Source organism: uncultured Alsobacter sp., assembly GCF_945952055.1.
Taxonomy (GTDB): domain Bacteria; phylum Pseudomonadota; class Alphaproteobacteria; order Rhizobiales; family Beijerinckiaceae; genus Alsobacter.
Genome location: NZ_CAMFHB010000050.1, coordinates 1 through 44,865 on the forward strand (window position 1 = coordinate 1; position 44,865 = coordinate 44,865).

General features: G+C 70.5%; 43 protein-coding genes and 1 pseudogene. 22 read left to right on the forward strand and 22 right to left on the reverse strand.

Annotated features, from left to right (window positions below):
• A pseudogene (locus Q0Q47_RS25795) lies at positions 1-427 on the reverse strand (pseudouridine synthase); the annotation flags it as partial.
• Positions 428-485: 58 nt separating this feature from the next.
• Here Q0Q47_RS25795 and Q0Q47_RS25800 point away from each other — a divergent pair.
• Positions 486-935 carry a nucleoside deaminase gene (locus Q0Q47_RS25800; protein WP_293867037.1) on the forward strand — a complete coding sequence of 150 codons (450 nt, stop codon included), beginning with the start codon at positions 486-488 and terminating at the stop codon, positions 933-935.
• Here Q0Q47_RS25800 and Q0Q47_RS25805 read toward each other — a convergent pair.
• The 4 genes from Q0Q47_RS25805 to purD form a co-directional block, all read right to left on the reverse strand.
• On the reverse strand, positions 907-1,794 hold the full coding sequence (locus tag Q0Q47_RS25805; protein WP_293867040.1) for a patatin-like phospholipase family protein: 888 nt from the start codon (positions 1,792-1,794) through the stop codon (positions 907-909). The genes Q0Q47_RS25800 and Q0Q47_RS25805 overlap by 29 nt on opposite strands.
• Positions 1,791-2,951, reverse strand: coding sequence for a benzoate/H(+) symporter BenE family transporter (locus tag Q0Q47_RS25810; RefSeq protein ID WP_293867044.1), 1,161 nt, complete (start codon positions 2,949-2,951; stop codon positions 1,791-1,793). The genes Q0Q47_RS25805 and Q0Q47_RS25810 overlap by 4 nt, the downstream gene beginning before the upstream one ends.
• Before the next feature lie 2 nt (positions 2,952-2,953).
• Complete coding sequence (locus Q0Q47_RS25815; RefSeq protein WP_293867047.1) at positions 2,954-3,859, reverse strand: alpha/beta hydrolase; 906 nt, start codon at positions 3,857-3,859, stop codon at positions 2,954-2,956.
• 65 nt (positions 3,860-3,924) lie between these two features.
• Positions 3,925-5,190, reverse strand: a complete 1,266-nt coding sequence (purD, locus tag Q0Q47_RS25820; RefSeq protein WP_293867050.1) for a phosphoribosylamine--glycine ligase — start codon at positions 5,188-5,190, stop codon at positions 3,925-3,927.
• 134 nt (positions 5,191-5,324) lie between these two features.
• Between purD and xseA the strand changes: the two genes are divergently transcribed.
• The 3 genes from xseA (at position 5,325) to Q0Q47_RS25835 (ending at position 7,993) form a co-directional block, all read left to right on the forward strand.
• On the forward strand, positions 5,325-6,824 hold the full coding sequence (xseA, locus tag Q0Q47_RS25825; protein ID WP_293867053.1) for an exodeoxyribonuclease VII large subunit: 1,500 nt from the start codon (positions 5,325-5,327) through the stop codon (positions 6,822-6,824).
• Between the two features lie 6 nt (positions 6,825-6,830).
• Positions 6,831-7,517 (forward strand): YafY family protein, encoded by a 687-nt coding sequence (locus tag Q0Q47_RS25830; protein WP_293867056.1) that lies wholly within the window; start codon positions 6,831-6,833, stop codon positions 7,515-7,517.
• Positions 7,518-7,612: 95 nt separating this feature from the next.
• Positions 7,613-7,993, forward strand: a complete 381-nt coding sequence (locus Q0Q47_RS25835) for a hypothetical protein (RefSeq protein WP_293867059.1) — start codon at positions 7,613-7,615, stop codon at positions 7,991-7,993.
• Positions 7,994-8,039: 46 nt separating this feature from the next.
• Here Q0Q47_RS25835 and Q0Q47_RS25840 read toward each other — a convergent pair whose 3' ends face one another.
• Positions 8,040-8,879, reverse strand: a complete 840-nt coding sequence (locus tag Q0Q47_RS25840; RefSeq protein WP_293867062.1) for a dienelactone hydrolase family protein — start codon at positions 8,877-8,879, stop codon at positions 8,040-8,042.
• Between the two features lie 103 nt (positions 8,880-8,982).
• Here Q0Q47_RS25840 and Q0Q47_RS25845 point away from each other — a divergent pair, with 103 nt between their 5' ends.
• Positions 8,983-9,204, forward strand: a complete 222-nt coding sequence (locus Q0Q47_RS25845; protein ID WP_293867065.1) for a DUF2093 domain-containing protein — start codon at positions 8,983-8,985, stop codon at positions 9,202-9,204.
• Here Q0Q47_RS25845 and lpxK read toward each other — a convergent pair.
• The 5 genes from lpxK to Q0Q47_RS25870 are packed head-to-tail and all read right to left on the reverse strand — an operon-like array spanning position 9,182 to position 13,291.
• Positions 9,182-10,183, reverse strand: coding sequence for a tetraacyldisaccharide 4'-kinase (gene lpxK / locus Q0Q47_RS25850; protein WP_293867068.1), 1,002 nt, complete (start codon positions 10,181-10,183; stop codon positions 9,182-9,184). The genes Q0Q47_RS25845 and lpxK overlap by 23 nt on opposite strands.
• Positions 10,183-11,472 (reverse strand): 3-deoxy-D-manno-octulosonic acid transferase, encoded by a 1,290-nt coding sequence (locus Q0Q47_RS25855; RefSeq protein WP_293867071.1) that lies wholly within the window; start codon positions 11,470-11,472, stop codon positions 10,183-10,185. The genes lpxK and Q0Q47_RS25855 overlap by 1 nt, the downstream gene beginning before the upstream one ends.
• The gene (locus tag Q0Q47_RS25860) at positions 11,469-12,191 is read right to left on the reverse strand and encodes a lysophospholipid acyltransferase family protein (protein WP_293867074.1); all 723 of its coding nucleotides are present in this window, start codon (positions 12,189-12,191) and stop codon (positions 11,469-11,471) included. The genes Q0Q47_RS25855 and Q0Q47_RS25860 overlap by 4 nt, the downstream gene beginning before the upstream one ends.
• 13 nt (positions 12,192-12,204) lie before the next feature.
• Complete coding sequence (locus Q0Q47_RS25865; protein ID WP_293867076.1) at positions 12,205-12,444, reverse strand: DUF4170 domain-containing protein; 240 nt, start codon at positions 12,442-12,444, stop codon at positions 12,205-12,207.
• Positions 12,445-12,475: 31 nt separating this feature from the next.
• Positions 12,476-13,291, reverse strand: coding sequence for an inositol monophosphatase family protein (locus tag Q0Q47_RS25870; RefSeq protein ID WP_293867079.1), 816 nt, complete (start codon positions 13,289-13,291; stop codon positions 12,476-12,478).
• A 223-nt stretch (positions 13,292-13,514) separates the two neighbouring features.
• On the opposite strand from Q0Q47_RS25870, the gene Q0Q47_RS25875 reads away from it, so the two are divergent.
• Complete coding sequence (locus Q0Q47_RS25875; RefSeq protein ID WP_293867082.1) at positions 13,515-14,009, forward strand: DUF6101 family protein; 495 nt, start codon at positions 13,515-13,517, stop codon at positions 14,007-14,009.
• Here the strand turns inward: Q0Q47_RS25875 and ubiA are convergent.
• Entirely contained in the window at positions 14,006-14,956 is a 951-nt protein-coding gene (ubiA, locus tag Q0Q47_RS25880; protein WP_293867085.1) for a 4-hydroxybenzoate octaprenyltransferase, read from the reverse strand. The genes Q0Q47_RS25875 and ubiA overlap by 4 nt on opposite strands.
• The gene (locus Q0Q47_RS25885; RefSeq protein WP_293867088.1) at positions 14,953-15,453 is read right to left on the reverse strand and encodes a hypothetical protein; all 501 of its coding nucleotides are present in this window, start codon (positions 15,451-15,453) and stop codon (positions 14,953-14,955) included. The genes ubiA and Q0Q47_RS25885 overlap by 4 nt, the downstream gene beginning before the upstream one ends.
• 135 nt (positions 15,454-15,588) lie before the next feature.
• Between Q0Q47_RS25885 and Q0Q47_RS25890 the strand changes: the two genes are divergently transcribed.
• From Q0Q47_RS25890 to Q0Q47_RS25935, 10 genes are all read left to right on the forward strand, one after another.
• Positions 15,589-16,332, forward strand: a complete 744-nt coding sequence (locus tag Q0Q47_RS25890) for a 16S rRNA (uracil(1498)-N(3))-methyltransferase (protein ID WP_293867090.1) — start codon at positions 15,589-15,591, stop codon at positions 16,330-16,332.
• A 3-nt stretch (positions 16,333-16,335) separates the two neighbouring features.
• A complete protein-coding gene (locus Q0Q47_RS25895) occupies positions 16,336-17,103 on the forward strand; it encodes an FkbM family methyltransferase (RefSeq protein ID WP_293867093.1) in 768 nt (255 codons plus the stop codon).
• Between the two features lie 317 nt (positions 17,104-17,420).
• The gene (locus tag Q0Q47_RS25900) at positions 17,421-18,638 is read left to right on the forward strand and encodes a glycosyltransferase (protein ID WP_293867096.1); all 1,218 of its coding nucleotides are present in this window, start codon (positions 17,421-17,423) and stop codon (positions 18,636-18,638) included.
• Positions 18,635-19,927, forward strand: a complete 1,293-nt coding sequence (locus Q0Q47_RS25905) for a glycosyltransferase family 4 protein (RefSeq protein ID WP_293867099.1) — start codon at positions 18,635-18,637, stop codon at positions 19,925-19,927. Before Q0Q47_RS25900 ends, Q0Q47_RS25905 begins: the two co-directional genes overlap by 4 nt.
• Complete coding sequence (locus Q0Q47_RS25910) at positions 19,924-21,045, forward strand: glycosyltransferase family 4 protein (protein ID WP_293867102.1); 1,122 nt, start codon at positions 19,924-19,926, stop codon at positions 21,043-21,045. The genes Q0Q47_RS25905 and Q0Q47_RS25910 overlap by 4 nt, the downstream gene beginning before the upstream one ends.
• The gene (locus tag Q0Q47_RS25915; protein ID WP_293867104.1) at positions 21,042-22,958 is read left to right on the forward strand and encodes a glycosyltransferase; all 1,917 of its coding nucleotides are present in this window, start codon (positions 21,042-21,044) and stop codon (positions 22,956-22,958) included. The genes Q0Q47_RS25910 and Q0Q47_RS25915 overlap by 4 nt, the downstream gene beginning before the upstream one ends.
• Before the next feature lie 143 nt (positions 22,959-23,101).
• Positions 23,102-24,994 (forward strand): ABC transporter ATP-binding protein, encoded by a 1,893-nt coding sequence (locus tag Q0Q47_RS25920; protein WP_293867107.1) that lies wholly within the window; start codon positions 23,102-23,104, stop codon positions 24,992-24,994.
• Positions 24,991-26,925 carry an ABC transporter substrate-binding protein gene (locus Q0Q47_RS25925; protein WP_293867110.1) on the forward strand — a complete coding sequence of 645 codons (1,935 nt, stop codon included), beginning with the start codon at positions 24,991-24,993 and terminating at the stop codon, positions 26,923-26,925. Before Q0Q47_RS25920 ends, Q0Q47_RS25925 begins: the two co-directional genes overlap by 4 nt.
• Positions 26,926-26,937: 12 nt before the next feature.
• Positions 26,938-27,957, forward strand: a complete 1,020-nt coding sequence (locus Q0Q47_RS25930; protein WP_293867156.1) for an ABC transporter permease — start codon at positions 26,938-26,940, stop codon at positions 27,955-27,957.
• 1 nt (position 27,958) lies between these two features.
• On the forward strand, positions 27,959-29,137 hold the full coding sequence (locus Q0Q47_RS25935) for an ABC transporter permease (protein ID WP_293867113.1): 1,179 nt from the start codon (positions 27,959-27,961) through the stop codon (positions 29,135-29,137).
• Positions 29,138-29,152: 15 nt separating this feature from the next.
• On the opposite strand, the gene Q0Q47_RS25940 is transcribed toward Q0Q47_RS25935, so the two are convergent.
• Together Q0Q47_RS25940 and Q0Q47_RS25945 are read right to left on the reverse strand one after the other, a co-directional pair.
• Positions 29,153-31,228: a mechanosensitive ion channel domain-containing protein gene (locus Q0Q47_RS25940; protein ID WP_293867116.1), complete on the reverse strand. Its 2,076-nt coding sequence runs from the start codon at positions 31,226-31,228 to the stop codon at positions 29,153-29,155.
• 113 nt (positions 31,229-31,341) lie between these two features.
• Complete coding sequence (locus tag Q0Q47_RS25945) at positions 31,342-32,712, reverse strand: glutamate--cysteine ligase (protein WP_293867119.1); 1,371 nt, start codon at positions 32,710-32,712, stop codon at positions 31,342-31,344.
• 551 nt (positions 32,713-33,263) lie between these two features.
• Between Q0Q47_RS25945 and Q0Q47_RS25950 the strand changes: the two genes are divergently transcribed.
• A complete protein-coding gene (locus Q0Q47_RS25950; protein ID WP_293867122.1) occupies positions 33,264-33,437 on the forward strand; it encodes a Flp family type IVb pilin in 174 nt (57 codons plus the stop codon).
• Between the two features lie 4 nt (positions 33,438-33,441).
• Here the strand turns inward: Q0Q47_RS25950 and Q0Q47_RS25955 are convergent, their stop codons facing one another.
• On the reverse strand, positions 33,442-34,332 hold the full coding sequence (locus Q0Q47_RS25955; RefSeq protein ID WP_293867125.1) for a LysR substrate-binding domain-containing protein: 891 nt from the start codon (positions 34,330-34,332) through the stop codon (positions 33,442-33,444).
• A gap of 160 nt (positions 34,333-34,492) precedes the next feature.
• On the opposite strand from Q0Q47_RS25955, the gene Q0Q47_RS25960 reads away from it, so the two are divergent.
• Entirely contained in the window at positions 34,493-34,849 is a 357-nt protein-coding gene (locus Q0Q47_RS25960; protein ID WP_293867128.1) for a DUF1127 domain-containing protein, read from the forward strand.
• Positions 34,850-34,926: 77 nt separating this feature from the next.
• Here the strand turns inward: Q0Q47_RS25960 and Q0Q47_RS25965 are convergent, their stop codons facing one another.
• The 4 genes from Q0Q47_RS25965 to Q0Q47_RS25980 form a co-directional block, all read right to left on the reverse strand.
• Positions 34,927-35,745: a DUF937 domain-containing protein gene (locus tag Q0Q47_RS25965; protein ID WP_293867131.1), complete on the reverse strand. Its 819-nt coding sequence runs from the start codon at positions 35,743-35,745 to the stop codon at positions 34,927-34,929.
• A gap of 160 nt (positions 35,746-35,905) precedes the next feature.
• Positions 35,906-37,282 carry an MATE family efflux transporter gene (locus Q0Q47_RS25970; RefSeq protein ID WP_293867134.1) on the reverse strand — a complete coding sequence of 459 codons (1,377 nt, stop codon included), beginning with the start codon at positions 37,280-37,282 and terminating at the stop codon, positions 35,906-35,908.
• Entirely contained in the window at positions 37,279-39,129 is a 1,851-nt protein-coding gene (locus Q0Q47_RS25975; protein WP_293867137.1) for a monovalent cation:proton antiporter-2 (CPA2) family protein, read from the reverse strand. The genes Q0Q47_RS25970 and Q0Q47_RS25975 overlap by 4 nt, the downstream gene beginning before the upstream one ends.
• 100 nt (positions 39,130-39,229) lie before the next feature.
• A complete protein-coding gene (locus Q0Q47_RS25980) occupies positions 39,230-39,838 on the reverse strand; it encodes an HAD family phosphatase (protein ID WP_293867139.1) in 609 nt (202 codons plus the stop codon).
• 113 nt (positions 39,839-39,951) lie between these two features.
• On the opposite strand from Q0Q47_RS25980, the gene ispH reads away from it, so the two are divergent.
• The 3 genes from ispH to rnhA all read left to right on the forward strand — a co-directional run bounded on the left by ispH (position 39,952) and on the right by rnhA (position 42,419).
• Positions 39,952-40,929, forward strand: coding sequence for a 4-hydroxy-3-methylbut-2-enyl diphosphate reductase (gene ispH, locus Q0Q47_RS25985; RefSeq protein ID WP_293867141.1), 978 nt, complete (start codon positions 39,952-39,954; stop codon positions 40,927-40,929).
• A 3-nt stretch (positions 40,930-40,932) separates the two neighbouring features.
• Complete coding sequence (locus Q0Q47_RS25990) at positions 40,933-41,898, forward strand: homoserine kinase (RefSeq protein WP_293867144.1); 966 nt, start codon at positions 40,933-40,935, stop codon at positions 41,896-41,898.
• A gap of 71 nt (positions 41,899-41,969) precedes the next feature.
• Positions 41,970-42,419 carry a ribonuclease HI gene (gene rnhA / locus Q0Q47_RS25995; RefSeq protein ID WP_293867159.1) on the forward strand — a complete coding sequence of 150 codons (450 nt, stop codon included), beginning with the start codon at positions 41,970-41,972 and terminating at the stop codon, positions 42,417-42,419.
• Positions 42,420-42,524: 105 nt separating this feature from the next.
• Here rnhA and Q0Q47_RS26000 read toward each other — a convergent pair whose 3' ends face one another.
• Both Q0Q47_RS26000 and Q0Q47_RS26005 read right to left on the reverse strand, forming a co-directional pair.
• A complete protein-coding gene (locus Q0Q47_RS26000; protein WP_293867147.1) occupies positions 42,525-43,010 on the reverse strand; it encodes a peroxiredoxin in 486 nt (161 codons plus the stop codon).
• A gap of 53 nt (positions 43,011-43,063) precedes the next feature.
• A complete protein-coding gene (locus Q0Q47_RS26005) occupies positions 43,064-43,984 on the reverse strand; it encodes a protein-disulfide reductase DsbD domain-containing protein (RefSeq protein WP_293867150.1) in 921 nt (306 codons plus the stop codon).
• A 117-nt stretch (positions 43,985-44,101) separates the two neighbouring features.
• Between Q0Q47_RS26005 and Q0Q47_RS26010 the strand changes: the two genes are divergently transcribed.
• Positions 44,102-44,725, forward strand: coding sequence for a YqgE/AlgH family protein (locus Q0Q47_RS26010; protein WP_293867153.1), 624 nt, complete (start codon positions 44,102-44,104; stop codon positions 44,723-44,725).
• Positions 44,726-44,865 lie beyond the last annotated feature (140 nt).

Genomic DNA, 44,865 nt, shown 5'->3' on the forward strand with positions numbered 1-44,865 from the left:
TGTCGCCGTCCTCGCGGCGGGGGCGCTGGGGCCTGTCGCCGCGATCGCCGCGGGGCGCGGGACGGTCGTCGTCGCGGCGGGCGCGGAAGGGACGGTCGCCCTCCTCGCGGCGCGGACGGAACGGCTTGTCGCCGTCCTCGCGGCGGGGGCGCTGGGGCCTGTCGCCGCGATCGCCGCGGGGTGCGGGACGATCGTCGTCGCGGCGGGTGCGGACGGGACGATCGCCTTCCTCGCGGCGCGGGCGGAATGGCTTGTCGCCATCCTCCCTGCGGCTGCGGACGGCGCGGTCGCCGTCGTCGCGACGGGCCCGCACGGGGCGCTCGCCCCGGTCGCCTTCGCCGCGTCCAGCGGGGCCACGACGCGGCCCGCGATCCTGCGGCGGCCGGCCCTTGAAGCCGCCGCCCCCTTTTTTCGACTTGTCGCTCATGCCGCGCTGATAGCAGAGTGCGCGCCGTGTTGCGAGGGAAGGCGAGGCGAAATCTGCGATGGCCGGCAGGATCGACGCCATGGGTGCGGCCCTCGACGAGGCGCGGGCCGCCGCCGCGCGCGGGGAAGTGCCGGTCGGCGCCGTGGTGGTGAAGGACGGCCGGATCGTCTCGGCGGCCGGAAACCGGACGCTGGAGCTGCGCGATCCGACGGCCCATGCCGAAATCCTGGCCATTCGGGAGGCCTGCCGGGCCCTGGGCAGCGAGCGCCTCGTGGGCTGCGATCTTGCGGTGACGCTCGAGCCATGCCCCATGTGCGCGGGAGCGATCTCCTTCGCGCGCATCCGCCGAGTCTATTTCGGCGCCGGCGACCCCAAGAGCGGGGCCGTCGAGAACGGCGTGCGGCTGTTCGCGTCGCCGACCTGCCACCATGCCCCGGAGGTCTATGGCGGCATCGCGGAAGGCGAGGCGGCGGCCCTGCTCAGGTCGTTTTTCGCCGACCGGCGCTGACCGCCTCGAACGCGGCGGCGATGTCGCGCTTCAGGCCCTCCCGGGAGGCCTCGGCGGCCTGAAGGATCTGCCGCGCGCGGAAGAAATCGAGCGCCCGGAAGCCTCCCACCGCCGGCCGCACCAGGATGTCCGGCTGCGTGGCCTTGAGCTTCTCGGCGACGATGGCGCCCTGCATGATCTGGGCCGAGCCGAGCATCGCCTCGAAGGCTCCCGGCGCCTGGCTGGTCTCGGCCGCATGCGCGCCACCCGCCACGTCCACCGCGACGACGATGTCGGCCTGGCCGGCGAGAAGGTCGAAGGGGAGGGGATTGACCACGCCCCCGTCGACATAGACGTGCCCGCCGGCGAGGACCGGCCGGATGAGGCCGGGAATGGCCATGGAGGCGCCCACCCCGGTGACGAGGGGGCCGGTGTCGAACACCGTCTGGACGCGCGCGGTGTAGTCGGTGGCCACCGCCGAGAAGGGGATCGCGAGGTCGGAAAACAGATCCGGCACGGCCTCTGGCCAGAAGAGGTCCAGTACCTTCTCCCCGTCGAGCAGGACGGGGTTGGCGCCGAGGCCGCGCGAGAAGATGTCGGTGATGCGCCCGACCCTGGCCTGGAGCAGCAGCGCCATGGCCTTGGCGCGGTCCTTGAGCCTGTCGAGCGCATGCTTGCGCAGGTCCTGGCCGGACACGCCCGCCGCATAGGCCGCACCGACGATGGCGCCCATGGAGGTGCCGACGATGGCGGCCGGGCGGACGCCGAGGTCGTCGAGCACCTCGAGGGCCACGATGTGGGCGAGACCCCGCGCACCGCCGCCGCCGAGCGCCAGGGCGACCGTGCCTTTCGCCGGCGTCCGGGCGCGCGACGGGCTCATGCGCTGCGCCAGCGCCGCACCGCGGCCTCCAGGAGCGCCGCCGCGATGCCGGCCACCAGTCCCCAGAAGGCCGAGCCGACGCCCGCGATGCTGAACCCGGACGCCGTCACCACCAGGGCCAGTACGGCGGCGAAGCGCTGCTTCTCGTCCCCCAGCGCGGAAGCGAGCGCGCCCATCAGCGGCCCCATCAGCGCGACGCCCGCCACGGCCTTCATGAGGTCGGCCGGCAAGGCGAGGGAGAGGGCGACGAGGAAGCCGGCGAAGGCGGCGAAGACCAGGTAGGTGAAGCCGTAGGCGACGCCCGCCGGCCAGCGCCGGGCCGGATCCGGGTGGACGTCGGGCCCCGTGCACAGCGCGGCCGTGATGGCGGCCATGTTGCTCGTGTGGGCGCCCAGGAGGGCGGAAAGACCCGAGGCCACGCCCGTGACCGCGAGGGCCGAGCGCACCGGCGGCTGGTATCCGGCGGCCTTGAGGACCGCGAAGCCCGGCAGGTTCTGGGACGCCATGGTGACGAGGTAGAGCGGAATTCCGAGCCCGAGGAGAACCGTCGGGTCGAAGCGCGGCGCGACGAAGACGAAGGTCGGTCCCCAGCCGCCCGGCGCCAGCGGAGCGATCAGGTGGAGAGCGGCGGCGAGCCCGATGCCCGCGGCCAGCACCACCAGGACGGCCGCGACCGGGACCACCAGGCGCATCACCAGGAAGAGCGCGATGAGCGGCAGGACGAGACCCGGCGAGGCTTGCGCGCTCTCGAAGGCGGCGACGACGAAGCGCAGGAGCACGCCCGCCAGCATGGCCGAGGCGACCGGCGTCGGGATGCGGGCGACGGCGTCGCCGAGCGGCTTCACCGCGGCTGTGAGCAGGATCAGCAGGGCCGCCAGCAGGAACGCGCCGACCGCCGCCTCCATGCCGATCGGGGCGGCGGAGGCCGCGATCAGGGCGGCGCCGGGCGTCGACCAGGCCGTCACCATCGGGATGCGGTGACGCAGGCTCAGCACCGCGCTGGTGCCCGCCATGGCCAGGCACAGGCCCGTGACCCACGACGCGGTCTGCGAGGCGTCGGCTCCCGCGGCCTTCGCCGCGGCGAGGATCACGGCGAGCGTGCCGCCGAAGCCCACCACGCCGGCGACGATCGGGGCGGTGACGAAGGCGAGCCGCATGGTCAGGCCGACAGGAACGGCAGCAGGTGCTCGAGGGTGTCGGCGGGGTTCTCCTCGGCCACGAAATGGCCGCTGGGCACCCCCGTTCCCTGGACCTGCGGCGCGAAGGTGGTGCGCCAGGATTCGAGCGGGCTCGAACTCGCCGCCGGAATGCCCGACGCCCCCCACAGCGCCAGCACCGGGCAGGCGATGGTGCGGCCGGCGTCGCGATCGTCCTGGTCCTGCTTCAGATCCACGGTCGCGCCGGCCCGGTAGTCCTCGCACAGGGCGTGGATGCGGTCGGGGTTGTTGAAGAAGGCGTGGTAGTGCGCCAGCGCCCGCGCGTCGAAGACGGAGAGGTCCCGGGTGCCGCTCCAGGAGGCGAGCTTGTCGTCCTGCCAGGCGATCGGATTCCCGCCGATCAGCCGTTCGGGCATGGGCGCGGGCTGGGCCAGGAACGTCCAGTGATAGACCTGCATGGCACGGGCCGCGGTCATGCCTTCCCACATGACGAGGGTCGGCATGATGTCCAGCAGCGCGAGCCGCTCGACACGGCCGGGATGGTCCAGCGCCAGCCGGTAGCCGACGCGCGCGCCCCGGTCGTGCCCGACCACGCCGAAGCGCACGTGGCCGAGTTCCTCCATCACCTTGACGATGTCCTGGCCCATGGCGCGCTTGGAGTACAGGACGTGGCCGGCATCGCCGGCGGGGGCGGAGGACCACCCGTAGCCGCGCAGGTCCGGGATCACCACCGTGTGGCGCGTCGCGAGGTCGGCGGCCACCTTGTGCCACATGACGTGGGTCTGCGGAAAACCGTGCAGGAGGACGACGGGCGGGCCGCTGCCGCCGACGCGCGCGAACGTCTTGCCTATGTCGGTTGCGATCCAGCGGCTGTCGAAGCCGGGGAAAAGATCGGCAAGGTCGCTCATCGTCTCACCCTCATGCCAGTGTCGGGGGAGGGCAGGTTAGACGATCGCCGTGCCCGCGTCCCCGTTCAGACCGCCCGCCAGCCGATGTCGCGGCGGCAGAAACCCTCCGGCCAGTCGATGGCGTCGACGGCCGCATAGGCGCGCTGTTGCGCCTGCGCGATGCCGGTGCCGAGCCCCGTCACCGCGAGCACGCGTCCGCCATTGGCCACCAGCGTCCCGTCGGGAAGCCGCTTCGTCCCGGCATGAAAGACGAGCGTGCCGCTCTTGGCCGCGGCGTCCTCGATGCCCTTGATCACCGTGCCGGTCCGGGGCTTCCCCGGGTAGCCCTCCGCGGCCAGCACCACCGTCAGAGCGGCTTCCTCGCGCCAGGCCGGGGCCGTCGCGCCGAGGGTGCCGTCGGCGGTGGCCTCCAGCAGGGCGACGACGTCGGTGAGAAGGCGCGGCATGAGCACCTCGCACTCCGGATCGCCGAAGCGGACGTTGTATTCGATCAGTTGCGGGCCCTTGGCCGTGATCATCAATCCGGCGAAGAGCACGCCGCGGAACGGGGTGCCGCGGGCCTTCATCGTCGCCACGGTGGGGCGGATGATCTCGGCCATCACCCGCTCTTCCATCTCCGGCGTCACCACCGGGGCGGGCGAATAGGCGCCCATGCCGCCCGTGTTGGGTCCGGTGTCGCCGTCGCCGACGCGCTTGTGGTCCTGGGCGGAGGCCAACGGCACCGCCGTTTCGCCGTCGACGAGCGCGAAGAACGACGCCTCCTCGCCGACGAGGCACTCCTCGATCACGACCTCGGAGCCGGCCGCGCCGAGCCCGCCGGCCGCCATCATGTCGAGCGCCTCGATCGCCTCCTCGACGGTGGCGGCCACCACCACGCCCTTGCCGGCGGCCAGGCCGTCGGCCTTGACCACGATGGGCGCGCCCTGCTCGCGGACATAGGCCTTGGCGGCCGCGGGGTCGGTGAACGTCGCGAAGGCGGCGGTCGGAATGTTCGCCTCGCGGCAAAGCTCCTTGGTGAAGGCCTTGGACCCTTCGAGCCGCGCCGCGGCCCGGTCGGGTCCGAACGCCCGGATGCCGGCCGCGGTGAGGCTGTCGACGATGCCGTCGACGAGGGGCGCCTCGGGCCCGACCACGACGAACCCGACCTGCATCAGGCGGCAGAACGACACGACGGCCGCATGGTCGGCGACGTCGATCACCACGTTCTCGCCGAGCGCCGCGGTTCCCGGGTTGCCCGGCGCGATGAAGAGCTTCGAGCAGCGCGGGCTCTTCGCGATGGCCCAGGCGAGGGCATGTTCGCGTCCGCCGGACCCGATGAGCAGGATGTTCATGGCCGAGCCTCCATCCGGGCGAGCGCCCGTCCGGCGCCCTCTGTAGTGGGGACGGGCGGCTTATGCCAGAGCATCCGGCCGGCACCTTGTGGACCGGCCTCCCCTCCGGCCGATTCGCGGCTTATGCTCGCCGCATGTCCGAACCCGCCATCGCCAATGCTCCCGAGTGGTCCGTCTCCGAGCTCTCCGGCGCGCTCAAGCGCACGCTGGAGGACGCCTACGGCCACGTCCGCGTCCGTGCCGAACTCGGCGCGGTGAAGGTTCACTCCTCCGGCCACGTCTATCTCGACCTCAAGGACGAGCGCTCCTGCATCGCCGGCGTCGTCTGGAAGGGAACCGCGGCGCGCATGCGCATGCGGCCCGAGATGGGCATGGAAGTGATCGTCACCGGACGCATCACCACCTTCGCCAGCCAGTCGAAGTACCAGCTCGTCATCGAGACGATCGAGCCCGCCGGCGTGGGCGCGCTGCTGGCGCAGCTGGAGGAGCGGCGCAAGCGGCTCGCCGCCGAGGGGCTCTTCGACGCCGATCGCAAGAAGCCGATCCCCTATCTGCCCTCCGTCATCGGCGTGGTGACCTCGCCGACGGGCGCCGTGATCCGCGACATCCTGCACCGGCTCGCCGATCGCTTTCCGCGGCACGTGCTGGTGTGGCCGGTCCGCGTGCAGGGCGACACCTGCGCCGCGGAGGTCGCGGCGGCCATCCACGGCTTCAACGCCCTGGCCGGCGACGGCCCCGTGCCGCGGCCCGACCTGATCATCGTCGCGCGCGGCGGCGGCTCGCTCGAGGACCTGTGGGGGTTCAACGAGGAGATCGTCGTCCGGGCGGCGGCCGAAAGCCGGATCCCGCTCATCTCCGCGGTGGGGCACGAGACGGACACCACGCTCATCGACTTCGCCTCCGACCGGCGCGCGCCCACGCCGACGGGCGCGGCGGAAATGGCCGTTCCGGTGCGGGCCGACCTGATGGCGCAGGTCCAGGACCTCGCCCGGCGCCAGGCCGGGGCCGTCCGCCGCCTGCTGGACCGCCGCAGGGCCGACCTGCGGTCGGCCTCCCGGGCGCTGCCACGCGGGGAGGACCTCCTGGCGACGCCGCGCCAGCGCCTCGACCTCGCCGCCGGGCGTCTCGCGGCCGCGCTCGTCGCCGGCGCGCGGCGGCACGAGACCAAGCTCGCGGACCTTGCCCGCCGCCTGGCGCGGCTGTCCCCGCACGCCCGGCTGGCCGCCTCCCGCGCGCGGCTGGACGGGTTCTCGGGACGCCTCGTGGCGGCCCGCGGGGCGATCCTGCGCGCCGAGACGCAGCGCATCCACCAGCGCCGCGAGCGCCTCGACGCGCTCTCGGGGCGGGCCGACCGCGCCCTGGCGGCCCTGGTGCAGCGCCGGCGCGATCGGCTCGCCAGCCTGTGGCAACTGGCCGAGAGCTACAGCTACCACGGCGTCCTGGCGCGCGGTTTCGCCCTGGTGCGCGATGCCGATGGCCAGCCCGTCCGGGAAGCTGCGGCGATCGGGGCGGGGGCCGTCCTCGACGTGGAGTTCAAGGACGGCAAGGTCCGGGTCGTCGCGGGCGATCCGGGCAAGGCCCGTCCGACGCGGCCGAAGGGCCCGGTGGGCGGGCAGGGCAGTCTCTTCGGCTGAGCGGCGATGTCCCGGGCGCAGCGCCTGCTCGATCTCGCCGCGGTGCTGCGCCGGCACCGCAGGCCTGTCCCGGGTCATGTCCTGGCCGACGAACTCGGCATATCGCTGCGCACGCTCTACCGCGACATCGCCGCGCTGATCGGGCAGGGCGCGCCGATCGATGGCGAGGCCGGCGTCGGCTACGTGCTGAAGCCCGGCTGGCTCCTGCCGCCCGTGACCTTCCCGGAGGAGGAGCTCGACGCGCTCGCGCTCGGTCTCCAGCTGGTCACCCGGAGCGCCGATCCGCGGCTGGCGCGTGCCGCTCTTTCGGCGCTCGGGCGCATCGAGGCGGTGATCCCCGCGGGAGCGACGCGGACGCTCGAGGACAGCGGGCTGATGGTCCCGCCCGCAGCCGACCGCCGCGAGCCCGACCTCGCCGTGATGCGCGACGCCATCCGGCGCGAGCACCGGCTGCTGATCGACTACGACGACGGCAAGCGGCGCACGCAGCGCATCGTGTGGCCGGTGACGCTGGCCTTCTTCGAGCATGTGCGCGTGCTGGCCGCATGGTGCGAGCTGCGCCAGGACTTCCGCCATTTCCGCACCGACCGGATGGGATCGATCGAACTCCTGCCGGACCGCTATCCGCGCCGCCGCCGCGTGCTCGCGCAGGAGTGGCGCAAGCAGGCCGGCATTCCCGACACGGTGCGCTGAGGGCGACGCTGCGCGCTGCTGCCAGGACCTGTCAGCAGGGGTGGCCGATGGTCCTGGGGCCGGCAGCGAGCCGGTGTGCTTCAGGAGAGCCCGTCATGCCCGCCCGCAATTCCGTCGCCGTCTGGTTCGAAATCCCCGCCGCTGACTTCGAGCGCGCCGTCGCCTTCTACGAAGGCCTGTTCGCCACTACGCTCAAGCGCGAGACCATGGGGGCGAGCCGCCTCGGCGTGTTCCCCTATGCGGAAGGCGAGGGCGTGTCCGGCTGCGTTTTCGCCGCGCCGCACGTGAAGCCGTCACCGGACGGCGCGATCGTCTACCTCAACTGCGACGGCCGGCTGGAGGCGATGCTCGGTCGCCTCGAGGCGCTGGGCGGCAAGGCCGCCGGCCCGGTGGTCAACCTGCCGGAGGGCATGGGGCGCTTCGTCCACGTGGTCGACAGCGAGGGCAACCGGGTCGGCCTGCACGAGGCGGCGTGATCGCGCGGCGAACGGCCCGTCCGGGCGGTCGCACGCTGCGACCGCTTCACCGCGCCAGCAGGGTGGGCACCTTGCGCAAGGCGTCTGCCCGCGCTGCCGGGTTGGTGCCGGCATGAGCCTCGCCGCGCCCGGCCAGCAGCAGCCCGCGGACGACGGTCACGGGACGGTCCGGCCAGTCGAAGTCGTGATGGGCGCCGGGATAGACGGTGATCGACAGGGGCGAGCCCGCGCTCTTGGCGCGTGCCGCGAGCGCCTCACACGGCTTGACCGGCGTCCAGTCGTCGAGCTCGCCCGACAGGATCGTCGTGGTCACCCGCGTCCGGTACGGCCGTTCGTTGAGGGCGAGGCACCCGGGATAGAAGGCGACCGCGGCCGCGAAGTCCGTGCCGACCACCCGGAAACCGCGTCCCGGGCGGGCCTGGCGCTCCTGCCGAATGGCGTAGAGCGTCGCCGTCCCGCCGTTCGACCAGCCCATCAGCGACACGGCGGAGGGCTTCACGAAGGCCTGTTCCTGCAACCAGCGGCGTGCCGCATGGGCGTCCTCGCGCCGCTCCACGGAGGCCCGCGCCCTGCGCTCCCGCGTCCGGCACTGCGGACCCAGGCCGCGCGGCCCGAAGCTGTCCGGCAACAGGACGACGAACCCTTCCTGCACCAGCTTCTCGGCCCAGGCGGCCTCGCGCGGGGCCGTCTGGCCGTCGCGGGTGAAGAGCCCGTTGCAGCCATGCAGGGCCACCACGGCCGGAAACGGCCCGTTGCCCTCGGGCTTGTAGAGGATCGCGGCCAGCGTCACGGCCGAACCCGGCACCTTCACCCGCTCGGGTGCTGCCTGGGCTGCCTGGGCCAGTGTGACGGACGCCAGGACGGAAAGAACGATCGACGACTTCATTTGCAATGCGAACCCTTGGACCAGGCCCATCCCTGGGCTACATAGTGCGCAGCCGGCCGAAAGGCAGGGCAGCCCCTGTACGGGACAAGCGAGGGACCGTCTCATGAACCGATTCGACCGCCGTCCTGTGCTTCAGGGCGAGGCCGTCGTCGAGTATCTCGACGGAGATTTCCGGATCGTCAAGCCCGGGGCCTTCGTCCGATGCGCCGTGACGCGGGAGGCCATTCCGCTGGAAGAGCTTCGTTACTGGAACGTGGATCTGCAAGAAGCCTATGTGTCGCGGGACGCCGTTCTTCAGCGTCTCAAGGCCTCGCGGCCCCGCTGAACCGCGCCAGAAGCCGGTTTCGACCGGTTTCGTCCGCAAAAGCGAGCGTCACGGGCAGCACCGCGATGCGGGACATCTGGTCCGGCGTCGCGACCCCGGCCAGGCGCACCCAGTCCTTTTCCGTGGTCACCGCGAGCAGCCCCTTCGCCGAGGCTTCGCCGAGGAGACCCGCGATCTCAGCCGACGCATAGGCGTGATGGTCTGGAAAGGCGCGGGTGGCCGTCACCCGCGCCCCGGCCCTGTCCAGGCTTGCCCAGAACTTCTCCGGGCGGCCGATGCCGGCGAAAGCGAGCACGCTCCGCCCGGCGAGACGCCCGGCCACGGTCGCATCCGCCTCGAGCCGGGCCCGCAACACGTCCACGCCGGCCTGCGCAGCCTGCGCCGCGACGCGGTCGCCCGCGCTCCCGGCCCCGATCACGATTACGGCATCCACGTGCGGCAACTGCCGGGCGAGGGGAGCCCGCAGCGGTCCAGCCGGAACGCACGCCCCGTTTCCAACGCCTGATTCGCCGTCCACGACCGCGAGCCTCAGGTCTTTCTGCAGGGTCGGGTTCTGCAGACCGTCGTCCATCACGATGACGTCGCCGTGCCGCGCGGCCAGGGCCGCCCCCGCCGCCCGGTCGGTCGCGACGACGACCGGCGCAACACGCGCCAGTAGCAACGGCTCGTCGCCGCACTCATCGGCGGCATGGACCGCCGGATCGACGACCACGGGGCCGGCCAGGCTGCCGCCATAGCCCCGGCTCAGGAAGACGGGGCGCCGACCGAGAGCGGCCAGATCGCGGGCGACGGCGATGGCGGTCGGGGTCTTGCCGGCGCCGCCGGCCACGAAGTTGCCGATGCAGACGACGGGCAGGCTGGCCTTCTGCCCCGCGCGGGCCATCCGTCGGGCCGTCACGGCCCCGTAGATCCAGCCGAGGGGGGCCAGCAGCGTGGCCGGGAGGGAGTGAGGACGCCACCAGAAGGCGGGCGCGCGCATCAGCGTCCGGCCAGGTGCATGTGCATGAGGAAGGGCTCGATCGCCTGCATGGTGCGATCGACCGCGCCGCCTAGCCCCTCCACGGTCTCGCCGGCGGCGCGCGCCATGGTCCGCAGGCGGGCGACGTCCGACAGCAGGGTCCCGACGGTGTTGGCGAGCCCCTGCGCATCGGGGACGGCCACCGATCCGCCCTCGCGGTCGAGGGCCGCGTAGACGTCGGTGAAGTTGTGGACGTGCGGCCCATGGATGATGGCCGCGCCCAGCTTGCCGGGCTCGATCGGGTTCTGCCCGCCGTGCGGCACCAGCGATCCGCCCATGAAGACCACCGGCGCGAGCCGGTAGAACAGGCCGAGCTCGCCGATGGTGTCGGCCACGTAGACGTCCGTCGCCCCGTCGGGCTCGAGCCCGCGGGAGCGAAGCGCCGTCTTCAGCCCCGAATCGGAGGCGATGAAGGCGATGTCCTCGCCACGCTGGGGATGGCGCGGCGCGATGATCGTGAGAAGGCCCGGAAAATAGGGGCCCAGCGCCTTGTGGACGGCGACGATCTGTTCTTCCTCGCCGCCATGGGTCGAGGCCGCCAGCCAGACCGGCCGGCCGCTGATCAGGCCCCGCAGGGTGGAGACCCGCAGCGGATCGGCGGGCGGCGCGGGCGAGTCGAACTTGAGGTTTCCGACCACGCCGACCCGCGGGGCGCCCAGCCGGGCGAGACGGTCGGCGTCGGCGGCGCTCTGGGCGAGGCAGAGGTCGATGCGGCCGAGCAGGGCGCCGATCATGCCGGACAGGCGGGACCAGCGCCGGAACGACCGCTCCGACATGCGGGCGTTGACGAGCATCAGCGGGATCCGCCGCTGGTCGACCTCGATCAGCATGTTGGGCCAGAGCTCGGACTCGGCCACCAGCGCGAGGTCGGGCCGCCAGTGGTCGAGGAACCGGCGCACGTAGCGCGGCACGTCCAGTGGCACGAACTGGTGCAGCGCGCCGGGAGGAAGGCGGCGCTCGATGAGGCGGGCCGACGTCACAGTCCCCGAGGTGATCAGCACGCTCAGTCCGCGCTGGGTGAGGCGCTCGGCGATGGGCAGGATGGACAGGCTTTCGCCGACGCTGGCGCCGTGCAGCCATGCCAGCCGGCCCGTCGGGCGGATGTGCGTCGCTTCCCCGCGGCGCTCGCCGAGGCGGGTCTTTTCCTCCTTGCCGCGGCGGGCGCGCTCGCGCAGCAGCAGGCCGGTGAACGGCCGGAGAAGACCCGTGGCGACCCGATAGGACCTCAGAGACAGCGGAAGAGCGCTCATGCCGCCCGTGCTCCCCGCAGCCCCGCGCCTGGATCGGTGCTGCCCACGGCCGCGTAGGCCCGGGCATGGACGTCGTCGAGCCCGCGCTGCACGGCGAGGCGTGCCGCTTCGAGCTGCGCGTCGTCGGCGTGCCGGTCCACCGTCACGGGATCGCCGGCCGCGACCACCAGCGTTCCAAACGGCAGGCCGATCGTCGTGCGGTCCCAGTTGGCGAAGGTCTTGCGGCGGCTCGACACCACCGTGACCGGCACGATGGGGCGCCCCGAGAGCCGGGCGAGCGTGACGATGCCGAGGCCCGCCACCCGGGCCGTCTTGGGGACGTCGGCGGTGAGGGTCACGCTGTCGCCCTGCTCCAGCGCGCGCAGCATTTCGCGAAGTCCATAGACGCCCCCGCGCTTGTGCATCTTGCTGGCGGCCCCGCCCGACGCGCGGATCGGTCGGATGCCGAAGCTGTCGCAGGCGGCGGCGTTGATCCCGCCGTCGCCGTGCCGGGAGATCAGGACGGCGTACCGGTCCTGCGGACGCTTGCCGAGCGGGATCATGAAGTGCTGGCCGTGCCAGAGGGCGCAGATGAACGGCTTCAAGGGATCCAGGCGCTCGAAGAGATCCGGCGGCTCCAGGACGAGGCGGCTCGTGCGCCCGACCAGACGCAAATAGCCCGCGAGCAGGTTGCCGAGGCCAGCCTGCACCGGTGCCGAACGTCCGATCCGCTTGAGCATGGAACGGCTGCGATCAGGCCGTCTGGTCGGTCGTCGGATCGAGCAGCCGGTGCAGGTGCACCACGAAATACCGCATGTGGGCGTTGTCGACCGTGGACTGCGCCTTCGACTTCCAGGCGGCATGGGCCGTGGCGTAGTTCGGGAAGATGCCCACGATGTCGAGCTTCGACAGGTCCCTGAACTCGGTCCCGTCCAGCTTGACGAGTTCGCCGCCGAAAACGAGGTGAGGGAGCTGTTTGGAAGGCGTGCTCATGGTGCGGTCCTTGGTCTGTCGAGGCAGCGGGTTAGCGATGTCTGGCCGGGGCGGCAAGCCAGGCGGCGAGGTCCCGGGCCAGCAGGGCGCCCCCGGCGGCCAGGGATTCGTGTTGCGTCGTCGGTCTGTTGTAGGTCGGCTCCCGGCCCGAGGCGCCCACCAGCGTCGTCCCGGCACCCGCCAGGATGGCGTGGGCCGCGGCGAGGTCCCAGTCGTGCGCCTTTTCGCCGGCCAACCCGGCATCGACCGTCCCATCGGCGACACGGACCATGCGCAGGGCGAGCGACCTGATCAGCGGTGCTTGCCGGAAGGTGACGGGCCCGGCGCCGAGCCGGTCGAGGAGCGGGCGCGGGCCGGCCACGAAGGCGTCGGCCAGCGTGTCGCGGTGGGTGGGTGCGAGGGGCGCGCCGTTGCGCCGGGACACGTCGCCCGGCGTCGCCTCGAACATCTCGTCGCTCACCGGAGCGTAGACGAAGCCGGCGACGGGCACCCCGTCCGACACGATGCCGATGGCAACCGTCCAGTCCGTATCGCCACGGGCAAAGGCCCGTGTGCCGTCGATGGGATCCACCACCCAGACCATGGGGCGGGTCAGGCGCGTCGAGTCGTCCAGCGTCTCCTCGGAGAGCCAGCCGAAGGCCGGGGCGGCCGTACCCAGCCGGTTCTTCAGGAACGTGTCGACCGCGAGGTCGGCCTCCGTCACCGGAGATCCCCCGTTCTTGTAGGAAACCTCCGCCGCCGTCCCCTGGCCCGGCCGGAACCAGCGCAAGGCGAGCGCGCCCGCCTCGCGGGCGGCATCACGCGCGGCGGCCAGCACCTTCTGGTCGATGGCGATCGTCGGGGACATGATCTCTTGCATCCGGGAGCCGCGCGTTTCTACAGCCGATGCTGCACCGCGGCAAGTCGGTACAGTCACGCTCCAGCAAGCAAGAGGTAAGGAAAATGCTTGTTAAGCAGCGTCTTACCGGACCTTAACCAGCGGGTTTAAGCGTTTTCGGGGCGGCTCTTGGGCATCCTTCGGGCTCAGTGTGGACAACAACCCCACACATCGTCTTCGGGAGACGTCGAACATGTCGAGCGGTCAATGCCGGGGAGACAACCCTGGCTCGGCGGCCCTGCGCGAGCACACGGGCGCGGTGGTCGGTTATCCCGATCTCATCGCGCCGATCGGGGCTCGTGCCGGGATCACGCTGACCGATGGTCCTCTCGCGGCCCGGGCTTCGGTCGCGCAGGGGGCTCGCGGGCTCGTCCTCAGCCGCAAGGGCGGCGAGGACGGCTTGCCCTATTTCGAGGTGGCGATCCTGTTCGGCAACGACCGGACCGCCACGCCGATCCACATCGCCGCCGACGACCACGACGTGATTGCCCGCTGGCGCAGCCATGCGGCCGATCTCGGCCTTCCTCTGATGATGGAGCGGGAGGACGGCGTCATCATCACCGCCTACGACCACATGGGCTGCGTGCGTCTCGGCGCGGTGCACCTCCGGCGCCGCAACCCGTCCACGATGCACCGCAGGCCGCGTTTCCTCATGCGGCGCAAGACGGGCCTGCGCCGTCCGGCCTAGACCTGGCCGCGGATCGCGGCGTCCAGCGCGAGTCCGGCGAAGAGGATCAGCCCGGCGTCCCGGTTGGATCGGAACAGCATCAGCGCACCGGCCTTGTCGGCGATGTCGATGCGGCGCACCTGCCAGGTGAGGTGGATGCCGAAGGCCATGAGGCCCACATGGGCCGCGAGCCCGGCGTTTGCGCCGCGCAGCGCGGCGATCAGGGCCACGAGCGCGATGAGGTAGAGGAGCCCGACCGCCGTCCGGGTGCGGGTGCCGAACAGCAGCGCCGTCGACCGGATGCCGACGACGGCGTCGTCCTTGGCGTCCTGCAGCGCATAGATGGTGTCGTAGCCCATCGTCCAGGCGATCGCCGCGCCGTAGACCGCGAAGGCTGGCCAGCTCAGGCTGCCGTACTGGGCGGCCCAGCCCATCAGCCCGCCATAGGCGAAGGCGAGGCCGAGCACCGCCTGCGGCCAGGACGTGACCCGCTTCATCAGCGGATAGATCGCCACGAAGATCATCGACACCAGGCCGGTGACGATGGCGAAGTGGTTGAAGCTGAGAAGCACCGCCAGCCCCACGAGGCACAGCAGCACCGTGAACACGACGGCCTGCCGCGGCGAAACCTGGCCGGACGGGATGGGCCGCAGGCGCGTCCGCTCGACCTTGGCGTCGAGATCGCGGTCGAGGAAATCGTTGTAGGCGCAGCCGGCGCCGCGCATGACGATCGCGCCGACGAAGAACAGCAGGAGGTGGGAGATCGGTGGAAAGCCGACCTGCTTCGACGAGGCGGCGAGCGCGGCCGACCACCAGCAGGGCAGGAGCAGGAGCCACCAGCCGATCGGCCGGTCGATGCGGGCCAATCGCAGGTAGGGGCGCCAGGCCTGAGGTGCCAGGCGGTCGACGAGATTGCCGGACGGTGCGTCCGGGACCGGGGCCGTTTCGAGCCCGGCAGGCTGGCTCACAGGGCGCCCTGCGGCATCTTGATCGGGCCGCCCACGACGCTGTCGCCGCCACCGAGCGGCCCGGGAGCGCCGCGCTGCTGCTGCTGCGCGCGTTGCGCTTCCATCTTCTTCTGCATCTGGACCGCCTTGCAGGCGTCGCCTCGGGCCTTGCTGACCTTCGGCTGCTCGTCCTTGAGCGTCGGCAGCACCTGGTCCGGCACATGGCACCAGCTGCCGTTCTTCTCCACCTCGACGATCGCGGCCGCCACCTTGGCGTTCAACTGCGTGAACAGGTTGCAGGCAGCCGGCGCGGTCGCCTGCTTCTTCTTCTGCATCGTCTGCCACTGCTGCAGAAGCGTGACGCGGTCCTGGAGCAGCTTCATCACCCCAACGCACTCGCTGCTCTGGGCCCGAGCGGTCCCCGGCGTGAGCGCGACCGCCAGAACGACGCCGGCTCCGACCGCGAGCGCGGCGAGGGGCTTGGCGCAGGCCCGGGGCATGGAGTAGGCAACCAGCATGTCGGCTCCGTTGTCGATGGTTCGGCGTTCCATATCAGCATGCCTTGCGTCGGGGCAATGCGCAGGATGTGTTCATGACAGGCGAAAGCGGCCGAAATCCGGTCTCCTGCGGCAGGGCGGTCACGGTGTCCCAGCATGGCATCGTATGATTTTCGGGCGCAACGCCTCTTCGTCGACGTCCCCCTGCGGGAGGCCGAACAGGTCGCCCTGGGCCGCGAACAGGCCCATTACGTCCTGAATGTCCTGCGTCTCGACGAGAAATCGCCCATTCTGGCCTTCAACGGGCGCGACGGCGAATGGCTCGCCAGGCTGGTTCGCTCGGGCAAGCGCGACGCCGCGCTCCTGCCGGAGCGCCGGACCCGCGACCAGACGTCACCGGGCGACCTGCACTATCTCTTCGCCCCTCTGAAGCAGGCCCGCCTCGACTACCTGGTGCAGAAGGCGGTCGAGATGGGGGCCTCGGCCATCCGCCCGGTCCTGACGCGCCATACGCAGGTGAGTCGCGTCAACCGCGAGCGCATGCTGGCCAACGTCATCGAGGCGGCCGAGCAATGCGGGGTCCTGAGCGTTCCCGACGTGCTCGAGGAGGTTCGCCTGGACAGCCTCCTGGAGGGGTGGGACGCCTCTCGTCTCCTGGTGTTCTGCGACGAGGATGCCGAGGTCGCGGATCCGCTCGAAGCGTTGCGTGCGGCCGCTCCGGCGCCGATTTCGCTGATCGTCGGTCCGGAAGGCGGGTTTTCGGCCGAGGAGCGCGACAGGCTCCTGCGCCTGCCGCATGTCCTGCGCCTGTCGCTCGGCCCGCGGATCCTGCGGGCCGACACCGCGGCCGTGGCGGCCCTGGCGCTGGTACAGGCCGTCCGCGGCGATTGGAAAGGCTGACGCATGCCGACGGTGGACGCGACACGGGTGAACCTCCGGGGCCGGGACTTCCGGGTCGCCGACGACAAGCCGACGTTCTGGGCACGGGCTTGCGCCGGGACCTGGGAGCCGGAGACGCTGGCCGCCCTCGAAGAGGTCGTCCGGCCTGGCGACACGGTCCTCGACATCGGGGCGTGGGTGGGCCCGACCGTGCTGTTCAGCGCGGCCTTGGGCGCGCGGGTCGTCGCCGTCGAGGCGGATCCGGCGGCCCAGGACCAGCTCGCCCGCAACCTCGCCGTGAATCCGGCCCTGGCGGAGCGGATCTCCGTCATCCGGGCCGCCGCGACGCCCGACGGCGCCTCCGTCAGGCTCGGCGCGGCCCGCAAGCGCGGCGACAGCATGAGCAGTGCGCTGCTGACCGGCGCGGCGGACACCTGGGAGTGCCCGGGCATCGCCCCGGCGGCGCTGCTGGAGGCCGCCGCCGTGGCCCCGGGGGCGGCGCTCGTGGTCAAGATCGACATCGAGGGCGGCGAATACGCGCTGGTGCCGGCGCTGGCCCCGCTCCTGCCGCCCTGGACGAGGGCGGTCCTGCTGGCCGTGCATCCGCGCATCCTGGACACGTCCGGGGCCGGGCCGGACGCCGTCCGCACGGCCACCGCCAAGGTCCTGTCGGCGTTTCAGGGCTGGTCCGTCCGGGTGCTGGACCCCGGGCCGGATGCCGCGATCACACCGGCCGAGGCCGCGGCGAGGGACAACCTCACCCTCCAGCTGGCACGTCCGATGCTAGCCTGACGCCACGCGGATCGCGGCCGCTGCCATTTGACGCCGGCCGCGACCCGGGAACCACAGCTTGATCATAGCCGAACCCAGACTGGAAAATTGATCGTGCCAAGCCCAATCCGAGCGGCTATGATCCCATTCAAACTCCGGAGCCTTGGGGCGGCGCGGGGCTTTGACTGTCAGGCACTCGGGGCTGGTAGCGCTTGTCGTTGTCACGTCCGGCCTAGCGTGTGTGTCGTGGGCATGGGGGTCGGTTTGTGATGCCTTTCGGTAAGCCGGGAGCCTCCGCCGGAGGGCGCGGCGCGTCCGCGACGAGCCGGACACCGCGCGTGCTCATCTACAGCCACGATACGTTCGGCCTGGGGCACCTGCGTCGGTCGCGCGCCATCGCGAACGCGCTCGTGCAGTCCACGCCGGACGCGTCGGTCGTGATCATCTCGGGCTCGCCGGTCGTCGGGAGCTTCGAGTTCGGCAACGGCGTGGACTTTGTCCGTGTGCCCGGCGTGGTGAAGCTGCCCAACGGCGACTACACCAGCCTCAACCTCAATCTCGACCTCGACGAGGCCGTGGCGCTGCGCGAGTCAATCATCCGCAGCACCGCGACGGTCCTGAAGCCCGATCTCGTCATCGTCGACAAGGAGCCGACGGGCTTCCGCGGCGAACTGCTGCCCACGCTCGAGGCCATGAAGTCCGCCGGAGCCCGCCTCGTGCTGGGCATCCGCGACGTGATGGACGAGCCGGCGCTGCTGGTGCCGGAGTGGGAGCGCAAGGGCGCGGTCGATGCGCTGGTGCGCTACTACGACGACATCTGGATCTACGGCCTCGAGGAGCTCTACGAGCCGCTCGTCGGCCTCGACCTGCCGGAGGATGTCCGCCGTCGCTGCGTCTACACCGGCTATCTGCGCCGTGAACTGCCCGACGAGCCGAACCTCACGCGTTACCCCAAGCTCACCCGCGGCCCCTTCGTGCTCGTCACGACGGGTGGCGGCGGCGACGGGGAAGACCTGCTGGACTGGGTGATCTCGGCCTACGAGACCGACAAGAGCATCCCCCTGCCGGCGCTGGTGGTGTTCGGGCCGTTCATCACCCGGGCGAACCGCAAGCACTTCCTCGAGCGGATCGCCAAGCTCGACAACGTCGATGCCATCATGTTCGACGCCAAGATCGAACACCTGATGAAGAAGGCGACGGCCATCGTCGCGATGGGCGGCTACAACACGTTCTGCGAGATCCTGTCCCTCGACAAGCCGGCCCTGATCGTGCCGCGCAAGCGGCCGCGCCTGGAACAGGCGATCCGGGCCAGCTGCGCCGAGCGCCTCGGCCTCGTGCATCAGCTGGACGGGCTCGACAGCCCCGGTGGCAAGCACGACCCGGCCGACATGGCGCAGGCCATCCGGGGCTTGCAGGACCAGCGCAAGCCCTCCGAGGCCTTCGTTCCCGGTCTCCTGGACGGGCTCGCCCGGATCCAGGCGATGACGAAGCCGTGGCTCGATGCGGCCCGTCGCGGCCAGCCCCTGCCGCCATCCGTGGGCGTCGCCGCCGAATGAACGCGCCCCTGCGGGTCGGCGGCGCCGCTCCGACCCTGGCCGTCGTGGTCAAGGGCTACCCTCGTCTGTCGGAAACCTTCATCTCGCAGGAAATCCTCGCCCTGGAGCGCACGGGCTTTCCCCTCGAGATCTGGTCGCTGCGGCTTCCCACCGACAAGGCGGTCCATCCTCTCAACAAGGCCATCCGCGCCAAGGCGCACTACCTGCCGGAATATCTCTACGAGGCGCCGATGCGGGTTCTGCGCGGCGCGCTGGCGGCCGTCGGGATGCCGGGCTTCGGCCGGCTGATGCGGGCGTTCTGGAAGGATCTGCTGCGCGACCCCACGCCCAATCGCGGCCGCCGCCTCGGCCAGGCCTTCGTCTTCGCGCGCGAACTCGACCCGCGCATCCGCCACGTCCACGTGCATTACCTGCACACGCCGTGTTCGGTCGTCCGCTACATGGCCCTGCTGACGGGCCGCACCTTCAGCGTTTCGGCCCACGCCAAGGACATCTGGACGACGCCTGCCTGGGAAAAGCGCGAAAAGCTCGCGGACGCGGCCTTCGCGGTGACGTGCACCCAGGCCGGCATCGACACTTTGCGGCCGCTGTGCCCGCCCGACGATCCGCAGCGCGTCGGGCTCGTCTATCACGGCCTCGACCTGAGCCGTTTTCCCGCGCCGCCGGCGACGAGGCCGGCGCGCGACGGATCCGATCCGGCGGACCCCGTCGTGATCCTGTCGGTCGGCCGTGCCGTCGCCAAGAAGGGCTACGACGATCTCCTCGAGGCGCTCGCCGGCCTTCCGGCCGCGCTGCATTGGCGCTTCGTCCACATCGGGTCCGGAGAACTGCGCGACAGCCTGAAGGCCGCCGCGGCCCGGCTCGGCCTGTCCGAGCGGATCACGTGGATGGGCGGCCAGGCCCAGGACGCGGTGGTCGAGGCCATGCGCTCCGCCGATCTGTTCGTGCTCGCGTGCAAGGAAGGCGACAAGGGCGACCGGGACGGCCTTCCCAACGTGCTGATGGAGGCGGCGACCCAGGCGCTGCCCCTGCTGTCGACCCGGTTCGCCGGGGTTCCGGAGTTCGTGCGGGACGGGGAGGAGGGTCTGCTCGTTGCCCCCGGCGCGCCGGACGAGCTGCGCGCCGCGCTGGAGCGGCTGCTGCGCGAGCCGGGGCTGAGAAGCCGCCTCGGGACCACCGCCTGCCGCCGCGTGCACGAGGCGTTTTCCTTCGAGGCCGGCATCGCCGCGCTGACCGAGCGGCTCGCGGGGCTGGTTCCGGTCGCGGCTCCGGCGACCGACCGGCCATGACGATCGCCTTCCTGGCGCCGCTGAAGTCGCCGGAGCATCCGGAGCCTTCCGGCGATCGGGAGATGGCCCGTCTCCTCATCCGGGCCCTCGAGACCGCCGGCCACCCGGTGGAGATCGCCTCGCGGCTGCGCATGCTGGATCGCACCGGCGCCGAGACGCCCGGCCTCGCGGCACGGGCGCGCGCCGAGGCGGACGCCTATGTCGCCGCCGCGCAGAAGCGGCCGCCGGCCGACAGGCCTCGCGCCGTGTTCAGCTACCACGTCTTCTACAAGGCCCCCGACGTGGCGGGGCCTCGCATCGCCGCGGCCCTGGGCGTGCCCTACGTGGTGGCCGAGGGATCCCGGGCACCCAAGCGCGCCGGCGGCCCCTGGGACGCGGGCCACCGCCTCGCCGAGGCGGCGCTGGATGCGGCGTCGGCCGTTCTCATTCTCAACGAGCGCGACAGACCCATGCTCGAGCGCAGCCGTCCGGCCGGGCAGCGTCTCGTGGCGCTGCCGCCCTTCGTGGACGCCTCGGCCTGGCCCGCCCTGGCGCGCAGGCCGGTGTCCTCCCACGGGGAGCCCCTGCGCCTGCTCTGCGTGGCCATGATGCGCCCGGGCGACAAGTTTGCGTCCTACCGGCTCCTGGCCGAAGCCCTGGCGCAGGTGCCGGGGGAGGGCTGGCGCCTCGACGTGGTCGGCGACGGGACGGCCAGGGCCGAGGTCGAGCGCCTCTTCGCGCCCTTCGGCGAGCGCGTGCGCTTCGCCGGCCGGATCGAGGACCGTGGCGAACTCGCGCGTCACTACGCCGGAGCGGACCTCCTGGTCTGGCCTGCGGTCAACGAGGCCTTCGGAATGGTGTTCCTGGAAGCGGCCCTGCAGGGATGCCCCGCGCTGGCCGGGGCGTTCGGGGGCGTGCCGGGCGTCGTGCGCCATGGCGAGACCGGACTGCTGACCGCGCCGGGGTCCGTGCAGGCGTTTGCGGCGGCCCTGGCCGCGTTGCTCGCGGACCGTGCCGCACTGCGGCCCCTCGCCGCAGGTGCCCTGGCCTTCGCCAGGACGGACCGGTCCGTCGCGGCGGCGGCCGGCATCCTCGACGAGGTTCTCGCCACCCTCGCGGCCGGGCGGAGCGCGGCATGAGCACCCAGTCGGTCCTCCTCGTCGTCACGCATCTCTTGGGCACCGGCCATCTCACCCGCATGGCGGCGCTCGGCCGGGGGCTCGCCCGAGCGGGGCACCGGGTCACGCTCGTCACGGGGGGGCGGCCCCTGCCGCTTCTCGACGTCGCGGGCGTCGCGGTCGTCCAGCTGCCTGCCGTCCATTGCGTGGGAACCGACTTCCGGACGCTGTTGGGGGAAGACGGGCGCGAGGCGGGTGACGCCCTGATGGCAAACCGCCGCGCCGCCTTGCTCGAGGCCTTCGCCGCGGCCGCCCCCGACGTGGTGGTGACCGAGCTTTTCCCGTTCGGTCGTCGGCAGCTCGCGGCCGAGTTCGAGGCCCTGCTGGCGGCCGCCGTGGCGCGGGTCCCCAGGCCCGCGATCCTGTGTTCGGTCCGCGACATCCTCAATCCGCCGTCCAAGCGGGAACGGGTTGCCGAGGCTCTCGACAGGCTCGGGCGCTTCTACGATGCGGTGCTGGTCCACGGGGACCCGGCGGTCGCGCCGCTCGGCCTGGCCTGGCCCTCCGACCCGGCGCTCGACCGGCGCCTCGTCTACACCGGCTACATCGCCGCGCCCCACAGGAAGGCATCGCCCCGGGGCGACGGCGTCGGCGAGGTCATCGTCACGGCGAGCGGCGGGGCCGCCGGGCTGCCGCTCTACCGCGCCGCGGTCGGAGCCAAAGTGTTGCAGGGGGAGGGGCCTACCTGGCGGATCCTGGTGGGTCACGGGGTCGCCGCGGCGGACTTCGACGGGCTTGTGGCCGATGCGCCCGCCGGGTGCACGGTGGAACGCGCGCGGGCCGATTTCCGCGACCTGCTGGACCGGGCGGCGATCGTGGTCGCGCAGGCCGGCTACAACACGGTCGTGGAGATCGCGCAGGCGCAGGCGCGGGCCGTGCTGGTGCCCTTCGACGAGGGCAACGAGAAGGAACAGACCCTGCGCGCCTCGGTCTTCGGCCGCCTGGGGCTGGCCGAGACGGTCCCGGCCGCGCGGCTTTCGCCCGAGCGCCTGCTGGAGGCCGTGGCGTCGCGGCTCGACGCGCCGCGACCGATCGCCTCGCCCATCGACCTCGACGGAATCGACGAGACGATCGGCGCGATCGAGGTCGCCTCGCAGTGGGCGTCGGAACGCCACGAAGCCTGGCAGCGCCTCGACGCCTTGCTGGAGACACTGCGCGCCCGCGGTTCGAAGGTGGCGTTCTGGTGGCGCGACGACGACGCCGTCGCCGCCACGCCGGCGCTGGACCGGCTCCTGGCCCTGCGGGAGCGGGTGCGGGTTCCGCTCTCGCTCGCCGTCATCCCGGCGCATGCCGAGGACAGCCTCGCGCGCCGGCTCGCCACCGAACAGGACGTGACGGTGCTCCAGCATGGCTTCGCCCATGCCAACCAGGCGCCTCCCGGCGAGAAGAAGGTCGAGCTCGGCCACTGCCCCATGCGCCTCATGCTGGGCGAGATCGAGCTGGGGGCGCAGCGTCTCGAAAGGCTGTTCGGACGCCGCTTCCGGCCGGTGATGGTTCCGCCGTGGAACCGCATCGATCCCGCGCTGCCGGCGGAGCTTCCCGATCTCGGCATCCGGGGCCTCTCGACGTTCAAGGATCGGGCCTGGCGCGAGCCGGTGCCGGGCCTCGTCCAGGTCAACACGCACTGGGATCCGATCGCCTGGCGCGGGTCGGGCGGCCTCGCCGATCCCGCGACGCTCGTCCGGCAGCTGACGAACCTGATCGAGGCGCGTGCGAGCCTGGCTTTCGAGGAACAGGAACCGATCGGGCTCCTCACTCATCATCTGGTGCACGACGGGTGGATCTGGAGCTTCTGCGAGGACGTTCTCGCCAGGCTCGTGCGCTCCGACGTGGCCGTCTTCGTCGATCCCTGGCGGAGGGACGATCGTGGATGACGCGCCGTGCGGGACCGCACAGACAGAGCCGTCCGTTGAAACGCCTCGGACAGAATGGTCAAGCCTTCGACCATTCCATCTTGTAAGGTTCTTCCAAATGCGAAGGACGGCACGTTAAAACAGGCGGCCGTGGGGGAGTTACGTTGTCGGGTCAAGCGCTGGTCAGCATCCGGGATCTCGCCGTCGATTTCGACGGTGACGCGGGCATCGTTCACGCGGTGCGCGGGGTCTCGTTCGACATTCCGAATGGGCGGACCCTTGCCGTCGTGGGCGAATCCGGCTCCGGAAAATCGGTCACGGCCAATGCCTTGATGCGCCTTCTCCCCCGGCGTGGCCGCATCGTCGGCGGCAGCCTGATCTTCCGCGATCCCACGGGTGTCGAGGTCGACACGGCCAAGCTCGACCCCAACGGGGACGAGATCCGCAAGCTGCGCGGCTCGCGCATGGCGATGATCTTCCAGGAGCCGATGACCTCGCTGTCGCCGCTCCACACGGTCGGCGACCAGATCACCGAGGCACTGAAGATCCACGCCAACGTCCAGCCCAAGGAGGCGGACGAGGCGGCGATGGCGGTGTTCGATCGCGTCGGCTTCCGCGATCCGCGGCGCATGCTGACGACCTACCCGTTCGAGCTGTCCGGCGGCATGCGCCAGCGCGCGATGATCGCGATGGCCCTGATCTGCAAGCCGGCCCTGCTGATCGCCGACGAGCCCACCACCGCCCTCGACGTGACCACCCAGGCGCAGATCCTGGCGCTCATCAAGGAGATCCAGGCCGAGACGGGCATGGGCGTGCTGCTCATCACCCACGATCTCGGCGTCGTGGCCAACATGGCCGACGACGTGGTGGTGATGTACCGCGGCGAGGTGATGGAGCGCGGGTCGCGCGAGGACATCTTCCGCCGGCCGCAGCATCCCTATCTCACCGCGCTGATGCGGGCGGTGCCGCGGTTCGACATGCCGGCCGGCGAGCGGCTCACGCCGATCCGCGAGATCAAGGTCGACACCGAGGCCGTGGCCAAGAGCGCCCGCGGCCGCCAGTCCGCCCCCACCGCCGGCCGCACCGTTCTCGACATCCGCAACGTGTCGAAGACCTTTACGCTGCGGGCGAGCGGCCTGTTCGGCAAGGCGCAGACGGTGAACGCGCTGTCGAACGTCAGCCTGTCGATCCCGGCGGGGACGACCGTCGGGCTCGTCGGCGAGTCGGGCTCCGGCAAGACGACGCTGTCGAAGATCATCATGCGGGCGCTGGCGCCCGATACCGGATCCGTGCGCTTCGACGATGGGTCGGGCCCGCGGGACGTGTTCAAGCTGAGGGGCAGCGAGCTCAAGTCCTACCGCCGGGCCGTCCAGTTCGTGTTCCAGGACCCGTTCTCGAGCCTGGACCCACGCATGACGGTCTACGACATCCTGGCCGAGCCGCTGCGAGTGCACGGGGTTGGAAGCTCCGACGAGCAGTTCGCCCGGATCAAGGAGCTCCTGGAGCTCATCGGCCTCGACCAGCGCTCGATGCGGCGCTACCCGCATTCCTTCTCGGGCGGGCAGCGGCAGCGCATCGGGCTGGCGCGCGCTCTCGCGCTGAATCCGTCCGTGATCCTGTGCGACGAGCCGACCTCGGCGCTCGACGTGTCGGTGCAGGCGCAAATCCTGAACCTGCTCAAGGACCTGCAGGGCGCGCTCGGCCTGAGCTACCTGTTCGTCTCGCACAATCTCGCGGTCGTCGACTACATGGCCTCCGAGATCGCGGTGATGTGCCGGGGCGTGATCGTGGAACAGGCTCCGCGCGCGACGCTGTTCCGCGACCCGCGGCATCCCTACACGCAGGCGCTGCTGGCGGCGGTGCCGACCCCGGATCTCGACCATCCGCTCGACTTCGTCCGGGTGTGCAACACGGGCTTCTCGGATCCGGCGCAGTGGCCGGAGCCTTTCACCATCCGTCCGGGCATCACCCGTCCAGAGCCGATCGAAGTCGCTCCGCGCCACTTCGTGTGCATGGCCGCGGAGGAGACTTCCCCAGTGCTGAGGGCCGCATCATGACCGTGAAGCAGACCCCGTCGCTCCTGTCCCGCCGCCAGTTCGGCCTGCTCGCCGGAGCCGCCGGCCTCGTCGGCACGTCGCCCCTGCGGGCCGCAGAACTCACCTTTTCGGAGGCCCCGGAGCTGGCGGCGCTGGTGGGCAAGGGCTCGCTCCCCCCGGTGGCGGAGCGCCTGCCCAAGCAGCCGCTCGTCGCCGACTTCACGGCCCGCAAGCGCGAGGTCGGACGCTACGGTGGCGAGATCCGGACGCTCGTCGCGAAGGCCAGGGACCTGCGCTATCTCTCCGCCAATGCCTATACCCGCCTCGTCGGCTACGACGAGAAGCTCGACATGCAGCCCGACCTCGCCCAGTCGGTCGAGGTCGAGGACAACAGGGTCTTCACGATCACGCTGCGCGAGGGACATCGCTGGTCCGACGGGCATCCCTTCACGATCGAGGACTTCCGCTACTGGTGGCAGGACGTTGCGCTCAACAAGGAGCTGAGCCCCACCGGCCCGCCGGAGATCTTCGTGGTCGACGGGCGCTTTCCCAAGGTCGATTTCATCGACGACAGGCGGATGCGCTTCTCCTGGGAGAAACCGAACCCGCGTTTCCTGCCGGCGCTGGCGCAGCCGAGGGCGATGACGCTGTTCGTGCCGGCCCACTACCTGCGTCAGTTCCACCGCAAGTACCGCGAGAAGGCTGAGCTGGACCAACTCGTCACCAAGGCCAAGCTGAAGTCGTGGGCCGCCCTGCACAACCGCATGGACGATTCCTACGACTATTCGAACCCCGAATTGCCGACGCTCGGTGCCTGGGTGTGCAAGACGGCGTCGCCTGCGACGCGCTACGTCTTCGAGCGCAATCCCTACTTCCACCGCGTGGATCCAAAGGGGCAGCAATTGCCCTACATCGGGACGGTCGTGGTCGACATCGCGTCGGGCAGCCTGTTCGCGGCCAAGGCGAATGCCGGCGACGCCGACCTCCTCGCTCGCGGGCTTTCGATGAACGACACGCCCGTCCTGAAGGAGGGTGAGAAGCTCAACGGCTACAAGACGCTGCTGTGGAGCTACGCACGCGGCTCGGCCTACGCCTTCTATCCCAACCTCAACTGCAACGACGACGTCTGGCGGCACCTGAACCGCGACCTGCGGTATCGCAAGGCACTGTCCCACGCCATCGACCGGCGCATTCTCAACAACGCGCTGCTGTTCGGCTTGGGCTCGGAGGGCAACAATACCGTCCTGCCGCAGAGCCCGCTCTACGAGGACAAGTTCCGGACGCTGAACGCCGGCTACGATCCCGCCAAGTCCTCTGCGCTGCTCGACGACATCGGCCTGACGGACAAGGACTCGCTGGGCATCCGCAAGCTGCCCGACGGGCGTCCGCTCGAGATCATCGTGGAGGTCGACGGCGAGTCGGCCGACATCATCGACGCGATGCAGCTCGTCACGGAGATGTGGCGCGACGTCGGCGTGAAGCTGTTCGTGAAGCCGCAGGACCGCACCATCCTGCGCCAGCGCTCCTTCTCCGGACTGACCGTGATGGTGTGTTCGACGGGGCTCGACAACGCGGTGCCCACGCCGCAGATGCCGCCGTTCGAACTCGCGCCGGTCCGCCAGGATCACTACAGCTGGCCCAAATGGGGCCAGTGGTTCGAGACGCAGGGCAAGAACGGCGAGGAACCGGACAACGTCACGGCGCGCCGCCTGCTCAATCTCTACCGGGGCTGGCTGTCGTCGAGCGAGCCGGAGGAGAGTGCGCGCATCTGGGCCGAGATGCTGCAGCTCAACGCCGAGCAGCTCTTCAGCATCGGCACCGTGGCGGGCGAGCTCCAGCCGATCGTGATCAAGAACACGATGCGCAACGTGCCGCCGAAGGCCCTGTACTCGTGGGAGCCCACGTCGCTGCTCGGCATCTACCGCATCGAGGAATTTTTCTATGGTGGGTAATCGCTGATGCAGATGGTGGTCTATCTCCTGCGCCGGAGCGTGACGATGGCGCTGACGCTGCTCGCCATCTCGGCACTCGTCTTCATCGTCATCAAGCTCCCGCCGGGCGATTATCTCAGCAACCAGATCGACGAACTGCGCGCGCAGGGCGACGCCGCTGCGGCGGCCAAGGCCGAGTTCCTGCGCCAGCAATACGGGCTCGACCGTCCGGTGTGGGAGCAGTACCTGGCGTGGATCGGGTTCATGCCGGGTCCGAACGGCTGGTCCGGCCTGCTGCAGGGCGACTGGGGCTGGTCCTTCGAGTTCCAGCGCCCGGTCAACGAGGTCGTCGGCAGCGCGCTGGGCCTCACCATCGTCGTGAACATCGCGACGGTGCTGTTCATCCACCTCGTCGCCATCCCGATCGCCATCTATTCGGCCACGCGCCAGTACTCCTTCGGAGACTACGCCGCGACCCTGATCGGCTACCTGGGCCTGGCGACGCCGAACTTCCTCCTCGCGCTGATCCTGCTGTTCTACCTCAACCGATGGTTCGGGGTGTCGATCGGCGGCATGATGGATCCGAAATACGCGAACGCGGCGATGTCCATGGACAAGCTCCAGTCCATCGCCTCCCATCTCGTCGCGCCCGTCATCGTCATCGGCCTGTCGGGCACCGCCGCGATGATCCGACGGATGCGCGCCAACCTCCTGGACGAGTTGCAGAAGCAGTACACGGTGACGGCGCGGGCCAAGGGCATGCGCCCGCTGCCCGCCCTCCTGAAATATCCCTTCCGCATGGCGCTCAACCCGTTCGTGGCCGACATCGGCAACCTCCTGCCGCATCTCGTGTCGGGGTCGGTGCTCGTCTCGCTCGTGCTGTCGCTGCCGACCGTGGGGCCCGTGCTCCTGCAGGCGCTGAAGCAGCAGGACCAGTATCTGGCAGGCTTCATCCTGATGTTCGTCGCCGTCCTGACCGTGATCGGCATGCTGATCTCGGATCTCCTTCTCGCCGCGCTCGACCCGCGCATCCGTTTCGGCAAGCGGGGCTGACATGAGCGTACCCACGATCACCCACGACCCGCTCGCCCCGGGCCACTACGTCAATCCGGCGCCGTTCGACCCGCATACGTCGGAGGCGATGTCGGCGGCGGAGGAGCGGTTCTACCGCGCCTCGTCGATCCGGCTGATCTGGTGGAAGTTCCGGCGGCACAAGGTGGCGCTGGTCTCGGCGCTGTTCCTGCTGTCCCTGTACGTGATGCTGCCCTTCGTCGAGGTGGTGGCTCCCTACCGCCTCGCCCAGCGCCACAGCGACCACCTGTCGGCGCCGCCCCAGGGCGTGCACCTGTTCCACCAGGGCGAGTTCAAGGGACCGTTCGTCTACCCCTACACGTTCAAGTTCGACCTCGAGACGTTCAAGCGGCAATACATCGTCGACGAGACGAAGCCCCAGCCGCTGCGCTTCTTCTGCCAGGGCGAATCCTACGATTTCTGGGGCCTGACGACCGCGCGGTTCCACCTCGTGTGCCCGCCGGAAGGCGGCACCTTCTTCCTCCTGGGCACCGACAAGCTCGGCCGCGACCTGTTCTCGCGCATCATCTATGGCGCGCGGATCTCGCTGACCGTCGGCCTCTTGGGCATCGCGGTGTCGTTCGTCATCGGGCTGACGCTCGGCGGTCTCGCCGGCTATGTCGGCGGCTGGGTCGACGCGGCCGTGCAGCGCTCCATCGAGATCCTGCGCTCGCTGCCCGAGCTCCCGCTGTGGCTCGCGCTGTCGGCCGCCCTGCCGGCCAACTGGAGCCCCGTGCTGGTGTTCTTCGCCATCACGCTGATCCTGGGGCTTCTGGACTGGCCCGGGCTGGCCCGCGCCGTGCGATCCAAGCTCCTGTCGCTGCGTGAGGAAGACTTCGTGCGGGCCGCGGAGCTGATGGGCGCGTCGCGGACCAGGATCATCGCCGGCCACCTCGTGCCGAACTTCATGAGCCACCTGATCGCCAGCGCCACCCTGTCGATCCCGTCCATGATCCTCGGCGAGACCGCGCTGTCCTTCCTGGGGCTCGGCCTGCGCCCGCCGGTGACCAGCTGGGGCGTGCTTCTGAACGAGGCGCAGAACCTGGCGGCCGTGAACCTCTATCCGTGGCTGCTGACGCCGATGATCCCGGTCATCCTCGTGGTGCTGGCTTTCAACTTCATGGGCGACGGGCTCAGGGACGCGGCGGACCCGTATAGCTGACCCGGGTCGCCCTCCTCATCCGCGCTCGGCGGCTGCGGCGGCTGCCGTGGCGGCCAGGCCCGCGGCGGCGGCGGCGCCGAGAACGGGGGCCGCGGCCGGTGTGCGGGCGACGGCGATCGGGAAGCCGGCGGAGGGCGGCACCTGCCCGTATTCGACGTCGCGCACGGTGACGGCGTTCGAGGCGAAGGCGATGCCCTGCTCGCGGAAGGCGAGGTGGATGCGCTTCAGCGCTTCCCGCTGCACCCAGGTGGGGCGGCCGGGGCGCGCGGTGAACTTGATGCGGATGACGAGTGCGTTGTCCTGGATGTCGGCAACGCCCTGCAGCTTCACCGGCTGGATCAGCTCACGGCCGAGTTCCGGATCCTCCATCATGGCCAGCCCGACCTTCTTCACGGTCTTGCGGACGTGCTCGAGGTCGACGTTCGGGTCGATCCGCAGGTTGAACTTCATCGTCGCCCAGTCGCGGCTGAAGTTCGTGATGGCCTGGAGCTGGCCATAGGGGATCGTGTGCACCTGGCCGTTCTGGTGGCGCAGGCGGAGCGAGCGCAGCGAGATCTGCTCCACCGTCCCCTTCAGCCGGCCTGTGTCGATGTACTCCCCGACCCGGAATGCGTCGTCGCCCAGGAAGAACACGCCCGACAGGATGTCGCGGATCAGCGACTGGCTGCCAAACGAGATGGCGAGGCCGAAGACGCCGGCGCCGGCGAGCAGGGGAGCGATGTTGACGCCGAGGTTGGAGAGCGCGAGCAGCCCCGCGATCAGCGTGATCATGATGGCCATGAGCACGCGCGCCATCGGGAAGAAGGTCGCGAGCCGCGAGGCCGGCGCCATTTCGGCGTCGTCGTCGGAGGGATTGAACGGATCGATCCGTGGCGTCTGGCCGATGGAACGGGCCGCCCAGTAGTCGGTGAGCTCCCAGGCGACGAAGCCGGCGAACGCCGTGCCGCCGCCATAAAGGATCGCCAGCCTGACGCTGACCCAGAAGTCCATGGGCAGTGCGCCGGAGCGCGCGAACCAGACCTCGCCCAGCACGTAGGGCATGAGGAACAGGGCGCCGATGCGGAAGGTGCGGCGGACCATCCGCGTGCGCGAGCCGGCGTCGCGACCGGTTTCGAGGCCGAGGGTGGCGTCGATCATGGCGTAGGCGCCGATCACGCCGAACGTGGTCAGGACGGCGGTGAACACGCCGAACTGCCGCAGCACGATGCTGATGGCCCAAAGCACGTCGAAGCCGACCGCCAGGACCGTGCCGACGAGTGCGAAGAGGTTGCGCCCCGCCGCCCCCAGCACCCGCTGCATGCCGTTGGCGAGCACGTGCACGGTGACGGCCGCCAGCGTGGCCGAGGCCGTGAGCAGGATCAGCGCCATGCCCATCGCCGGGGGCCAGGGCATGCCGTTGCGCACCAGGACGGGGATCACCGTCGGCCCGATCACGGAAATCGCGGCGATGATGCCCGTGAGGATCATCGCCGTGCGCGCGACCTGGTTGGTGATCGGCAGGAGCCGATAGCGCGGGCGATGCGGCCGCAGCACCACCTGCGCGATGATCATCACGGCGTACCAGCGGATGGCGCAGCGGATCACGGAGGAGGCGAGGTTCGTCTCCATGTTCCAGCCGCCGACGAGCATGCGCCCGAGCGAGATGAGGAGCGCGGCGAAGACGAGGCGGTCGATGACGTCCCACACCAGGAGCCGCGTGGCTCCGGCCCGGCAGGCCACCTGGTCGAGCCCCCCTTCGCGGGTGCCCCCGGTCCAGGAGCGGAAGACGACGAGCAACGCGCCGGCCAGCACGGTCGACACCAGGGCCAGGAAGATGGCGGTCGTGCCACCCAAGGCCCCTGTCGCGTTGCTGGCGGCGGTGGCGACGGCCGTCGGGATGTCCGGGACAGCGGCGATGGCGACCTTGAGTTCCTGTCCGATCAGTTCCAGCCAGCGGTCGAGCCAGCCGAACAGATCGCCCTCGAAGCCCATGGGCGGGGCGACGGGCGAAAGCGCCGGACCATGTTCCGCCGTTCGCTCGGGTGCCACCGCCTGGGCGAGTTGCAGGAGCGACGAGGATCCGGCGGGATCGTGGATGGCCGGAATGGGCATGGCGAGGGTGTTCCAGTCATGCGGCATCGGGCCGGGATAGGCCTATGCCATGCTGCCCCGCGGATCGGTCGCCAGGACAACTGCAACGCACGTGGTGCGCCGCAGCAACTCTGTCAATACGCGCAGGACTTGAAAACCGGGTCGACCGAACCGTGCCAGGATCCGGTGAAATCCGCCACGAGGCGTTCGGCCGTCGTGTGGCCCTCGGCGACGATCGCATCCAGGGGTTCCAGGAACAGCGTCTCGTCGCGCCCCTGCGCGTCCCGCCTGGCCCGGCGGGACAGCCCGCCGCGGGCGATGGCGAGCACCTCGCGCGCGACGTCGCGGACGTTGCCCTGGCGGAACGGCGTGGCCAGCGCGCGGCGCGGAACCGTGTCGCGCAGGGCCTGGCGCTCCGCGGCGGTCCAGTCCTTGACCAGCGCCTCGGCCTCGTCGAGAGCCTTGCCGTCGTAGAGCAGCCCGACCCAGAGGGCGGGCAGCGCATTCAGCATGGGCTCGGAGCCCGCGTCGGCGCCGCGCATCTCGATGTAGCGCTTGAGCCTGACGTCCGGGAAAATGGTGGACAGGTGATTGGCCCAGTCCGAGAGGGTTGCCGTCTCGCCGGGAAGCTGCGGGAGCTTGCCCGCCAGCAGGTCGCGGAAGGAGGCACCCGCCACGTCGTGGTAGTGGTCCCCGCGCTTCACGAAATACATCGGCACGTCGAGGGCGTAGTCGACATAGCGCTCGAAGCCCATGCCGGGCTCGAAGGCGAAGGGCATCAGACCCGAGCGGTCCGCGTCGGTGTCGCGCCAGATCTCGCAGCGGTTGCTGAGGTAGCCGGTCGGGCGGCCGTCGACGAAGGGTGAATTGGCGAAGAGTGCGCTGGCGACGGCCTGCAGCGACAGCGAGACCCGCAGCTTGCGGACCATGTCGGCTTCGCTGCCGAAGTCGAGGTTCACCTGCACGGTACAGGTGCGGAACATCATGTCCAGGCCGCGGCTTCCGACCTTCGGCATGTAGTTCGCCATGATCTTGTAGCGCTGCTTGGGCATGACGGGCGTCTGGGCGCGCGTCCAGGCCGGGCTGTGCCCCAGCGCCAGGAAGCCGATGCCCAGGCCGTCGCCCACGCGCTTCGTCACGGCGAGATGCTCGGCGAGTTCGGCCGCCGTGTCGTGCAGGGTCTCGACCGGTGCGCCGGAGAGCTCGAACTGGCCGCCGGGCTCCAGCGAGATGGCTCCGCCGCCCTTCGAATCGAACAGGCCGATGATGGCCTCGCCGTCCATGATCGGGTCCCAGCCGGTCCGGGCCTGGACACCCCGCAGCAGCGCCTCGATGCCGCGCGGCCCGGCGTACGGAACGGGCGAGAGACCGTCCACGTAGAAAGGAAACTTCTCGTGCTCGGTGCCCAGCCGGAAAGCGCTTTCAGGCTTCATGCCGGCCGCGAACCAGGCGACGAGTTCGTCGCGCGACCGGAGCGGCGTCGAATCCGACACGTCGCGAGCCATCGAAGCCTCCAGGGTCTGCCGGCAAAAAAACCGCCTTCAAGGGGCGGGCACCGCACATCTAAGGGGCTTCGGAGGTTGTGGCAATCGGCGGCCTTGCTTGCAAATCTGCAAAATGCACAAAACGGCTCTTCACAGTCCCGTGCGTCGAGGCACAGGTCAGCGCCGCGCGAGCGGCCAGGCCTACCTGCTCGCGTGCGTCTGGCCGAGCCGCCGGACCTCGGCCACGGCATGCTGCGTCTCGACGGAGCGCGTCGTCGCCTGCGCTTTCCTCGTCGCACGTGCCGCGCGAGAGGACCGCTCTCCGCCTTTGCGCAGCATGTCCCAGGCTGCCGTCGTCGGTCCTGGCCTTCGCGCGGAGATCGCCCGGCGCGTGACGCCGGCCTCGTCGGCATGGCCGCTGCCGGCTTAGCTCGCGGCGGAAACCGCGCGTTAACCGGTGTGTCAGAACCCGCGCCATCGGCCGGGTTCGTTCAAATGGCCAGCGCGATCTCAGCCGGTTGTTCACCTTTCACGTGCGACAAACGGCTCAGTTCAGGAGATGGCTCATTCCCATGGCGAAGACCCTCAAAGCCTTCATCGCCTCGCAAAGCGGTGCTACGGCCATCGAGTATGGTCTGATCGCGGCCATCATCTCGGCGGTCATTGTCGGTGCGAGCGGCTCGATCAAGTCGGCCCTCGTGATCACCTTCTCGAACACCGCCGACGGCGTGGGCTCGATCAACTGATCGCTCAGGACGCGTCCGCCGGTTCCGGCTGATCGCTGCGCAGGTTTCCCAGGCTCGAGACGATGTGGCCGGCCAGCGCGTCGGCGAGCGTCGGCGTGTCGTGCCGGTTGCGCATCAGGCCGATCTTGCACGAGGGAAGCGCCGGAAAACCGTCCTGCGGGCCCAGGATGCGCATGCCGGTCCGGATGGCGCTCTCGGGCAGCACGGACACCGCGAGCCCGGCCATCACCGCCGCCCCGACGGCGTTCGAGTTCCAGCTCGCATAGAGGATCCGGTAGGGACGGCCGATCAGGTCGAGCCGCTCGGTCGCGGCCTGACGCCAGTTGCAGGTCGGGCGCCCCAGCGCCAGCGGCACCGGCGTCTCCTCCTGGGCCGCGTGGCGCTGCGAGGTCACCCACAGCAGGCGTTCCTCGCGGATGACCTCCGCCGGGCCGCGCGTCTCCACATGGGTGATGATGGCCAGGTCGAGGTCGTTGGCCTGGATGCGCTCGACGAGCATCGGCGTCGGCTCGCACACCACGGTCACTTCGACCTTGGGGTTGGAGCGCGAGAAGCGCGCGAGGATCTCGGGGAGGTAGCGGTCGGCATAGTCGTCGGGGACGCCGAGGCGCACCCGGCCGGCCAGTTCCGCATCCGAGAACGTGGCGAGGCATTCGAGATTGAGCCGCAGGATCCGGCGCGCGTAGTCGAGCAGCCGCTCGCCATCCTCGGTGAGCTTGGAGGCGCGGCCATCGCGCGCGAAGATCGGCTTGCCGACCCGCTCCTCGAGCCGCTTCATCTGCATCGACACCGCGGACTGCGTCTTGTGGACGATCTCCGCCGCCCGCGTGAACGAGCCCGTGTCCACGATCGCGACGAACGTCTTCAGCTGGTCGATGTCGAGCACGGCGCTCATGGCGTTTCTCCCCCTGCGCACCGACATTGATCGTATTCTGTGATGTCGTCCATCTGAAACATTCGTTGGACTGATGGAAGCCGCGGTGGTTTTTTGGCGACCGTCCGGAACGGCCGGACGCGTTCAAAAGCGGCGCCGCCGCGCATTCCAGGAGACGACGATGACTGCCCCCGCCAAGACTTCCCTTGCCCTCCTGCCGGCCACTGCCGCGCCAGCGGCATCGGGCGTGGTGGCGACGCTCGTCCGCCTGTGGACGCGCTTCCAGAATCGTCGCGACGTGGCCCGCTTGCTCGAGCTCGACGACCACATGCTGAAAGACCTGGGCATCGCCCGGGGCGACGTGTTCGAGGCCCTGAGCGAGCCGGTGGCCGCCGATCCTTCCGAGCTCCTCGCGGCATCGGCCAGCGAACGGCGCCTCACAGAGCGTGCCCGGATCCGTGAGAGCCTTCGATCGGTTCAGGTGATGAAGGCGGCCGAGCAGGCCGTCACGGCCCGCAGCCGCGCGCTCGCCGCCTGATCCTCATCCTTCCACACGGCGTCGTTCCCCCTCTCGACGCCCACTCGAGGCCCTGCCGTCACCGGCGGGGCCTCTTTTCATCGGCCACCCGGCTGTCCTTTGTCCGCCGGGAACATCTGCTGCAGGATCGCCTGCATGGTCTGCAGGTGCTGTTCCTGCACTTCCCGGCCGGTCTCCACGATCTGTGACATCGCGTCTAGCCCGAGATCGGTCGCGGTCGGCGGAGGCGGCGGGGGCTCTTCCGGGGGAGGCGGCTCCGGTGTCTTGCCGCCCAGCATCTGGTTGATGAAGGCGCCCATCGCCTGGGGATCGAGGTAGTCCGACGCGGGGCGAGGAGGCTCCGCCTGCGGCTTCGCGGCCCCCGCCTGCGCGGCCGCGCCCATCATCTGGCCCATCATGGTGGTGAAGGCGGCGAAGGGATTGGCCGCCGCCTGGGTGGCCTGGCCCCCGAGCGCCGAAAGCCACGGCGCGAGGCCCTGCTGCGTCATGGCCTGGGCAAGGCCGGTCATCAGCGTGGCGCCCATGGGCCCCATCATCTGCTGCAGGATGACCGGGCTGAGCCCCGAATAGGCCGCCGCCTGCTGCGCGATCTGCCGGGCGATGTCGTTGGACCCGAACAGCATCCCCGCCAGGTCCGGGGCCGCGGTCGCCTGCGGCGCGAAGGCCTTCGCGGCGGCCTCCATCATGGTCGTCTGCTGCGCGACGGCGAAGGCCTGGAACAGCTTCGGCCACTGGGCGGGGTCCTGCAGCTGCCGCTGCAGCGCGAGCGCGAACGCCGGCAGCAGGGCGTCGATGGCGCTCTCCGCCTGGGGCGGCGACAGGCCGAACTGCCGCGCGAAGGCCTCGGCCGGAGACCCGCCCTGCGCCTGCTTCATCAGCTCGAAGAGATTGAACATGCGGCGCGTGTCCCTGGGGCATGCTGCGAAAAGCCGCTCACGGGCTCCTGGCAACACGCATGCGACCACCGAAAACCGGAGCGCCCCGCGCCGGTGCCGACGCGACACGCCCGAGGGCGATGGCGGGGAGTCTAGGCGCTTTGGCGAAACGGCGCCATCGTCACGCGCGGGCGGCCGCCTGTCCCTTGCGCGTGACCTTGGCCACGGTGGCATAGGCGGCGTAGATGCCCCAGACGCCGAAGATGATCGCTCCCAGCCCCTGGCCCACCATGACGCCCTCCGCGCCGCCCCACCGGGCCCCGAGCAAGGCGAAGGGGATCGTCCCGATCGTCGCCTTGCCCCAGTTGAAGGCCGTGGCGTAGAGCGGCGCCCCGAGATTGTTGAAGGCCGAGTTGGCCACGAACAGGGCGCCGTGGAAGATCCAGCTGCCGGCGATCACCGTGCAGAAGAAGCGCAGCAACTCCGCCGTCTCGCCTTCCGCCTTGAACATCAGGACGAGACCGTTGCGCGACAGCGCCAGGATGGCCCAGGCCGTGCAGACCGCCACGAGCGAGAAGATTAGCCCGTCGGTCAGCGTCCGCTTCACCCGGTCGTACTGCCGCGCGCCCATGTTCTGTCCGATGATCGGACCGACGGCGCCTGTCAGCGAGAACACCACGCAGAAGGCGACCGGGGTGAGCCGGAGGATGATGGCGTTCGCCGCGACCGCGGCCTCGCCGAAGGGCGAGATCACGGCCGTCAGGAAACCGTTGGCGACCGGAGCGGCGATGTTGGTGAGCACGGCGGGGCCGGCGATGCCCGCGATGGGCCGGAAGTCCTCGAGGGCCCGGCGCAGGCTCGGCCGCGCGATGAGGTCGTGAACCCGCACGCAGCCGTGGAAGCCGATCAGGCAGAAGACCAGCCGCGACAGCACCACGGCCCAGGCGGCACCGTCCGCCCCGAGCCCCGCGCCGAAGATGAGCAGCGGATCGATGACGGCGGTCGCAAGGCCCCCGCCGAGGGTCACGTACATGGCGCGTCGCGCGTCGCCGACGGCGCGCAGCACCGCGGAGAACGAGAGGCCGAGCCCCATGAGCACGTTCGACGGCATGCTGATCATCAGGAACCGGTGCGCGACGGCGCGCGCCTCGCCCTCGGCACCGAGCCAGACGAGCAGCGGGTCCATGACGGCGAGCAGCAGCAGCGAGGCAAGGGCCGCGAACACGCTCATCCACAGGCAGCTGGAGGCCGAGAGACGCCGCGCCTGCGCCCGGTCCCGCGCGCCGAGCGCCCGCGACACCACGGCGGAGACGGCGATCATCATGCCGATGTTGGCGGAGGTGGAGAAGAAGAACACCGTGGTGGCGAAGCCGACGCCGGCGGTCACCGTCACGTTGCCGAGCCACGAGATGTAGAGCAGCGACAGGAGGTCCACGACGAAGAGCGCCGTGAGCCCGATCGCGCCGGTGAAGGTCATCACCGTCACGTGGCGCATGGTCGAGCCCGTGGTGAAGACGGCGGGTCCGCCGCCCGCCGCCCCCTTCGTCGCCTGCGTCATGCCCTCTTGTCCTCGCCGGCGGCGATGGCCGCGCTGGTCTCGGGAGAGAGCGCCTTCGACTTGGCGCGGGGCTGGGACAGGGGCTCGGGCGTGAGCCGCGGCACCTTCGTGTAGTCGGCCGGCCGCACTTCGCCGGACGCGTGCTGGGCGGCCAGCCGTTCCGAATCGCGCTCCAGCACCGCAGCCTCCACCTCGCTCGCCCGGTCGGGATCCGTCCCGAGCCCCACCAGGGCCTCCCGGCCGAAGCGGACGGCCGACAGGAGCGTCTCGCGCAGCTGGAAGTCCACGCCGGCGTTCATCAGGTCGACGGCATGGATGCGGTCATAGGCGCGGGCGTGGATCTGCGCGAGCGGAAAGTGCTCGCGCACGAGTTCGACGACGGTCAGCGCCGCCTCGCGGTCGTCGACGCAGATCGCGACCAGCCTGGCGCCCGCCGCGCCGGACGCGCGCAGCACGTCGAGCCGCGTGCCGTCGCCGTAATAGACCTTGAAGCCGAAGCGCGCCGCCGACTGGATGCGCGAGACGTCCTTGTCGATGACGGTGACGTCGACGCCCTCGGCGAGCAGCACCTGCGTCGTGAGCTGGCCGAAGCGCCCGAAGCCGACCACCAGGACGCTGCCCTTCACGCCGTCGAACGCGTCGGGATCGAACTCGGGCTCCGGCAGGGCCGCGTCGCGCCGGTCGATCAGCACCTCGATGCCCTTGGCGATCACGGGCCCCAGCGCCATCGTGAGTGCGGCGAGCGCGGTGGCGATGCCCGCCTGGCGGTCGTCGAGCAGGCCCAGCGCGCCGCCGAGCGGCAGCAGGACGAGCGAGAACTCGCCGGCCGGAGACAGCAGCACGGCGCTGCGCAGGGCATCGCGGCGGCTCGACCGGGAGAGCCGCTCGAGGGCATAGGCGACCGCAATCTTGGCACCGATGAGGGCTACGCCGGCGGCGGCGAGGAAGAGGGCGTTGCCGGCGATGAGGCCGGCTTCCATGCCCATGCCCACGCTCATGAAGAACAGGCCGAGCAGCAGGCCGCGGAAGGGCTCGATGTCGGCTTCCAGCTGGTGCCTGAAGTTCGATTCGGCGAGCAGCAGGCCGGCCATGAAGGCCCCCAGCGCCATCGACATCCCGGCGACCTGCATCAGGAGGGCGCTGCCGAGCACCACCAGCAGGGCGGCCGCCGTCAGCACCTCGCGTGCCCCGGTGCGCGCCAGCAGCCGGAACAGCGGGTTCAGCAGGTAGAGCCCCGCCAGCACGATGGCCGCCAGGGCCGCGATCGCGATCCCGACGCCGGTGAGGGTGGCCATCCAGTCGTGCTCCTGGCTCGTCGGCGTCATCGCGAGGAGCGGGACGATCGCCAGGACCGGCACGATCGCCATGTCCTGGAACAGGAGCACCGAGAAGGTCCGCTGTCCGTAGGCGCTCTGCAGCGTGCCGCGCTCGTCGAGGATCTGGAGCGCGATGGCGGTGGCCGACATCGCGAAGGACACGCCGGCCACGAAGGCCCCGCCCGGCTTGACCCCGAGCAGCAGCGCCACGAGCCCGATGACGGCCGCCGATCCGGCGAACTGGGCGGCGCCCAGCCCGAAGATGTCTCGCTTCATCGACAGGAGCTTGGAGAGCTTGAGCTCCAGGCCGATGACGAACAGCAGCAGCACGATGCCGAGTTCGGCCACGCCGCGCACGGCGTCCGCATCCTTGACGATGCCGAAGCCGGCCGGGCCGATCGCCAGGCCGGCGGCCAGGTAGCCGATGACCACGCCGAGACCCGCCCGCTTGAACAACGGCACCGCGATCACGGCGCCGGCGCAGAAGACGAGAATGGGGACGAGGAAACTGGCGTCGTGGTGCTCTGGCATGGGCATCCCTTGCTGCTACCGCCGCACCATAGGGGCGGGCGCCGTCATGGGCGAGCCCCGGACGAGGGGGGGGCGCCGCGTGATATCGCCCTGCCCGTGGTCAGAGGGCCCCGGCCTTCTGGAGCGCCAGCGCGAGGGCGCCGGCGCCGCGAAACCGATGCCCCGTCAGGCCGGCCATCCGCGCGCCCTCGACGTTGACCTGCAGATCGTCCGTGAAGAACGTCTCGGTCGGATTGAAGGCCAGCCATTTGCAGGCGGCCAGGTAGCAATGCGGGTCGGGCTTGGCCCAGCCCAGAGTGGCCGAGACCAGGATGCGGTTGCCGAAGAGGCCGCGCAGCGCCGGGAAGAGCGCGTCAATCTCGCGGGCCACCAGCGCGTCGTTGTTGGTGAGCACGGCGACGGGCATCCGGCCCGCGAGCCTGCGGACGAGGGCGAGCGTGTCGGGCAGCGGCTGCATGGACGTGCGCCGGATGGCGAGCCAGGTCTCCTTGTCGATCGGCGCGCCGAGCCTGTCGCCGAACTCCTTCAGAAAGGCGTCCGCGTCCCAACGGCCGTTGTCGGCCTCGTGCAGGAAGCCCGATTCCCAGATGTCGCGGCTGACCTCCTCCGGCGTCCGCCCGGCGAAGTCCGCCAGCTTGCGGATGCGGCCGCCCACGTCGTAGGCGCACAGGACGTCGTCCATGTCGAAGATGGCGAAGCGGATGGTCATGGCCTGGCTGCTCCGAGGTGGTGCTTGACCTCTTGCAGCGCTGGCCACACAAACGCAAGCGGGTGGCCCACGGGCCGCCATGACTGCCGGATGCTCATGTCCGCCGGATGCCCATGATCGCCACAAGCCCCCCCGGCAAACCGCCGCTGTCCATTCTCCTGTGCGCCCCGCGCGGCTTCTGCGCCGGCGTCGTGCGCGCCATCGACGCCGTCGAGAAGGCCCTCGCGCTGCACGGCGCGCCGGTCTACGTGCGTCACGAGATCGTGCACAACAAGTACGTGGTCGAGGGGCTGCGCCGGAAGGGTGCCATCTTCGTCGACGAACTATCCGAAATCCCGGACACCAAGGCCCCGGTGATCTTCTCGGCCCACGGCGTGCCGAAGTCCGTGCCGCAGGAGGCCGAGCAGCGGCAGTTCTTCGCCATCGACGCGACGTGCCCGCTCGTCACCAAGGTGCATCGCGAGGCCGAGGTGCATCATCGCCGCGGCCGGACCGTGATCCTGGTCGGCCATGCCGGTCACCCCGAGGTCGAGGGGACCATGGGGCAGCTGCCCGAGGGCGCGGTGCTGCTGGTGGAAACCGTCGAGGACGTCGGCCGGCTCGTGCCCCCGGACGCCTCGGTGCTGGCCTACGTGACCCAGACCACCCTGTCGGTCGACGACACGCGCGAGATCGTCGACGCCCTGCGCGCGCGCTTCCCCGACATCGTCGCCCCGCACAAGGAAGACATCTGCTACGCCACGACCAACCGGCAGGAAGCGGTGAAGCGCGTGGCGCCGCAGGTCGACGCCATGCTGGTCGTGGGGTCCCCGAACTCCTCGAACTCGCAGCGGCTTCGCGAAGTGGCCGAGCGTGCCGGGTGCCCCGTGTCGCGGCTCGTGCTCCGCGCCGACGACATCGACTGGGCGGTCTACGGCTCCATCGCCCGGCTCGGCATCACGGCCGGTGCCTCGGCGCCCGAGATCCTCGTCGAGGAGATCATCGACGCCTTCGCGGCGCGCTACGAGGTCTCCGTCGAGACGGTGACGACGGCCGACGAGAGTGTGTTCTTCCCGTTGCCGCGCGACCTTCGCGGCGAGGCTGCGGAGTAGCCCGTGGCCGTCTACACAGAAGTCTCCGACGAGGAGCTGTCAGCCTTCGTCGCCCGCTACGATCTGGGCGCCGTGCTGGCCGCCAAGGGCATCGCCGAGGGCGTCGAGAACTCCAACTACCTGCTGCACACGGAGAAGGGCTTCTACATCCTCACCCTCTACGAGAAGCGGGTGAGGGAAGGGGACCTGCCGTTCTTCATCGGCCTGATGGAGCACCTGGCGGCGCGCGGCCTCAACTGCCCGCTGCCCGTGAAGGACCGCTCCGGAGAGGCGCTCGGCCGTCTCGCCGGTCGGCCGGCGGCGATCGTGACCTTCCTCGACGGCATGGGTGTGCGCCGGCCGGGCGTGGGCCACTGCGGGGCCGTCGGCGAGGCGCTCGCGCGGCTGCACCTGGCGGGCGAAGGCTTCGAGATGCGTCGTCCGAACGCGCTCTCGGTCGAGGGCTGGCGGCCGCTCTACGAGGCGGCGCGGGAGAGGGCCGACACCGTGACCCCGGGCCTCGCGGCGGCCACGGCCGAAGCGCTCGGGAGCCTCGAGGCGGCGTGGCCGCGGGGGCTGCCGCAGGGCGTCATCCACGCCGACCTGTTCCCCGACAACGTGTTCTTCCTGGGGCCCCGCCTGTCCGGGCTCATCGACTTCTATTTCGCCTGCACCGACGCGCTCGCCTACGACCTGGCGGTATGCCTGAACGCGTGGTGCTTCGAGACGGACGGGTCATTCAACATGACGAAGGGCCGGGCGATGATCACCGGCTACGAGAAGGTGCGCCCGCTGCAGCCGGCCGAGGTGGCCGCGCTGCCGGTGCTGGCCAAGGGTTCGGCGCTGCGCTTCATGCTGACCCGGCTGGTGGACTGGCTCAACGTTCCGCCGGGGGCGCTGGTCAAGCCGAAGGACCCGCTCGAATACTACCGGAAGCTGCGCTTCCATGACCGCGTGACCTCGGCGGCCGATTACGGCCGGCCGGACTGATCCACGCGAGCCGACAGGACCGAAGCTTGACCGAATCTCCGTCTCACGCCCCCGCGCCTTCGGCGGACCGGGTGGTGATCTACACCGATGGCGCCTGCTCCGGGAATCCCGGTCCGGGCGGCTGGGGCGCCATGCTGCGCTACGGCGAGAAGACCAAGGAGATGATGGGCGGCGAGCCGGACACCACCAACAACCGGATGGAGCTGACGGCCGCCATCATGGCACTGGAGGCGCTGAAGCGGCCCTGCACGGTCGATCTGTGGACCGACAGCCAGTATGTCCGCCAGGGCATCACGGGGTGGCTCTACGGCTGGAAGGCCAATGGCTGGCGCACGGCCGACAAGAAGCCGGTGAAGAACGCGGAGCTGTGGCAGCGCCTTGATGCGGCGCGGCTGCGCCACGAGGTGCACTGGCACTGGGTGAAGGGCCATGCCGGGCACCCCGAGAACGAGCGCGTGGATGCGCTCGCCCGCGAGGGAATGGCGCCGTTCATGCCCGCCAAGCGGAAGAACGGCGCCTAGAGCACGCTTCGTTTTGATGGAGACGAAGCGGGCTCCAGGTTTCTCCGGGGTCGCATGCTTCTTGCGAAAAGCCGGATTCCAGCTTTTCGCAGCATGCTCCGAGTGTCAGAGCAGCTTCAGCAGGGCGTCGGCGCCGGAGGCTTCGGCCTTGCCGGGCGTTTCCTCGATGTTGAGGGCGGTCACAACGCCGTCCTCGACCACCATCGAGTAGCGCTGCGAGCGCGTGCCCAGGCCGAAGCCCGTGCCGTCCATGGCGAGCCCGATCGCCTTGGCGAAGTCGCCGTTGCCGTCGGAGAGAAACTCGATCTTGCCTTCGCCGCCGGTCGACTTGGCCCAGGCGTTCATGACGAACACGTCGTTCACGCCGGTCACGGCGATGGTATCGATGCCCTTGGCCTTGATCGCGTCGAAGTTCTCGAGAAAGCCCGGAAGGTGATTGCGGTGGCAGGTCGGCGTGAAGGCGCCGGGGACTGCGAACAGCACGACCTTCTTGCCCTTGAAGATGTCGTCTGTGGTGCGAACCGCAGGCCCGTCCTCCGTCATGACGCGGAAAGTGGCGGGGGGCAGGGTGTCGCCGACAGCGATGGTCATGGCAGTCTCCGTTGGAGCGTGAATGACGGCCCGCTAGGGGCCTCACAGGCGTTTTAGGGCGCCGAGCCCGCCGCGTCGAGTTGCGCGGCGGTTTCGACGGCGTCGTCGCCGGCCGTCAGGGTGAGGCGCAGGGCCATGCCGGGCAGCTTCCCGTCCTTGGGCCGGTTGTCCACCTTGACGAGATAGGTGACCAGCCGCGTCCCGGGCCCCTGCGGCAGGGTTGCCACCGCCAGCGGCGCGCCGAAGACCCATGGGTCGGGCCCCTCGACGAAGACGTCGACGATGGAGGCCTTGTCCGGAACGACCGCGGTGATGGTCAGCGCTTCCCCGGACGGCGCCGCGGCAACGGACCGCAGGGCCGGAGCATCCGCCGCGCCCAGCCTCGCCTCGCGCGGCACGCGGGTCTCCCAGTCGAGCACGACGAGGCTGTTGGGGGTCGACAGACCCTGCCGCGAGATCGGCAGCCGCGCCTCGCCCCGCGCCGGGATGCAGACTTTCTCGCAGACCGCGTAGTCGAGTTTCAGGACGAGCTGCCCGGGCTTGCGGGGGTCGGCGAGCGTCACCCGCACGGGAAACACGACGGACCCGACATAGCCGATCGACGATCCGGCGGTGTCTTCGAACCGGTAGGGCGCGGGCCAGAGAACCTCGACATTGGCCACGTTCTGCGAGGCCGCCCAGTCGAAGACCGGGGGCAGGCCGCTGTCGCCCGGCGTCCGCCAGTAGGTCTTGAAGTGCGGGTCCATGCGGATCTCCACCCCGGCCCGCCACAGGGCCTGGTTGGTCGCATCCGGCCCGCCGTCGATCAGCCGCATCGAGGCGTGCATGCTCGACGACCAGACCGACGCGCCGGGCGGTGGCGAAAGGCTCGACTGGCCCATGGCCGGCGGAGCCGCCGCCGCAAGGCCGGCCAGCATCATGGACAGGCAGATGCGGAGGATTCGATCGATCGGCCGTGTTCGGGTCGCATTCATGCGCGTTTCTTAGCCTGAACCCGTCGCGCCGGAGAAGTGACGAGCGCGTGACTCCCCGTCGCGGCCCGGAACCCTCATTCCGACGTTGCGTTGGCTTGCTGACCGAAAGGGGCTAGCATGATCCTCATCGAAACCCTGACTTCCACGAGCGAGATGGGCTCCAAGGGCTTTCTCGACGGACAGTTGCTCGTTGCCATGCCGGGCATGCCGGACCCGCGGTTCGCGCGTTCGGTGATCTATGTGTGCGCCCATTCCCCGGAGGGCGCCATGGGGCTGGTGATCAACCAGCCGGCTCCCAACATCGAATTTCCCCACCTTCTCGAGCAGCTCGAGATCATTCCGTCCAAGAGCGGGATCCGCCTGCCCGACAGCGCCGAGAAGTTCCCCGTGCTGAAGGGAGGGCCGGTCGAGACCGGCCGCGGCTTCGTGTTGCACTCCTCCGACTTCATCATCGACAAGTCGACGCTGCCGATCGACGAAGGCATCTGCCTGACCGCCACGGTCGACATCCTGCGCGCCATCGCCCAGGGCGAGGGACCCAAGAAGGCCGTTCTGGCGCTCGGCTATGCGGGGTGGGGCGCCGGCCAGCTGGAGACCGAGATCAATGAGAACGGCTGGCTGCACTGCGCCCCCGACCCCGCGATCCTGTTCGACGGCCGGTTCGAGACGAAGTACGACCGGGCGCTGCGCAAGATCGGCATCGACCCGGCCATGCTGTCGACCCAGGCGGGCCACGCCTGAGCGGCGCGCCGGTGGTTCCGCCTCGGTTTCCGTAGCACCAGCCTCCAACCTGTCGGCGTCCTGGCCGGGCCTGGCGCTTCGACAAGCACACAAGTGATTGTCGATGGCTGAGCGCGCTTTCCCTCCCCTGCAGGGGAGGG

Excerpts from the sequence above, each read along its gene's own strand:
- Q0Q47_RS25800 (WP_293867037.1), top strand. The coding sequence starts at position 486 with ATGGCCGGCAGGATCGACGCCATGGGTGCGGCCCTCGACGAGGCGCGG.
- Q0Q47_RS25805 (WP_293867040.1), bottom strand. The coding sequence starts at position 1,794 with ATGAGCCCGTCGCGCGCCCGGACGCCGGCGAAAGGCACGGTCGCCCTG.
- Q0Q47_RS25810 (WP_293867044.1), bottom strand. The coding sequence starts at position 2,951 with ATGCGGCTCGCCTTCGTCACCGCCCCGATCGTCGCCGGCGTGGTGGGC.
- Q0Q47_RS25815 (WP_293867047.1), bottom strand. The coding sequence starts at position 3,859 with ATGAGCGACCTTGCCGATCTTTTCCCCGGCTTCGACAGCCGCTGGATC.
- purD (WP_293867050.1), bottom strand. The coding sequence starts at position 5,190 with ATGAACATCCTGCTCATCGGGTCCGGCGGACGCGAACATGCCCTCGCC.
- xseA (WP_293867053.1), top strand. The coding sequence starts at position 5,325 with ATGTCCGAACCCGCCATCGCCAATGCTCCCGAGTGGTCCGTCTCCGAG.
- Q0Q47_RS25830 (WP_293867056.1), top strand. The coding sequence starts at position 6,831 with ATGTCCCGGGCGCAGCGCCTGCTCGATCTCGCCGCGGTGCTGCGCCGG.
- Q0Q47_RS25835 (WP_293867059.1), top strand. The coding sequence starts at position 7,613 with ATGCCCGCCCGCAATTCCGTCGCCGTCTGGTTCGAAATCCCCGCCGCT.
- Q0Q47_RS25840 (WP_293867062.1), bottom strand. The coding sequence starts at position 8,879 with ATGAAGTCGTCGATCGTTCTTTCCGTCCTGGCGTCCGTCACACTGGCC.
- Q0Q47_RS25845 (WP_293867065.1), top strand. The coding sequence starts at position 8,983 with ATGAACCGATTCGACCGCCGTCCTGTGCTTCAGGGCGAGGCCGTCGTC.
- lpxK (WP_293867068.1), bottom strand. The coding sequence starts at position 10,183 with ATGCGCGCGCCCGCCTTCTGGTGGCGTCCTCACTCCCTCCCGGCCACG.
- Q0Q47_RS25855 (WP_293867071.1), bottom strand. The coding sequence starts at position 11,472 with ATGAGCGCTCTTCCGCTGTCTCTGAGGTCCTATCGGGTCGCCACGGGT.
- Q0Q47_RS25860 (WP_293867074.1), bottom strand. The coding sequence starts at position 12,191 with ATGCTCAAGCGGATCGGACGTTCGGCACCGGTGCAGGCTGGCCTCGGC.
- Q0Q47_RS25865 (WP_293867076.1), bottom strand. The coding sequence starts at position 12,444 with ATGAGCACGCCTTCCAAACAGCTCCCTCACCTCGTTTTCGGCGGCGAA.
- Q0Q47_RS25870 (WP_293867079.1), bottom strand. The coding sequence starts at position 13,291 with ATGTCCCCGACGATCGCCATCGACCAGAAGGTGCTGGCCGCCGCGCGT.
- Q0Q47_RS25875 (WP_293867082.1), top strand. The coding sequence starts at position 13,515 with ATGTCGAGCGGTCAATGCCGGGGAGACAACCCTGGCTCGGCGGCCCTG.
- Q0Q47_RS25885 (WP_293867088.1), bottom strand. The coding sequence starts at position 15,453 with ATGCTGGTTGCCTACTCCATGCCCCGGGCCTGCGCCAAGCCCCTCGCC.
- Q0Q47_RS25890 (WP_293867090.1), top strand. The coding sequence starts at position 15,589 with ATGGCATCGTATGATTTTCGGGCGCAACGCCTCTTCGTCGACGTCCCC.
- Q0Q47_RS25895 (WP_293867093.1), top strand. The coding sequence starts at position 16,336 with ATGCCGACGGTGGACGCGACACGGGTGAACCTCCGGGGCCGGGACTTC.
- Q0Q47_RS25905 (WP_293867099.1), top strand. The coding sequence starts at position 18,635 with ATGAACGCGCCCCTGCGGGTCGGCGGCGCCGCTCCGACCCTGGCCGTC.
- Q0Q47_RS25910 (WP_293867102.1), top strand. The coding sequence starts at position 19,924 with ATGACGATCGCCTTCCTGGCGCCGCTGAAGTCGCCGGAGCATCCGGAG.
- Q0Q47_RS25915 (WP_293867104.1), top strand. The coding sequence starts at position 21,042 with ATGAGCACCCAGTCGGTCCTCCTCGTCGTCACGCATCTCTTGGGCACC.
- Q0Q47_RS25925 (WP_293867110.1), top strand. The coding sequence starts at position 24,991 with ATGACCGTGAAGCAGACCCCGTCGCTCCTGTCCCGCCGCCAGTTCGGC.
- Q0Q47_RS25930 (WP_293867156.1), top strand. The coding sequence starts at position 26,938 with ATGGTGGTCTATCTCCTGCGCCGGAGCGTGACGATGGCGCTGACGCTG.
- Q0Q47_RS25935 (WP_293867113.1), top strand. The coding sequence starts at position 27,959 with ATGAGCGTACCCACGATCACCCACGACCCGCTCGCCCCGGGCCACTAC.
- Q0Q47_RS25940 (WP_293867116.1), bottom strand. The coding sequence starts at position 31,228 with ATGCCCATTCCGGCCATCCACGATCCCGCCGGATCCTCGTCGCTCCTG.
- Q0Q47_RS25945 (WP_293867119.1), bottom strand. The coding sequence starts at position 32,712 with ATGGCTCGCGACGTGTCGGATTCGACGCCGCTCCGGTCGCGCGACGAA.
- Q0Q47_RS25950 (WP_293867122.1), top strand. The coding sequence starts at position 33,264 with ATGGCGAAGACCCTCAAAGCCTTCATCGCCTCGCAAAGCGGTGCTACG.
- Q0Q47_RS25955 (WP_293867125.1), bottom strand. The coding sequence starts at position 34,332 with ATGAGCGCCGTGCTCGACATCGACCAGCTGAAGACGTTCGTCGCGATC.
- Q0Q47_RS25960 (WP_293867128.1), top strand. The coding sequence starts at position 34,493 with ATGACTGCCCCCGCCAAGACTTCCCTTGCCCTCCTGCCGGCCACTGCC.
- Q0Q47_RS25965 (WP_293867131.1), bottom strand. The coding sequence starts at position 35,745 with ATGTTCAATCTCTTCGAGCTGATGAAGCAGGCGCAGGGCGGGTCTCCG.
- Q0Q47_RS25970 (WP_293867134.1), bottom strand. The coding sequence starts at position 37,282 with ATGACGCAGGCGACGAAGGGGGCGGCGGGCGGCGGACCCGCCGTCTTC.
- Q0Q47_RS25975 (WP_293867137.1), bottom strand. The coding sequence starts at position 39,129 with ATGCCAGAGCACCACGACGCCAGTTTCCTCGTCCCCATTCTCGTCTTC.
- Q0Q47_RS25980 (WP_293867139.1), bottom strand. The coding sequence starts at position 39,838 with ATGACCATCCGCTTCGCCATCTTCGACATGGACGACGTCCTGTGCGCC.
- ispH (WP_293867141.1), top strand. The coding sequence starts at position 39,952 with ATGATCGCCACAAGCCCCCCCGGCAAACCGCCGCTGTCCATTCTCCTG.
- Q0Q47_RS26000 (WP_293867147.1), bottom strand. The coding sequence starts at position 43,010 with ATGACCATCGCTGTCGGCGACACCCTGCCCCCCGCCACTTTCCGCGTC.
- Q0Q47_RS26005 (WP_293867150.1), bottom strand. The coding sequence starts at position 43,984 with ATGAATGCGACCCGAACACGGCCGATCGATCGAATCCTCCGCATCTGC.
- Q0Q47_RS26010 (WP_293867153.1), top strand. The coding sequence starts at position 44,102 with ATGATCCTCATCGAAACCCTGACTTCCACGAGCGAGATGGGCTCCAAG.